The following is a 57,671-nucleotide window of genomic DNA, read 5'->3' as shown; positions in this document are numbered from 1 at the left end:
TTTATTACGATATTATTTGGTACCCTTATCTTACCGAGGTTTTCCCGGTTGCCGAATAACTCAGGTCTGTTATTACGGCGTTTCTTACAGATACAGGCAGGGCTGCTGGTAATGAGTGCCTGCATTGTCCTGACTGTCTGGTTATTCTCCACACAGATCCTGATGATCCTGGGGCCCAATTATGCGGGGCTGACGAAAGAGGTGGTACTGAAGATCATTATCAGTTGCCTTGGGATTATCTCTGCTTCCACTTTTTCTCTTTTTACCAGCAGAAGCTGGGCTATCAATCCGCTCATTTCAATTCCTGTCAGTATTGCTTCCATAGCGCTGGGAGTTGCATTCATTGATATCTCTTCCCTGAGAGGGGTACTAACAATGAACATCATGATACAACTGGTCCAGGTAACGATGAACGTTACTTATACGCTGATCAAGATCTACAGGACTAATAACTCAACATTACCTACAGAAATTTAATAAGATTATATGAATTATTACTATCAGGTAGAAGGATTACTTCGGAACAATATCGGAGACGTACTTCAGGGAATGGTCGCAAAAGACCTGTTGCCTGAGGGCGCGAAGGTAGCCGACAGGGAAGCGCTGGCTGACCTGGCAAGTAACGAAAAAGGAATGCTGATAGCCAATGGCTGGTACATGCACTCCTTTAAGAAGTTTCCTGCACCAGATAATATCACGCCTGTATACGCTGCTGTACACATCGCGAATTCCGCCCTGCTGGCAGATGCCGGTGTAAGGGAACATTTCAAAAAACACGCGCCTATCGGTTGCCGCGATAACAAAACATTGCAGCTGCTGTTAGGTTGGGGGATTCCCGCTTATTATTCCAGCTGTCTGACCATCACAGCGAAAGCGCGTGGTCCGGTTACACACAATCCGGATGGAGATGTGCTGCTGGTAGATAACGTAGATCATCCGGTGCCTGATGCCGTGTTCAATAAACTGGAAACTTTACTGGGTAAAAAACTGGTAAGGATCTCCCACGATCCGCCAGATACCTCCGGCGATATCGCATCATATGCAAAGGTTTCCGAAAAGCATATGAACGATCTGCTGGCTACTTACTGCAAGGCCTCACTGGTGCTAACCACCAAGATCCACTGTGCATTACCATGCCTGGGTATGGGTGCTAACGTGAAGCTGATCCATCCGAATCCGTCTGACCCTCGTCTGGCTACAGTAGGAGAATTTATCGATATTATTTCCTACAAGGAGATCCTTGAAAGGACCAACATGGACAGCTCTCCTGTGAATAAAGAGGCGCTGGAAAAGAGGAGACAATTCCTGTTGGAGCTGGTGGCCGATTCAATAAAAGAAGGCGCTAATGCTGTACAGGCATCCGGTAAAATGAAGTACCGCCTGATCAGGGCTAAAGCTGTGCTGATGGCGAAACTGTATCGTCTCGGTGTGGTATTGTCTTACCGTGTGGGATTTGCAAAGGATAAGATAGAAAGAGTATATGGCGCAGGCTTCTGATAAAAAAAAGATACTGGTCTATACTACCCAGTTAATGGAAACAGGAGGTATAGAAAGTCATCTGCAGGAGTTTTGCAGGCAGATGGCAGCAGCAGGTAATGAAATAGACCTGGTGGTGCTGAATGCGGCTATGACGCCTGAAACAGAAGAATTTTACAAACGTACATGCCGCTGGGTGTACTTCGGAAAACACGGACGTTCTTACAAGCGTTTGTTGTGGATGCTGCAGCTGGGCATTAAACTGCGCGGCACACGTAAGTATGATGCGGTATACACGAACGGGCAGGGAGAAAGCATCTGGTTATTTTCCCGTATGCTGCCTGCCTACAACAAGTGGGTACATCATCACCATACTTCCGGCGACGCTAAGGACCAAGCTACCTGGGGCGCTAAGTACAGGAGGACACTACAGGCTGCCAATACCATTATCGCCTGTTCCTTCAGGAACGCCGGTGATATGAAAGCCGTACTGAACCGCCAGATAGATGTCATACCGGTATTTTCCAGGAACGTGGAAGTGCCTTTCACACAAGGTCCGGCGGGCAAACTGCGATTCGGTTATTATGGCCGGCTGATCCCTGAAAAGGGCATCGATCTGATCTGCCGGATGAGTGAAGACGCAGACCTGGAAGACATAGAATTTCATCTCTGGGGAGAAGGAAAACAATATCCTGCCGGATATTTCGACCGTTATCCCAACATACGCTTTCATGGTCCTTTTGCGGGAGAAGCAGGATTGAAGGGCGCTATTGCACAACTGGATGCATATCTGTTGTTGTCTACGCATCCTGAGGGGCTGCCTGTGAGCCTGCTGGAGGCAATGAGCGCAGGACTTCCCTGGCTGGCAACGGACAGGGGCGGTATTCCGGACATTGCCTGCGACCCGCAGGCAACGCGCGTGATACCGGCTGCGTCCTCTTATGAAGAGGCAAAGGCGGCTGTAATCGCGTTTGCAAAAGATATCAGGAGCGGCCTGGTAACAAAAACGGCCCAGAAAGAACTGTATGCGAACAGGTTCTCTGCAGCAGCATTACGTTCAGCGTGGGGCGATATACTTGGATTACATAAGCAAAACTAAGATGGTCATCATATCTCATCCTACAGGCAATGCGAATGTCAGAGCTGCAGTGGCGGGGCTGGCAGATGCGGATATCCTGTCTGAGTTTCATACAGCGATTGCTTCATTTCCCGGGAGTACCCTGGACCGCCTCGGTGGAATAGGTCCTTTGTCGGAGATCAGGCGTCGTGGTTTCGAAGCACGCCTGCAGCCTTTTACCAAAACCTGGCCCTGGTTTGAACTGGGCCGCCTGGTAGCGGCAAAGGCAGGGCTGAAAAGCCTGGTGAGGCACGAGAAAGGCATATTCTCAGTAGATGCTGTGTATCATAACATGGACAGAAGGCTTACGAACCACCTGAATAAAGTGGCCCGTAAGGTGAATGCTGTGTACGCCTATGAAGATGGCGCTATGTTCACTTTCCGTGAAGCAACCCGCCTGGGATTAAAATGCCTGTACGATCTGCCTATTGGTTACTGGCGTACTTCCCGGCATCTGCTGGGCATTGAAAGGGAACGCTGGCCGGAATGGAAGAATACCCTCATAGGGTTTAACGCTTCACAGGCAAAGCTGGACAGAAAGGATGAAGAGCTGAAACTGGCCAACAGGATCTTTGTGGCGAGCAGTTTTACTGCAAAGACGCTGAAGGATTATCCCGGCAAGCTCGCACCTGTGGATGTAATACCTTATGGTTTCCCCGCTGTGACCAGTGGCAGGGACTATGAAAAGATAGCAGGACGTCCGCTGAAATTGTTATTCGTAGGCGGACTGTCGCAACGTAAAGGCATCGCAGATCTCTTTGCAGCGGTAGAGCGGCTGGGAAATGCAGTAACGCTGACCGTTGTGGGAAAGAAGGTGACGGAAAATTGCCCGGCGCTGGATGCAGCCCTTGCCAAACATACCTGGATACCCAGTATGCCGCATGCGGAGATCCTCAAAACAATGAGAGCACACGATGTATTGTTGTTTCCATCCCTGTTTGAAGGATTCGGGCTGGTGATCACAGAAGCAATGTCGCAAGGTACACCGGTGATCACGACAGACCGTACAGCAGGACCGGACCTGATTACACACGGCAGGAACGGCTGGCTGGCTGAAGCCGGATCTACGGATGCTTTATACAACGCAATTGCAGCACTTCTCGATCAGCCGGACAATATACCGGTAGCAGGACTGGCAGCAATGGAGAAAGCCCGTAGCAGACCGTGGCAGGTTTACGGAGACGAGCTGGCAACAGCAATCATACATGCATAAATAACCCTAATTATGATTAAAAGGCCAAGACTTGAATTTCTGGACGGTATAAGAGGGCTCTGTGCCCTGTATGTGGCGTTCTATCATGCAGTGTTCTTTACCGGCAATGGTATTGAGAAAACGGAGTTTACCGGTGCGCTTAAGCCGCTCACTGGCCTGCTGGAATTCGGTCATTATTCTGTTGCAGTGTTCATCGTGTTATCAGGTTTTTGCCTGACCATTCCCGTGGCATTGTCAGAGAACAGGGACCTGCGCGGCGGCTTCAAAACATATATCAGAAGGCGTGCGCACAGAATATTGCCGCCTTATTACTTCGCATTGTTACTTTCATTACTGCTGATATGGGCATTGCCCTTAATGCAAACCCCGCACGATACTGCCTGGGATTCCAAGCTACCGGTGAACCTGGAAGGTATTGTGACACATCTTTTGCTGGTGCATAATATTCATACGCACTGGATCTTTAAAATAAATGGCCCACTGTGGAGTGTGGCAACTGAATGGCAGATCTATTTCACTTTCCCGGTATTATTGCTGTTATGGCGCCGTTATGGCCTGGGAGCAGCAACAGCTGCAGCGGTGATAGTGGGTGTGTTACCGGAACTGGTATTGCCTCACCGTGTCAGTTTCTGGTGGTTACACCCCTGGTACCTGGGACTATTTGGTATAGGAATGGCTGCTGCTATCATCGCTTTTGACACAAAGGGCACTACAGAAAAAGTAAAAAGCCTTCTTGCCAATGGCTGGATAGTGAGTGGCCTGGTAGCACTGGTGGTAGCGATACTGGCTGTAAGCAAACCGTTGAAGCTGTCACTGACCTTTACCGAGGTGATGGTAGGGCTGGCAGTAAGCGCCGTGATAGTATATTATACCCTGAAGGAACATGCAATGCAGGACCGTCCTTTATTATTACGTTTCCTGAATGGAAAGGTGGCTGTGGGGCTCGGTGCATTTTCCTATAGTATTTACCTGATCCACAGCCCTATACTGGCTGCGATCAACTTGTATACGTTAGATATTCAGATGACAGATAACATGCGTTTACTATTTATGCTTTTAGTAGCCGTACCGGTGTCTGTATTGTTGGCATATGTGTTTTATTTACTGGTGGAACGCCGTTTCCTGAACATGCCGCCAAAGGCAGCAGCAACGCCCGCAACACCTGTTATAAATGTTTCCGGAAATTATGAATCAGTATCCCAATAAAAGTCAGCTTGCAGCTGATCGTTTAGCTGAAATAGCATCTCTGCGTTATCAGCAGCTCACGGCACTCAACTCACAAAAGTTGATGCTGCGGCTGAAGCAAGGGGTATGGGCATACTTTTTACTATTACTGTTTGAAGGTGCTTTGCGCCGCTGGATATTACCGGGACTGGCTACGCCATTACTGGTAATACGCGACCCGGTAGCCTTGTGGCTGATCGTTGTTTGTTTGCAGCGGAAGATACTTATCCCTGCATATTCACTTACACTCATGACGATCATTGGAATACTGGGGCTCATTGCCGCACTTACAGTCGGGCATGGGAATCCTTTTGTGGCAGCATACGGAGCGCGCATTCTTTTGATACACTTCCCCATGATGTTTGTCATAAGAAGCATCTTTACGCGTAAAGATGTAGTACATCTGGGAAAGATCACACTGATGATCGCCATACCTATGGCGGTACTCATCGCGGTACAGTTTTACAGTCCGCAGACGGCCTGGGTGAACAAAGGTGTGGGTGATGCCGAAGGCGGCGCCGGATTTAGTGGAGCCTTGGGTTTTTTCCGTCCGCCGGCAACATTTTCATTTACCAATGGAACCACCTTGTTCTTCAGCTTTGTGGCGCCTTTCGTGTTTTATTTCTGGCTGAGTAATGAAAAAGTCAGTCGCTGGATATTGATAGGCGCCACCGGTGCTGTATTGATGTCGATACCGCTTTCCATCAGCCGTGCCTTGCTTTTCCAGATCATCATCACACTGATGTTCTGCCTGTATGCAGGCTCCAGCAATCCTAAATATGCCGGCAGAATGTTTGGAGCGGTGCTTGGCCTGGTAGTGTTGATAGCTCTTCTCAGTCAGACAAGTATTGTGGGGGGAGCCATTGAAGCATTCACGGCGCGTTTCGAAAATGCCAATGAAAGTGAAGGAGGGATGGAAGGTGTATTCCTTGACCGTTATCTGGGAGGGATGCTGGGTGCTTTCTCCGCCACCTCGGATATGCCACTGTGGGGATATGGTATTGGTATGGGAACGAACGTAGGCGCTATGTTGCTGACAGGGGGCTTTACCTTCCTGATTGCCGAAGGTGAGTGGGGAAGGGCAGTAGGTGAACTGGGACCTATTTTAGGATTAGGGCTCGTGTTTATCCGCCTGGGGCTGGCGTTCAGCCTGGGATTTGAGGCGTTCAGAAAATTAAGCAAGGGAGACCTGCTGCCATGGATGATAGTGAGCAACGGATTTCTGCTGGTAGCTCAGGGAGGATGGGGACAACCTACTTCACTGGGATTTGCAACCCTGGTAGGCGGTCTTTTGATGGCATCATTGCGTGACGATGAAGAAGTGGAAGAACCGGAAACAGAAGAAGAACTGGGGGAGATGGCAGTTTAGCCTGTCCCGCATAACCATACATATACAACCATAACGAAACCGGAATTCCTGAATGAAACACCACGCCAACCCCGGGAGTAGCAGGATCGTCGTGCTGGATAGCCTGAGAGGGCTTGCCGCCATGATCGTTTGCCTGCATCATTTTTTGTTTATTAATAACAGTTATTTCCAGGTATATAGGGGACAATCCTGGTATGATACACTTTTCTATATCTCTGAGTTTAATAAAGAAGCAGTGCTGTTCTTCTTTGTTTTGTCCGGCTTCTCTATCGGATTAAGTCTTAAAAACAAAACACCTGACAGTCCTGAAACGATCAACGAATATATTTACCGCCGGTTTAAGAGAATATTGCCGGTGTATGTCATAGCCCTGCTTTTTACATTGTTCTCGGGTTTTATGATGCATCAGGCGCACCTGCCGAACTACAGTGCCTGGAATATGCTGGGGAATGTACTTTTCCTGCAAACGGCAGACATTATTGAGGGTTCATGGTTTATTCCCTATGGCTTTAACGGACCATTGTGGTCATTGTCGTTCGAGTTTTTCTTTTACTGCTTCTTCCCGTTGGTATACCTTATCAACAGGAAGTATTTAGGCAGGATCAATATACTGGTGAAATATGCTGTACTGCTGGCGTTGTCTGTTGCTGCATTTGCTGTGAACAAGATCTTCTTTGTGCCATATTTTGCTTTCTTCAGTTCATTCATTATCTGGTTTTCCGGTTACCTGGCCTCCAGAACATACCTGAAGGGAGAGACTTATCACTTATTGTTTACAGGTGCCTTTGTGTTTGGTATCCTGTACCTGGCAGCAGGCAGGCATTTTCTCTCCTCCAATACGCTGGTCTTCATTTGTAAAGGACTGTTGATGGCCGCGGTATTTTACCTGATCACCTTCTTTAGTAAATCGGCAACAGCACAGACCATTTTTAAATGGCCTGTATGGGTCCTGAATAAAATCTTCAACTATGTAGGTAAAGGCAGTTATGCTACCTATGCGTTACATTACCCGCTGATGCTGATGTTGCGGTATTTTCATGTGAATATAATGGTGCAGGTAGTGGTGATCCTTCTTTTCATCATATTGTGTACAACAATAGAAGAGAAAACGATCAGATGGAAACTTAATATGCTGCGGTTGAACTATACAGCATTTTTCTTCAGAAGGTTTAATCTGGCCAGCTAAAAGGCCGCTATGCTACTTGCACCATGAGTAATACTATGAATACCTCCTCCAGGATCGGATGGATAGATACCTTAAAAGGCATCGGTATTTTAACCGTAGTGGCAGGGCATATATTCCCTGACAGCATCGCCAGGTACCTGTTCCTTTTTCATATGCCATTATTCTTTTTTATAGGTGGATTTTTATTTAAACCTTCTGCCGACTGGAAAGAATATCTCACAAAAAAATCATTCCACTTACTGGTGCCTTATGTGGCATTCCTTTGCCTGATATATGTGCCGTACGAAATAAAGGAGATACTGACAGGTAAGGAAACAATTGCCAAAGGTCTTGTAAGGCCTGTTCTGGGAGGCCGCTTCCTGATAGGATGGACGGCAGTGTTCTGGTATGTGACCTGTTTCTTCCTGGTACAGCAGCTGATGAATTTCCTGATGAACAAAGTGAGTAAAAAGATCATTGGTTTGTTGATGTTTGCAAGCCTTGTGATCAGTTATGCGATCAATAACTTCATACCTCATTTTCCGGGATTACCATGGAATGCAGACGTTGTATTCGCGGCGTTGCCCATTTTCTACATGGGTTATCTGTATAAAGGTATGCAGGGCGATCCGGGAAAATATAAGTGGGTATTCTTTGTACTGCTGGCGGGTGTGATTGTGTTCACCTACTACTATCCCGCCAATAGGTACGATATGAAAACAGGTAATTACGGTATTCCTTTCGTTACATTGTTCTCCAGCCTGGTGGTGGTATTGTGCCTGATAGAAATAGTGAAGATCATAGCTGTGAATCCTGTTGTCAGCAAACCATTCAGCGAGTTGGGCACAGCGTCTATGGTGATTATGTACCTGCATCAGCCGGTACAGTTCATTGCACTGGAACAATTTTCCATTGTGAGTCCTCTGGCACGATTCTTTATAGCATTGGCGGTGTCAATGGGAGGTTACTATCTCCTGAACAGTTTTACCATAGGGCGCGCGCTTTTTATGGGCTCTCTGCCTGACTTTAAAAAGGTTTTCGGGCGGGAGAAATTAGCAACGGTATAGCAGATAAATATTCAGACGATATATATGCGAATTGTTTTAGTAGGAAATTACCCGAAGGACAGGCAGGAAAGTATGGAACGTTTCGCCCGTATGGTGGAAAGTGGTTTAAATGACGCCGGACATACAACTGAGATCTGGCGGCCAACAGTTTTCTTCGGATCTTTTTTTAAAGCTACCTCCGGTGGAATTGGTAAGTGGTTCGGGTATGTGGACAAGTGGATATTATTTCCTTTAGTACTTCGTTTTAAAAATGCTTTCAAGCCCAAAGATACACAGTATCATATCTGTGATCATTCCAATGCTTTTTATCTCAGACATCTGCCGAAGCAGCGTACGATCATCACCTGCCATGATGTATTAGCCATCAGGGGAGCACGTGGACATGCAGATGCTTATTGCCCTGCTTCTCCTTTTGGTAAGGTGATGCAGGAGTGGATCCTCTCTAACCTGATCAGTGCAAAGAAGATCGCCTGTGTATCTCACCTCACACTGAACCAGCTGAAAGAGCTGGCTGCAGGAAAGGGCAAGGATGATTCCAACTGGGAGGTAATTCATAATGCGTTCAATGGGGACTTCTCTCCTGTAGCAAAAGCAGAAAGTGAAGCGTTGCTGAAAAATGCCGGACTGAGTGCAGATGAACCTTTTATACTGCACATTGGTTCGAAGCTGCAGCGCAAGAACAGGAAGATGCTGCTGGACATGGTACATATACTGGGCGATAAATATAAAGGCAAGATCTGCTATGCCGGTAATGAAATAGAAGAATCATTACATGCACATGCGGTAAAACTGGGGCTGCAGGACAGACTGGTGTCAGTGAAGAAGCCACCGCATGCTACATTAAAGGCGCTGTATAGTTCCTGCTATGCATTCATTTTCCCTTCTTTCTCTGAGGGTTTTGGATGGCCGGTGATAGAAGCGCAGGCCTGCGGAGCAGCTGTTGTAGCCAGCAGTATTGAGCCTATGCCGGAAGTAAGCGGAGGAGTAGCATTGCATGCAGATCCTCATCAGCCACAGGCATTCGCAACCGAATTCCTCAAATTATCTGATAAAGCAACCAAAGACGCTATAATTAACCAGGGTTTTGTCAATGTAAAACGTTTCTCTCCTGATATCATGATTAAGGCGTATTTATCCATGTATTCAAAGAACTAATATATCAGCAGATGATCCTAAAACTGATTACAGTGTGTTTACCATGGCGGCTAAAACGCCTGGCATTACAAAGCTGGTTTAAATATAAAATTCATCCCACCGCACGCATAGGACTGGCATGGGTATTTCCCGGGAAGCTGATCATGGAAAAGAACAGCCGCATTGATCATCTTACTGTAGCTGTGAACCTTGATCTTATGCAGATGAGTGAACATGCTAAAATAGGCAGAGGTAACTGGGTGACAGGATTTGCTACCAACACTAATTCCAAACACTTCCGCCATCAGCCGGAGCGCAAGGCGGAACTGATAATGGGAGAGTGGGCGGCTATCACCAAGAATCATCATATAGACTGTACCAATTCTATCACGATAGGAAAGTTCACGACCATCGCCGGTTACCAGTCACAATTACTTACACACTCGATTAATGTATACGAGAACCGTCAGGATAGCGCGCCTATAGTGATCGGTGAATACACCTTTGTAGGAACGAATGTATCGATTCTTGGTGGGGCGGTGCTACCCAGTTATTCTGTGCTGGGTGCAAAGTCTTTACTGAATAAGGCATTTAATGAGGAATGGAAACTATATGCGGGCGTTCCTGCAAAAGCAGTAAGTGATATTGATAAGGACGCGAAATACTTTAGCAGAGTAGATGGATTCGTCTATTAGGAAGTACTGTAACATTAACCGACAAGTTGTTAAAAAAGAGCGTAAAAGATGAACATTCTTCATGTAATCCCTTCTTATAAACCTGCCTACGTATACGGTGGCCCTATCTATTCGAGTTCAGCCTTGTGCGAGCAGCTGGTGGCAGAGGGACACAAGGTGACTGTAGTAACTACAACCGCCAACGGAAAAGAGGAACTGAATGTACAGAATGGAGTAGTACAACAGGTGGATGGAGTGGATACGATCTACTTTAAACGTTTAACAAAAGACCATACACATTTCTCACCAGGACTGATCAGTTATCTGTACCGGAACATCAAAAAATATGATGCCGTACATATCCATTCCTGGTGGAACCTGGTGAGCATCTTCACGTTGCTCGTTTGTTATGTGAGAAGAGTGCGCCCCGTTGTTTCTCCGAGGGGCATGCTGAGTGATTATATTCTCGAGACTAACCACAACTTCCAGAAGAAGATCATTCAGAAAGTTGTAGGTGATCCTCTCTTATCAAAGGTGAAGTTTCACGCTACTTCGCTCGCGGAAGTACACGAGATAAAAAAGATGTATCCGGCATCTCAGGTAGCAGAGATCTTCAACTTTGTTACTGTTCCTGATGGTCCTGTTTCGCCCAAGGCTGTACAGCAGAAGATCAGGTTTGTTTTCCTGAGCAGGATAGATCCGAAGAAAGGACTGGAATTGTTGTTCAAGGGACTCAGCATGGTTACGTTCCCTTATGAATTGACCATTGCGGGGCCTTATAGAGAAGATTACCTGGAGCAGTTGAAAGCGCTGACACGTGAGTATGGCATCGAACAGCATATTACCTGGGTAGGGCCTGTATATGGAGATGCCAAGTTCAAATTGCTGCGTGATCATGATGTGATGGTGCTGACCTCTTACAATGAGAATTTTGCCAACATCGTAATAGAATCTCTGGCTATGGGTACGCCTGTACTGATCAGTAATATGGTGGGATTAAGCACTTACATCAGCGATAATCAGCTGGGCTGGATCTCGGGTATTGATCCTGAAAATATAAAGGTAATACTGGAACAGGTGTATGCGGAAAGAGACAGACTGCCTGCCATGTCTGCAGCTGCGCCGGCGTTGATGCAGCGCGACTTCGACAGAAGCCGGCTGGTGAACAAGTATATTGAATTGTATAAGTCAAAATAAATCAGGGTGTCTAATTCATTAACAGTTATCATCCTCACTTATAACGAGGAAAAACATATTACCCGTTGTATTCAGAACCTGAAGCGCGTATCAGACAATATCATCATCATTGATAGTATGTCTACTGACCGCACCGTTGAAATTGCGACTGCACTGGGCGCTAAAGTTGTTCAGAGACCATGGCCGGGCAACCACTCTGACCAGTTCAACTGGGCGCTGGACAATTGCAACATCACTACAACATGGACGATGCGTATGGATTGTGATGAATACCTGCTGGATGAACTGATAGATGAGATCAATACCAAACTGCCGCAGGCAAAGCCGGAGACAGGCGGTTTTATCATCAAACGCCGTGTAATATTCATGGACAAATGGATGAAACGTGGTGGCTTCTATCCGCACCGGTTGCTGCGCATCTGGCGAACAGGTACAGGTCGTCTTGAGGAGCGGGCTATGGATGAACATGTTGTACTGGAAAAAGGAGAAACGGAAGCCTTCCAGTTTGATATGGTGGATCATAACCTGAATGACCTCACCTGGTGGACGCATAAACAGAATAACTATGCTTCGCGTGAAGTGAAGGACCTGCTGGATATAGAGAGAGGAACAACATCTGAGAATAATGTGGACGTATCGCTGAGTGGGGAGCAGTCTTCCCGTAAGAGATGGATCAAGGAGAAGATATATAGCAGGATACCGTTGTTTGTACGTCCTTTCATTTATTTTATTTACCGCTATTTTATACGCTTAGGTTTTCTGGATGGAGGCGCAGGGCTGGTATGGCATTTCCTGCAGGGATTCTGGTACCGCTTCCTCGTCGATGCCAAGATGTATGAATTAAAACGCAATAACAGGTTAAGACAAGGATGATATTAAGAGTAAAGAGGCGAGTGGTTGTGGTGACGATGATCATCTATATAGCAGCATTGTTGTATATCGTTTTCCTGGAGCCAACAAGGAGTGCCGGCGAACACTATGCTCCGCCGAGATGGATGCCACTGAAGAGTACTTACGATTTCATTGTTGAAGCCGGTCATTCTATCAGACACTGGCTTTTCTTTCTGCTGAATTTACTGGGCAATATCATATTGTTCATGCCATTTGGCTTCCTTGGAGATGCATTGTCAGGAACACCTGCCAATAAATTTAGAGTAGTAATAACTGCATTCTTTTTCAGTCTGTGTATTGAGGTGTTGCAGCTGACCTTTATGATCGGTGTTTTCGATGCTGATGATATTGTGCTGAACACGCTGGGGGCTTACCTGGGACTTTACACCTATCGTTTGCTGGTAAAGAAAGATGTAGTACTTGTTTATAATAATTCCTGATAGCAATGGATAACTTTTATCTGTCACAGGTCCGCTTAAAAGACTTTAATGCCTCTGAAGGCCTGGACCGCGGCGCTGGTAAATTAAAAGAAACCTGCTGGTACATGGTCAAGATGCTGTTCTTCCTGACAGCTTTTCCTGTGCCCTCCGGTATTAAGGCGAGATTACTGCGCCTCTTCGGAGCCAAAGTAGGGAGTGGTGTAGTGATCAAACCCAGAGTGAATATCCATTTCCCATGGAAACTGGAGATCGGCAATGATGTATGGTTGGGCGAAGAAGCTTACCTGCTCAATTTTGAGCCACTGGTGATAGGCAATAACGTGTGTGTGTCGCAACGTGCGTTCCTCTGTGGAGGTAATCACAATTTCCGGCATCCTGCCATGCCTTACCGCAATGCACCTATTACACTGATGGATGGATGCTGGGTAGGCGCCTGTGTATTCATCGGGCCAGGTGTTACTGTAGGAACAGATACCGTGATCACTGCAGGTTCAGTAGTGACTGCCTCGGTATCACAGAATGGTATATTCAAAGGCAATCCTCTGGCTTTTGTGTCAGAGAGATGGAGATAATAAAAAAACAGAAATCTATATAGCGGTATGTCCAAGCGATTACTATTGATTGGAGGTAATTTCTCGCCGGAACCCACCGGAATAGGTAAGTACAATGGTGAAATGATCAAATGGCTGGCAGCCCAGGGCTACGATTGTACCGTCATCACCAGTTATCCTTATTATCCGGAGTGGAAGGTGCAGCCTCCATACGACAAGAACAAGAACTGGTATAAGAAAGAAGTGATTGAAGAAAGCAACGGACAGGGAGGAAAGATCACTGTATATCGTTGTCCGCAGTACGTACCCGCAAAACCATCGGGTAAGACGCGTATCATGCTGGACTTTTCCTTTGCAGTATCAGCCTTCTTTAAAATACTGCAATTACTGCCCCGTAAAAAGTTCGATGTGGTGATCACAGTAGTGCCACCTTTCCATCTGGGCTTACTGGCAGTACTGTACAAGAAATTTAAAGGTGCGAAGTTCCTCTATCACATACAGGATATGCAGATAGAAGCAGCGCGTGATCTGAACATGATCAAGTCGCCTAAACTCATCAAAGCATTGTTCGGGCTGGAGCGCTATATCTTCAAACATGCAGATATGGTGAGCAGCATATCTGATGGTATGATGCGCAAGATCGGGGAGAAGGCCGGCAAGGATATTTTCTTCTTTCCTAACTGGGTGGACGTTACATTGTTCCATCCCATTGAGAACCGTGCAGCACTGAAGACGGAGTATGGCTTTGATGTCAATGACAGGATCGTACTGTATTCAGGTGCAATAGGGGAGAAACAGGGACTGGAAGCTATCCTGAATACTGCTGAAACACTGAAGGATGATAAACAGCTGAAATTCCTGATCTGTGGTTCAGGTCCATACAAGGAGAAGCTGAAGGCGGAGGCAGAGTCAAGAGGACTTCACAATGTTATCTTCTTCCCGCTGCAACCGTTCGAGAAGTTCAATCATTTCCTCAATATGGCCGATGTACACCTGGTGATACAAAAGGGCAATGCAAGCGACCTGGTAATGCCATCCAAACTGACCACTATCCTGTCAGTAGGAGGATTGGCGCTGATCACTGCGAATAGCGGAACGAGCCTGCATGAACTGGTAAGCAAACATAATATGGGTATACTGGTAAAAGCGGAAGATCAGCAGGCGCTCACTGACGGTATTGTCAGGGCTATGCAGGACAATGCTTCAGAGATAGCAAGGAACGGGCGTGTGTATGCCGAAACACACCTGTCTGTAGGAAAAATAATGTCACGTTTTGAAGAAGCCGTAGTAGTTAGTTAACATCATTTGAACCTTACTTTATATGTTGGACCGTTATCTTAAAATATGCAGCATCCAGATCCTTGTGCTGGATTTTATATGCCTCAATGCCTTCTTCTTTTTTACGCTCTACTGGCTGCAGCAGTATGGCGTGCCGGTGAGTGTAAACAGAGATACTTTCCTGCTGGCCTCAAATATTGCATGGATCGTGGCCCTGTATACAACGGGTATTTATTTCATGAGCCAGCAGATGTCTGTAGAAAGAATTATCAAAAAGCTGTTGCAGAGCATCATGTTGTATCTGCTACTGCTGCTTGCTTTTGTATTCCTGAACAAGGAAGCTTTTAACAGGATCTTCATTGTTACCTATATGACATTGTTCATATTGGTTGTGCTGCTGGACAGGCTCTTCTTTTACATGCTTACCAACTATATCATTCATCGTAAGGAGATAGAGCGTAAAGTCGTAATTGTGGGCTATAATGAGCTTTCAAAACAACTGGTGGACAATTTTATCGGCCGCAAGAGTAACCTGCGTTTTGAAGGTTATTTTGAAGAATACAGCAATGTGCATGAGCTGTCTTTATATCCGGTGATAGGTACGCTGAAGGATTGTATACCTTATGCGCAGTCAAACAACATCCGGGAGATCTACTCTACATTATCGCCGGAGCAGTTCCCTTACCTGTATACGCTGGCACATGAAGCAGAACGTCATTTTATCCGTTTCCGCTTTGTACCGGACTTCAAGATGTTCGTGAACCGCCAGATATATATAGACTACCTGGACAATATACCTATCATATCACTGAGGGCAGAACCACTGGATGATATTGCCAACCGGTTGAGGAAGCGTATTTTTGATATTGTGTTCAGCGGTGCTGTGATGCTTTTCATTCTGAGCTGGCTCATACCTTTACTGGCATTGCTGGTGAAGCTGGAATCGAGAGGTCCTGTATTCTTTATACAACATCGTACCGGACGTAATAATGAAACTTTCCGTTGCCTGAAGTTCAGAAGTATGTATGTGAACAATGACGCAAACAGCAAACAGGCTACAAGGAATGACCGTCGTTTTACGAAGATCGGGCGTATATTGCGTAAGACAAATCTGGATGAGATGCCGCAGTTCTTCAATGTGTTCATGGGCGATATGTCTATCGTAGGTCCGCGTCCACATATGCTGAAACATACAGAAGAATATTCTGCTATCATTCAGAAATATATGATCCGTCACTTCCTGAAACCTGGTATCACAGGCTGGGCGCAGGTGAACGGGTATCGTGGAGAGATCACTGATGAACTGCATTTGCGTAAACGTATAGAACATGATATCTGGTACATGGAAAACTGGTCAGTGTATCTCGATCTGCGCATCATATTTTTAACTGTATTCAATACTATAAAAGGCGATAAGAACGCATTTTAACATTTCCTATAGCATATTTTACTCGTATTAGTAAGAATGTTAATGGAAAAGAAATCGCCTTAAGTGTTATTTTTACACTCCGGTAGTCAGGGTACGCCGGGGTCAACTTCAGGGATGCCTGTAAACAGCGTTACATGAAAAGTTCTGTGTCAGCACAAAATTTCCTTGATGACAGCCGGCTAATAGAAGACATCTTTCACGAATTGAAATCTATTGTAGCAAGCATTCTTTCAAGTGTTGAACTCATAGTACTGTACGACGGGAAAGCGATGGGAAACAAGATCACCCGTCAGGCAGAATCGATTAAATCGCAGGTGATAGAGCTTGATTTTCAGCTGCAGAATATACGGATCATACAGCATATGCTGGACAAGACCTTCCAGCTGAAGCGAAAGATGACCAACTTACTTTTCTTTTTGGGACAACTGGTACGTGAAGAGCCATACAACAATCTACTGTCTCCCGCCGTTGAATTACAGCAAAGTAAAATACCTGTGGAGGCTAATATTGACGAATCCGTGATGCGGCAGTTGATCCTGAACCTTTTTTTCTGGATGAATCGGCACTCAACCACCCATCAGACACCGAAGATGGTATTTAGTTTTGAGCCCGGATACCTTGAAATAAAGGGAACCTTTTATGCGAATTATATCTTTTCGTCTCCTTTCAAGTCATCGGAAAAAGGAGATAACGAAATATTTCACCAGCCGATATGTCATATGATGTCGTATTTCGCCGCCTTACACGACGGCACTTTTGAAATACTGGCAGAACCGGAGAAGAATGTGGTAGCGCTGGTGAGAATACCCTGTAAGGCGTAAGTCTTACAGCTTCAAACACGTCTCTTAGAAACAATAAGATAAGGTTAAAACAAAAGGGGATATTTCCATATCCCCTATTCTTTTTTATAACCTGTATGTAAATCTCGTTTATTTCTTCAATTGCAGTACGGCGTTTGACCATGTCCTCACCTGTTCCAGCAGGGTAGGGTTTTCAGCCAGTTTTTGTCCGTAGGAAGGGATCATCTGTTTCAGTTTGGACTGCCATTCAGGTGTTGCCAGTTTTCTTGGGAAGCAGCGTTGCAGCAATTCCAGCATAATGGATACCGCAGTGGAAGCTCCCGGAGAAGCGCCCAGCAGGGCCGCGATAGAACCGTCTGCTGCACTTACTACCTCTGTACCAAATTCCAGGATACCGCCATGCTCAGGGTCTTTTTTGATCACCTGTACACGTTGTCCTGCTACTTCCAGTTCCCAGTCTTCTAATTTCGCTTCCGGCAGGAATTCCTGCAGGGCTTCCAGTCTTTCTTCCGGCGACTGACGTACCTGGTCGATCAGGTATTTGGTCAGCGGAAGATTGTCCAGGCCAGCGGCCAGCATAGGACGGATGTTATTGAATTTTATAGACCTTGGCAGATCAAGCCAGGAGCCATTTTTCAGGAACTTGGTGGAGAAGCCGGCATAAGGTCCGAACAGCAGTGCCTTTTTACCATCTATCATACGCGTATCCAGGTGAGGCACAGACATTGGAGGTGCACCTACTGATGCCTTACCATATACTTTTGCAGCATGTCTTTCAACTACCGCCGGATTTTTGCAGACCAGCCACTGACCGCTTACAGGGAAGCCGCCGAAGCCTTTACCTTCAGGAATGTCTGATTTTACCAGCAGGGGCAGTGAACCACCACCGGCGCCTATGAATACAAATCTTGTATGCAGCTTTCTCTTCTTACCTGTCTCCAGATTCTTCACTTTCAGATACCACCTGCCATCTTCTTCCCTGTCGAGGTCGCGTACTTCATGTTTCAGGTTTACAGTTACGCCAGGCTGTTGCTGAAGGTAGCTGATGAGTGCGCGGGTGAGGGCTCCGAAGTTAATATCGGTACCGGCTTCCATACGCGTAGCCGCCACCTTTTCAGAAGCATCTCTTCCTTCCATCACCAATGGGATCCATTGTTTCAGGACGGCAGGATCTTCTGAGTACTCCATACCCTTGAATAAATTATTGGCTTCCAGCAGTTGCTGGCGTTTTTTCAGATATTGAACGTTGTTCTCACCCCATACAAAGCTCATGTGAGGAACGCTTTGTATAAATGTCTCCGGGGATTTAATACATCCTTCCTGTACGAGGAAAGACCAGAATTCCTTGGATACCTCAAAGGATTCGGCAATCTTGATCGCTTTACCGATCTCGATACTACCATTCTTCTCGGGAGTATAGTTGAGTTCGCAGAAAGCAGAGTGTCCTGTGCCTGCGTTATTCCATGCATCCGAACTTTCTCCTGCAATGATATCCAGTCTTTCGAATATCTCAATGGTCAGTTCTGGTTGTAATTCTTTCAACAGTACGCCTAGCGTTGCACTCATTATGCCCGCACCGATTAAGACGATGTCAGGCGCCGATTTAGGAGACATATTAATTTATTTACGCGATTTGCGCTGCAAAAATAATACGAAAAAAGATAGTTCTATAACGTTTTAGTGTATGTATTATGGCTTTTTATGATAAAATAAAAGCAATTTTCACTGTAAGTACCTGCTGTAGTGCATATGCGAAAAATGCAAATGTATTGTTAATCCTGTGCTCCGGCCAGCCATCCGAGAGATGTTGCCGTAACAGGCGTGAACTCAGAAAGGGGCGCTTCGCAGAGTGAGCAGCAATATTGCTCCGGCAGCTCATGAAAGGCCGTGCCGGGTGCCACGTTCTGGCCGGGGTCGCCAATGGTTTCATCATATACTGTCAGGCAGCGGGTACATTGATGCACCTCTTTTTCAGGTTGGGTGGTACTGATAACTGTCTGCTGACCAGCTACATAATTCAGCAGGGGATCAGTAAGCGCACTGTTCTCGTAAAATTCCCTGCATAGGGAGGTGATATAAGGCCCGAGGTGTTCTTTGGCTACTGCCGTCCGGTAGGGTAGCAACGTGCCTGAATTCGGGTTAAAATCCTGCGTATAAAGAATATCAAAGCGCTGGTCACCTTTCAGGCGGCTCTTGGTTTTGCTTTCCCGTTTACTGATCACAACGGAACCAAAGCAGTTGTTCCCCGGATTGATGCGGATGCTGAAACACAATCCGTAGGTTCTGACATCGGCATTATCAAAATGGCGGATGATATGCCTTTTGATGATAAGAGCATCTTCACTGTTATCTTCCACATGCCAGTTCAGCTCATTCGCCGCGTGCCTTACATTGATCCCGTATTTACCGAGGATATAGTCCCATAACCTTCTGTGCTCGGGCGCTATATTCCTGACGATGAGCGACTTCCATGAGGTAGCATACAATTGCCCGGTCCGGGTTTCCAGGCATATATTACAGAGGTTCTGCAGGAAGGCCACAGGAAATTCCTCATCCCGGCGGTAGATGCCCAGCCAGTAATGATTCTCATGCCGGTTGAAGCCTTCATAGTAAGGCAGGTGGAAAGGAGGGAGCTCCAGCTCGGCCGTTACGGGACGGCAGGTGTATTCAAGCTTGTTCTTAACAAGCGCATATAACTCGTCATTACTGATAGAAGGGCGCTCATACACAATAGACTCGATACATTGACTCAATTGGGCGATACTGTTTGTATAGACCAGGTCAGGCCATGCAAAAAGGCGGCTGCTTTTAGGGAAGCGGATGAACAGGTGCCAGTAATGCGCAGCTCCTGCGGCAATCCAGTTAATATGTCCTGAGAAGAAAGGTGTGAACGTCTGTTTGCTGTCGCAGATATTCACCTTCAGCGCAGGCGTATAATCGAATAACGCAAATACATCCTTATAGATACCTTCACTTAACCAGCTGTCACTAATGAAAATGCCAGCTGCCGGATAGGAGCTGGTGATATTGGGTGCAGTGCCGTAAGTATGGTACACGATCTGCTGGCTGGCGCAATCTGCTTCAAATTGTTCCCAGTATTTGCCGGGTACCTCTATCAGCAGCTGTTGCCGCAAACCGAATTTTACCTGCGTTACCCTGGCTGCTGCGGCTATATCCAGAATAGTCAGCAGTTGTCCGGGAGAAACGATCCCTCCTGTAAAATTAATGCTGACTGTCTGCGAATGTCTGATCATGATTAAACTGCTTGCATGATAAATACTGCCTCTTCTTTCTTACCGGAAGGCAGTTCCTTCTCCAATATGGCTTTTATCTCCGGACGGCAACTGCCGCATCCCATTCCTGCACCTGAAGCCTGGCATACACTCTCCAGCGTGTTGCAACCTTCTTTTATTTTCTCACAGATATTGCCTTCTCCCACACCTCCACAGCTACATACAAGTTTACCGATCACCGGGGTCGCTTTCTTGCCTGAGCGCAATAGTTCCAGTCTTTTTTCGGACAACTCTATTTTATTGGAGATCAGGTCTCTGAACTCCAGGAATTCCGATTTGTCACCGATCAGGATAGCGCCTATCAGCCGGTCGTTATGTATAACACATTTCTTGTAGTACCGCTTTGACTTATCAATGAACACCACTTCTTCGTATGCAGGATCATCTGGTGTTTCTATCATACCGAGTGAGCACAGATCAGTACCATGCATCTTCAGGATATTCATGAACAATGATCCTTCATAATAACCTGTCAGATCGCCTGACAGATAGCGGGCTACTACAGCTGCCTGTTGCTCTGCTGCCGCCGTAATACCATACAGCGTTCCGTTGAACTCAGCAATCTCTCCGATAGCAAAGATGTCCGGGTCACTGGTCTGCAGGTATTCATTTACTACCACGCCTCTCTTGCAAAGCAGATGAGTGGCACGTGCCAGTTCAATATTAGGCACGGTCCCTATCGACATCACGACAGCCTGACAAGGCACGTGCCTGCCGCTTTTCAGCCGTATGCCATCAAGTTTATTGAGGCCGGTAAAACGCTCTATCTCATCGTTGTACAGGATCTCTATTCCACGGTCTGTCAGCTCTTCAAATAACAGCTGGCTGCCGAGGGCATCCAGCTGTCGGTCCATCAGTTTAGACGTGCGTTGTACAACGGCCACGTCTATATCCATTTCTCTTAGTGAAGCAGCTAATTCAATACCCAGCAGTCCGCCACCAACTATCATCACTTTTCCTGCTGCAGGGTCAATATGCCTGACGAATGCATCTGCATCACGCCGGTTACGCATGGTAAAGATGCCCTCGAGCGGAGGAGTATCTCTGAGGGTGGCCGCACGGCTACCCATGGCCATGATCAATATATCATACGCATGTATGTTGCCATTGCTGTCTGTTACCGTTTTCTGCTCACGATCTATTTCATGAACACTAACACCTCTGTGCAGGGTAATATCCAGCATGTTTTCTTCTTCGTCTGTCATCTTTACCAGCTGGGCCCATTGCTGGGTGCCACTGATGTAATCGGGTAACATCACCCGGTTATAGAAAGGCTGGTCCTCTTTACTGAATACCGTGATGGTATCGGTAGTGTTTATTGCGCGATAAGCCTTTACAAATCCACAGGCGCCTGCACCAGCACCGATGATAACGATCTTCTGTGCCTCCTTCTGATAAAGTTTTACCTGCACGGCAGTATACTTCAGATCCGGTTGTTTCGAGATCTTATCTACCAGCCGGTTGGTAAGATTGTTAGCCCTGTTCAGATCGTTGTCAAGTATCTTGCCCCAGTGCATGGGCAGGAAAACCACTCCTTTTTTAATGGATTTGCTTAACTGTGCTTTTACGCGCACAACGCCATTCTCACTGAATATCTCCACGATATCTCCTTCTCTGATATCTCTGTCCATCGCATCTTCCGGATGGATCTCCAGCAGCGGCGCCGGAATATGTTGTTTCAGTTTGCTGACCTTACCCGTCTTGCTCATGGTATGCCACTGATCGCGGATACGGCCTGTAGTAAGGATGAGCGGCCATTGCGGATCAGGTGGTGCTGAACGGTTATCATCAGGAACAGCATGAATGATCGCTTTGGTGGACGCGGTATAAAATTTATGATCAGTAAACAGTCTTGGTGTACCCTGATCTGCACCTCCGGCGGGATAAGGCCATTGCAAAGATCTTTTTTCTTTCAGCAGCTCATAGCTAACGCCACTTACGTCAATATTGGTCCCGGTGGTCAGGCGGCAATGTTCCGCATATATTGCAGCCGGATTTTCATAGTCAAACCCCTGATATCCCATTTTCCGGGCAAAGCGGCAGATGATCTCTGCATCCGGCAATGCTTCGCCAGGGGCGTCATTTATCTTTTGCAGATAAGTGATACGCCTTTCTGCATTGGTCATAGTGCCTTCCTTTTCTGTCCATGCGGCAGCAGGAAGCACCACGTCTGCATAACGTAATGTTTCCGGTTTGGAAGATATTTCCTGTACAACAACAAACTTTGCCTTCTGTAAAGCCGCTTCCGCCATACGTGCGTCGGGGAGGCTTACCAGCGGGTTGGTACACATGATCCAGATCGCTTTCAGCCGGCCATCATTCAATGCTTCAAACATTTCCGTAGCGGTCAGACCGGGCTTGTCAGAGATAGTAGTACCTCCCCAGAACTCCTGTACTTCTTTCCGGTGTGCAGGATTATCCAGCACACGGTGTGCCGGCAGCATATTGGAAAGACCACCTACTTCCCGTCCGCCCATAGCATTAGGCTGACCGGTCAGCGAGAATGGTCCGCAGCCGGGTTTTCCGATCTTACCGGTGATGAGGTTGAGATTAATAAGGCTCAGGTTTTTGTTAACGCCCACAGCACTCTGGTTCAATCCCATTGTCCACATGGTCATAAAACCTTTGGCCTGGCCGATCGTGGCGGCCGCCTCATAGATCAGGTCTTCCGAAATACCGCATACTGCTGCCGCGCTGCTAATGCTGCGCTGCATGACAGTATCCCGGTATTTCGCAAAACCTTCTGTGTGTTGCTGAATAAAATTGTGATCGGTATGACCGGCTTCTATCAGCAGCCTGCCAATAGCGTGATGCAGTACGATATCTGTACCGGGCATCAGTTGCAGATGAATATCTGCTATTGCGCAGGTCTGCGTCACACGCGGATCGCTCACAATGATCTTCAGCGCTGGGTTTTTCGCCTTTGCAGCCTCTATCCTGCGCCACAGTATCGGATGACACCAGGCGGGATTGGCGCCGGCTACGAATATGCAATCTGTCTGTTCTATATCATCGTAATTTCCAGGCACACTGTCTTCACCCAGTGACAGTTTATAGGCAGCCACTGCGCTGCTCATACACAGACGTGAGTTTGTGTCTATGTTGTTACTGCCAATGAATCCTTTGATCAGTTTATTCACCACATAATATTCTTCCGTCAGGCATTGGCCGGAAGCATAGAAAGCGACAGATTCAGGACCATACTGTGCTATCATCTGGCTGAACACTGCAGCGGTACGCTCCAGCGCCTGATCCCAGGAAACGCGCTGCCGTGGCATATGCCGGTGGTAGCGCATTTCCGGGTAATAAAGCCTGTCTGATGTGTCCATCACGGTGTAATGGAGGTTCATGCCTTTCGAGCAAAGCATGCCCCTGTTCACCGGATGGTCTTTGTCTCCCTCCACGCTAAGTTTGCCCTGCCTGTCCCTGTGTACAATAATACCGCAACCTACACCGCAATAACAGCAGGTGCTACGGTAACTGCCCGCAGGGAGTTTATTATGTTGATGATTGCCTGTCATGTTATTCAGCAAATGCTACATTTCCGGCGGTAGATGCGGCCGTTTCTGCAGCAGGTTTCTTAATGAACTTTGTGATCATTACTATAAATGATACAGCTATCACGATATAACCGATATAAGTAAATGCTTCTACATAAGTGATGCTTTCGGACTTGAAAAGGAAGCCAAACAACATACCACCGAGGTTACCACCAGCACCTACGATACCACTTACCAGCCCTACATTTTTTTCATTGATAAAAGGCACAATACCATAGGTGGCGCCATTGGCCATTTTCAGGAACAGTGCGAAACTGAGCATGGATATGATGGCCAGCGCCAGGGAGCCTGCCTGTGCAAACAGCAGCAGCCCGATACCTTCCAGCAGCAATACAATTGCCAGCAGGATACCTTTTCCTTTCATACCTGTCTTAGCGCCTACTTTATCTGATACGATACCTCCCAGGGCTCTTGCAAAAATGTTCATGGCACCAAAGATACCCGCCCAGAAACCAGCGCTGCTCTGTGACAGATGGAAGGTATCCACGAAGTGTAAAGAGGCAACGTTGTCAAATGTGATCTCCATACCGAAGCACATACCGTAAGCCAATGTCAGGGCCCAAATGCGCCAGTCGCCCAGTATGGTCCAGTCGGTCTTGGCTTTAACGTTATTGCTACGGTCAATCTCATCGAAATTACCTGCAGGCGTGTCCTTGGTAAAACGATGGTACATCCATGCTACTATCAGCATCATAACACCCGGTACGATCATCGCAAAACGCCATGCTTCCTGTTTGGTATATCCGAATCCGACAATGGCAGCAAAGATGAGCGGCATCACCATATTGGTCACACCTCCGCCGAGGTTACCCCATCCGCCGGTAACGGCATTGGCAGTACCTTTTATATTCGCTGCAAACATCATGGATGTATGGAACTGTGTTATTACAAAAGAAGCGCCTATCACGCCGATGGCAAGGCGAAACAACAGGAACGTTGTATAATCATGCGCCAGTCCTACCAGAAACACCGGCAGGGAACCTGCTATCAACAGCCGTATAGCAGTCTTACGTGGCCCCCAGGTATCGCACAATTTGCCGATGATCAGTCGTGCGATAATAGTGCTGGATACAGAAGCAATGATGATGTTACCTACCTGCGATTTTGTTAGTCCAAGGTCTTCCCTGATGGTAGGCATTAGCGGCGCCAGACCGAACCAGCCGAAGAAACAGACGAAGAACATCAGCCAGGTGGTGTGAAATGTACGCATCTGCACCGAGCTCAGTGAAAAGAGAGGAAGTTTATTTAGCGGTTGTTGAGTATTCATGTTGAAAAAAATATCCTGATTAAACAATGTTGTTTACTTATTGAAGATCATCTCCGGTCTGATGTTAACTGATACATACGCCCAGTTGCTGTTACTTTGTGCATTGGAGACGTTCTTCACTGCGGGAGAAGTCAGCGAAGCTGTATTCCAGAAGTGACTATATCCTGCTTCAAAAGATATCACCTTCGTGAGGGAATACGTGGCTACCAGATCAGCTTCCGTGCCGAACCTCCGGCTAAGTGAAGCGCCATTTGCCACCACATCACTTGCACTGTAGAATTCATGCACATCTCCGGTCAGCAAGAACTTTGGTCCCGCCTTATATTTTGTTTTCAGGTAGTAATCCTGCAGGCCCCGGTTACCGAATCCGCTGGCTACATAAAAGTAGTCCATATATCCCCAGAATTTATGCGGTGTACCATACAGCGGATCGAATGCATGGCTCTTGCCTGCTGCGTTGACGCCACCGGTGGTATAATCCGCACCCAGACCGGCGCTGAAAGATTTGCACAGCTGGTATTGAAAAGCTGCAGATAATAATCCGGCGCTGAGCTGCTGAGCATTGGCGTTCTTTCCGAACTGGTAATATCCTGCGGCAGTAAGCGTCAGCTTGTTGAACGTATTAATAAAGTATAACCCGGTTGTCATGCGTGTGTGTACGCCTTTATCCCAGATCTTAACGCCTGTGCTGTCTGCATGGAATTTGGAGAACTGATCAGCGAGGAATAAAAACGAGATATTTCCTGCAGATAGTTTTCTTGCGCCATACAGGTACTCCAGGCTTTTATACATGGTGCCACCATTTGTTGTAGCGGTATAATTTCCCGGGGGAGTGGGATTGTAAACTGTGCCGGCTGCATTTTCCTTATTCTGGTTGAAAGCAGCGCCCAGGTGTAAAGTATATGGTCCTGTTTCATACTTCAGCACCGCTGCATCGTGCCGGCGGCCTTGTTGCGCCCAGTCGAGGTTTCCCAGCAGGCGGCTGTCGTCATACATAATTTCTTGCCTGCCGATCTTGAGGCTCAGGTTCCTGTTTTTTACTGCTGTGTCCAGCAGCATAATTTCAGCCCAGGCTTCGTGTACCAGCAGTCCATTGTTCTCCTGTGTAGTGACCTTGTTAATGGTGGATGCGTCCTGTCCCCATATACGGACGTCCTGTACTGTCAATCCCAGCTTAAAACGGTAGCCACTGAAGCCTGCATACAGGCGGCTGCGCTGGGAGGTGAAAAAGGCGGGGGAGGAGCCTTGCGGCAGCGGTGTCCCCTGGCCGTCCTTTAGTTCGGTGCGCGTTCGGAGTTGAGCGCCCAGCGTCAATTGTGCATGCGCTGACGGACGGAAAAAAAACATACAGAGCAGGTAGAAGAAACCCGCTGAGAATAAATGTTTCATGCAGTTTGGTTGATAATGTGAGCAATAAGAGATATTCCCGCTCTCTGCTGATATTATGCTTCCTGCATGATCCCTATGTACACCTTATCGTTTTCAACCCTGACAGGGTAGGTGGTGAGGGAGCATTCTGTCTCGTCAGACAGGCAACGGCCGTCTTCGAGAGAGAATGTTTTCTTATGGAACGGACAAGCCACTTTTGGCTCTCCGTCGTGTGTGCCGGTCATGCCGCGGCTGAGTGCCATCTGCTGGCGATGAGGGCACATGTTTTGTGTTGCATACCATGCATCGCGTCTGGCAAAGCGGAACAATGCAATTTGTACATCATCATACTTTACGCATACTCCTCCGTTTGGCGGAACGTCTATCACGTTACAGGCAAAGAACCATTCTACGGTTGTGTTTGTGCTAATGGCGGTGGACATAAGTTATCTGTTTATTGATGAATGTCTTTTAATGAACTGAGCGATTATTTCCATTCTGCGGCTTTCTTCTGTTCCCGCATTGTGTCAAATTTTACAGTCGGATCTTTCGCGCCTGGCGCATTTACAAAGTGATTGAAGCGTTTGCGTAGTTCAGGATTTTCTACAACTTCCTTCCACTCGCATTTATATTTATCTACAAGCGCCTGCATTTCTCTGTCCAGTTCCTCCGCAATTCCCAGGCTGTCATTTACTACTACATTACGCAGGTAGGTGATACCACCATCCAGCTTATTCAACCATGTAGCGGTACGGGTCAGCGGATCGGCTGTCTTGATGTAGAACATCAGGAAACGGTCTATATAGCGGATACAGGTTTCGCTATCCAGGTCGGAAGCCAGCAGAATAGCGTGCTGTGGTTTAGAACCGCCATTACCGCCTACATACAGGTTCCAGCCTTTTTCTGTCGCAATGATGCCGAAGTCTTTGGATTGTGCCTCTGCACATTCACGGATACAGCCGGATACAGCAGACTTGATCTTGTGCGGAGCGCGCAGACCGCGGTAACGTTCTTCTATCTGTATAGCGAAGCTCACGCTGTCATGTAATCCGAAACGGCACCAGGTAGAACCTACACAGCTTTTAACAGTACGCAGGGCCTTACCGTAGGCATGGCCGCTTTCGAAGCCTGCGGCGATCAGTTCTTCCCAGATGTCCGGCAGGTCGCTCAGATGAGCGCCGAAAAGATCGATACGCTGTCCGCCGGTGATCTTGGTGTACAGATTATATTTCAGGGCCACCTGGGCGATGACCAGTAATTTTGCGGGAGTGATTTCCCCTCCGGGGATGCGTGGCACAACAGAATAAGTACCACCCTTCTGGATATTGGCCAGGAAACGGTCATTGGAATCCTGCACAACGTCATTTCCTTTATCCAGGATCATGTCGTTCCAGAGGCTTGCCATGATGGAGGCCACCACAGGTTTACATATTTCACAGCCATCGCCATGACCATAGTGGTCCAGGGCCTCATCAAAAGAGCGTACATCTTTGATGCGGATCAGGTCATACAGTTCCTGGCGGGAATATGCAAAGTGCTCGCAGATAACATTACGGATATATTTACCCTGCGCTTTCATAGTGCCGGTAATAAGGTCTTTTACCATTGGCGTACAGCCGCCACAGCAGGTGCCTGCCTTAGTACATTTCTTAACGGCGTCCAGTGTTTCATTGCCTGCTTCGACTGCAGCACATATACTGCCTTTGCTCACGCTTTCACAGCTGCAGATGATGGCGTCGTCTGGTAAACCCAGTACTCCCGGACCGGCCTCCTGGCTGCCACCACGGGCGCCCAGCAATACGTCTTCCGGGTTGGGAGGGAGGACCACTTTGTTTTTAGCCGTCTGTAATAACATATTATATGCATCTGCATCCCCGATCAGGATACCCCCCAGGAGGTATTTTCCGTCATTAGTAATGCTGATGCGTTTATAAACCCCTTTCATGGTGTCTTCAAACACGATGCTTCTGCTGGTTTCTGCCGGTACAAATGGATCGCCGAAGCTCGCCACGTCTACACCGATCAGTTTCAGCTTTGTGCTCATATCAAAACCGGTAAAGGTTTTCTGTTGTGCCTCGCCGGCAATATGAGTGGCTACTACTTCGGCCATTTCATATCCTGGCGCTACCAGTCCGTAGATCATGCCATGATAGAGAGCACATTCGCCGATGGCATATATCTCAGGATCAGTGGTTTGTAAGTATTCGTTCACGACAATACCACCCCGGTGACCGGTTTCCAGGCCACTCAGTTTAGCCAGTTCATCGCGCGGTTTGATACCAGCGGAAATCACCAGCATGTCGGCTTCCAGGATGCTTTCATCAGCGAACTGTAGGCCGGTGATGGTCTCGTCTCCCAGTACTTCACTGGTGTTCTTATTTGTATGTACCTGTAAACCAAGTTGTTTCAGTTGCTGCTCCAGGATGCGGGAACCGCTTTCGTCAATTTGCCGGGGCATGAGCCTTGGAGCAAATTCAATGACGTGGGTATCAGAAATGCCCAGATCCAGCATCGCCTTAGCCGCTTCCAGACCTAGCAGTCCTCCGCCGATCACCACCCCTCTTTTGGCTTTAGGGGCATAGTCGCGCATCAGTTCCAGGTCTTCTATGGTGCGGTAAATAAATACGCCTTTTTTGTCCACCCCTGGAATAGGAGGTACAAAAGCCGAAGAACCCGTAGCAATGACGAGGTAATCATAAGCTTCCGTGATACCTTTATATGAGTGAACTGTTTTAGTATTACGGTCGATCTGCTGAACAGGATCGCCCAGATGGAGGGTTATATGGTTAGCAGCATACCAGTCGGCGGGCGCCATCAGGAGGTCGTCTGCTGTTTTGCCGGCGAAAAATTCACTTAAATGCACACGGTCGTAGGCAGGGCGGGGCTCTTCCCCGAAAACTACGATCTCAGCAGCCCGGGTAGGCAATTTGGCGATTATTTTCTCGCAAAACTTGTAGCTAACCATGCCATTGCCTATAATTACAATTTTCATTGCCAAAGATTTGAGTTGATAAATTTGAAACGGCTTTTATATGTTCAAAACTTTAATATGATAACAATTTTCCTGATCGAGTCTTAAAATGTACCGTTTTTTATGATCTGCATCATGAAATTAGCAATAAGAGTTCTAATTTTATAGTGATTAGTGTGATTTTACTCATATAAATATTATTGTAATATATCTCGTATGGCATATTTATCTTTGGTGGGAGCAGGACCAGGGGATCCTGAGCTGATTACTTTGAAAGCTGTGAACGTCATCCGGCAGGCGGATGTCATATTATATGATGCACTGGTTAATGAGGCATTACTGAGCTATGCAAAACCCGCAGCCGTTGTCCGGTTTGTGGGTAAGCGCTACGGATGTCACTCCCTTTCGCAGCAGGAGATCAATCACCTGATCGTGTCGTACGCCCGGAGTCATGGGCATGTGGTCAGGTTAAAGGGAGGAGACCCTTTTGTGTTCGGAAGGGCTACAGAAGAGATAGCCGCTGCTAAAGGCGCGGGTATACCTGTACAGGTCGTTCCCGGTGTGTCGAGTGCACTGGCAGCCCCTGCAGGTCAGATGATACCGCTTACGTCAAGAGGCATCACAGAAAGCTTCTGGGTAACCACGGGTACTACCCTGACAGGAGAGATCTCCGGAGACATAGACCTTGCAGCACGTTCGACCGCCACTGTTATTATATTGATGGCGATGAGCAAGCTTGAGGCGATTATGGATATATTTACAGGGTACGGCAAGAGTAATCTGCCTGTAGCCATCATCCAGAACAGTTCTACTGATAAGGAAAAGGTGGTTACCGGCACAGTAAAAGATATTGTTTTTAAGGCACAACATGCCGGTATGTCCAATCCGGCGGTAATAGTGGTGGGAAAAGTGGTGGACCTGAAGGACATGGCTGGTACAGTGCAGCAATTAATAGACAGGCATGAAGAAAGATAAACATGGTTGCGATCTGCAATCCTGTATGTTATGTAAGTTGTGTATTCCGGCATGGAAACCCGCAATTGCGGCACACAGACAAAATTTCACGTTAAAAAAAGGTCAGATGCTCTTCCGGGAAGGAGAGCCGGTGAATGGAATCTATTTCGTGAATGCAGGTAAAGTAAAGGTACACAAGCATTGGGGAGAAGAAAAGGAACTGATCGTCCGTTTTGCGGAGGAAGGTGACATTGTCGGCCATAGGGGGGTAGGCAGTGAGATGGTCTATCCCGTATCGGCAACGGCATTGGAAACAGTGGACCTCTGTTTTATAGATCTTAGCTTCTTCCAGGCCACACTCAAGGTCAATCATGAATTCCTGCATGCGCTCATGATGTTCTATGCAAGCGAGTTGCAGGAATCAGAGAAGAATATGCGCAATCTTGTGCATATGCCCGTGAAAGGCCGTATTGCGCATGCCCTGCTCGCTCTCCTGAAAAAGTTCGGCACAAATGGGGATGGTAATATTAATATGACGCTGAGCCGGCAGGACCTCGCATCTTATACCGGCACCACTTACGAAACAGCTTTCCGTATCATGAGTGAACTGATACAGGACGACATTATCGCTATTTCCGGTAAAAGTATTGCTGTAAAAGATCCCGCCAGATTAGCACTCCTGGAAGCAGAAGCTGGTTAAAGCAGTTTATATTCTGATGCCAGCTTCACAACGGAAGTTGTGTTATTTACCCCGAATTTCTCCATCAGGTTCTTACGGTGGCTTTCTACCGTATGGGTACTGATGAACAACTGGTCAGCTATCTGCATCGTGGTCAATCCTTTGCCGATCAGCTGTAAGATCTCCTTTTCCCTGCGGGTAATGCGTGGTATGGCTTTCAGCAATTCCATATCTGCGTTCTTCAGTGCTTCCTTGGTGCTGCTGCACAGGTATTCCTCGCCATCCATGATGGCGTAAATAGCCCGGATGATCTCATTACCCAGTGCATTCTTCAGTACATAACCACTTGCTCCGTTCTGCAGCATGCTGTGGATGACAGGCTGCTCGTCATGTATGCTCAGGGCAATGATCTTTACATCCTCATACTTCTTTTTCACTTCTCCACAAAGGGTTACACCACTGATGTCGGGGAGGTTCACGTCCATCAGTATTACATCAGGTTGTCCTTTTTCCAGCGCCTGCAATACGCTCTTACCGTCTCCATAATCGCCGTTCAGTTCTATTCCTGCATCACTCCGCAGGATATTCTTCAGCCCTTCTACCATGATCGGGTGATCTTCCACCACTACTACTTTGATCATAACTTCTTTCAATTAAGTTTAACTAATGGATGTTGCGCATTCAATGGTAATAGCCGTACCAGTACCGGGTTCTGACTGGATATCTATCTTACCGCCCAGGAATTCCACACGGGCTTCTATATTTGCCAGTCCGGCTCCTTTGAGTTTATTACCTACGGTTGTATCAAATCCCTTTCCGTCATCTTCCACCGTGAGGAAGAGGGTATTGTCTGTTTGCTGCAATAACACAAGTATCTGCGATGCCTCTGCGTGTTTGATAGCATTGTTCACCAGCTCCTGCATGATCCTGTATAATACGACCTGCCGTGTATGTTCCATCGCTTCTGCCTGGAAATTGAACACCTGGCAAATAATATTATCAGTACCGGTCTTCTTTAATCCTCTGCAATATTCTACGGTAGCCTCTCCGAGACCATATTTAATGAGTATCTCGGGCATCATACTGCGTGCTATACGGCGCAGTTCATCCATTGCCCCATCCAGCCGCTGTAAGGTGTTCTGTATCAGGGATTGCCTGTGTACTGTAGTCTGAGAGGGCGTTACGGTAGAAAGTTCCAGTTTGATACCTGACAATAGTCCTCCCAGACCGTCATGCAGGTCGCGCGCCAGCCTGGTACGTTCTTTCTCCTGGCCTTCCAGCATTGCAGAGAGGAGGGAGATCTTATGTTCCTGGCGGATGCGTTCTACTTCAAATTCATGCAGCTGCCGCTGTTGTTCCAGAAGCTTGCGGCCATTGCGGTAAAACAGGTAACTGAGCGCCGCCACTACCAGTAACGATAATATAATCACCACCATCAGTGATATCAACAGCCGGTTCTTCTGCAATGCAAATTCCTGGCGTTCGTTCTCATGCTGCAACAGCTTGATGCGGTTCTCTTTTTCGGACGACTGGTAATGCGCCTCCAGCTCATGTATCTTCTCTGTTACTTCCCGCTCCTGCAGGCTGTCTGCAAGTATGATGTACTTCCGCAGGTATTTGTATGCTTCGTCAGGATAATGCTGTTTGAACGACAGTTCTGCCATCAGGTCCAGGGCATGTAAACGGAAGGGAAAATCCTTCAGTGTATACGATAAGCGCCCGTATTCTTCCATGAGCTTCATGGCCTTGTCGTACTGCCCTTGTTTTTCAAAGAGTTTCGCCAGCGAGTACAGGTTATTGCAGATGGCAACATTGTAGTTCAGCCTCCGGGCAATAGTTAATCCGTTATAAAACATGTTAGCTGCATGATGATACAACTGATGTTTCACATCCAGCAGGCCCTCATGGTAATAATAATCCGCCCATATATTAATGGAGTCCACCCCTGTTTTGTCCAGCTTTGCTTTGGCCTCCAACAGATGGCTCTCCATTTTCTGCAGGCTGTCCAGGTGATACATACAACTCGCCAGGCTGAGATGTCGGCTGGCTATCAAATGATAATAACGGGAGGGATCTTCATAGCTGGTCAGACTCTTATAATAATACGTGATAGCGGTCTTATACTGTGATTTACTGAAGAAGATGTCTCCCAGATCCTGATAAGTAGCGTTCAGTTCAGGGATGGCGTGCATTTTCTCCAGCAGGGGGATAGTCTGCAGGTATTCTTCTGTTTGTAACTGTGTTTGCCCTTTATTGCCCAATACCTCCGCCAGGTTCCTCTTGATGTTGGCCAGCAGCATGCGTCCTTCCCGGCTGGTATCTTTCAGGATATCTTCTCTGGCAATGAGCAGGTGTTTTTCCGCCTCCTGGAAATTATTAATGGTATTGAACCAGGCGCCTATTGCCAGGTAAGTGCGTGCAATGCCAAGTCTGTTCTCATTTTTTTCTTCCAGCTGTAATGCCTGCTGGAAATATTTCAGTGCCTGTACAGTATCTCTCAGCGGCAGTTTCCTGGCCAGCCTGATATATAGGTCGGCAGATACTGCGTCGGAAGCCCCTCGCTGGCTGGTCGTTTTCTGGGCATACACCCCCGCAGTGATACAAAATAGGATGATAAGTATAGGTATTCTCATGGACATAAATCTGGGCGGAAATATATAATTATTTGAGATACATATTCTTATTATTTTTCCTTTGTAAAAGTATCAATAGGTCCTCCCTGGTAAAACCCCTGTTTTCCGGGATTTTTTTCCCTGACTTCGTGATTAATTTTGCATTGTGATTTTGAAAGCCTTTGAAGAAGAATGTTACAGGTATATAGGCTGCTTTAATTATCCCTGAAGATTGTTTATAGACAATGTTTTATGTGGAATGGCATGTATACTCCGACGATATCACAAAGCAAATTACCAGAAATATTTTAACCGTCTTTATAGTATCAACATAGTATCAACACGAAAGAAATCGTGACCATTTTTGTAAGGCCCCAGATTGTATTTTTGTTGAAGAACCACGATGAAGGGCAGCGGGTGTGTGGACCCGCTGCCATCCACCATCGCCTCCCTTTTTAAACACTCTTCCATTTTTCAGGTTAATTTCGTGCCCGGCATCAACGGTGAACGGTTTATGAATAACAATCTTTTTATTGCCAGCTTTATTGGAATCCTTTTGGCTACAACAGTTGTTGGATGTCAATGGCGGCGCGATAGCCACAAGGCGGCAATGCCTGATACAATGAGGGTCGGGGAGTTAATCCGGCATGCTGAACGCTGTCTTGACAAGCCGGGTTCCTTCGCCTTAGATATGGACAGCGCCATGGACATGGCCGGGGAAATGGAACGTATAAGCTCTCAACAACAATATAAACGTGGTATTGGCTTGAGCCGGTTATTGCGTGCGAAAACGCTCAGGGAAAGGGGGCAGGGTGCCCAGGCCAGAGAAATGGCTGCACAGGCCCTGGAAATACTCGGCCAGACCGGTACAGCCAGGGAAAAAGCCCAGGCCTTGCTCGAGCTGGGAGGCTCCTACAGTAACGAGGGGGACGATTTGTCCCCCAAAATAGCGCTCTATGAACAGGGAATGCAAATCTATGCCCGTCTCGGAGAGAAGTTGTCGGAAGCACAGCTGAGAGAATTCATTGGAGATCTGTACCAGTTAAAGCACGATTATCCTAATGCGCTGAGCAACCTGAAAAAAGCGCTTTCCCTGTACCAGGAAGTTGGTTACAAACGCCTGCAGGGCGTCTACGGACTTCTCGGGTATGTTTATGTGCAGACAGACAATTTCCAGGAATCGCTCCGCTACAATACCCTCGCCGTAAAGATCGGTGAGGAGATGAAAGACAGCGGATCATTAATGGCAAGCATCTACAGCCGGCTGGGCGACTGCTATTGGTCTATGGAGAACAATCAGCAGGCAATGGTCTATTATAACAAGGCATTGCCGCTCGCTTACGCCAATAAAGATTCATTCGCGGTAATGAACATACAGACCAACATAGCCCGGGTACTGGCAAGGACGAAACGCTACAGGCAGGCGCTGGATTCAATTAATGTAGGAGCCGCTATTGCACCGGAGCTGGACGTATACGATGAAAGCGCGTTCAACATCTTACGACTGCACATTTACATGGTGATGGATGATCTGCCACAGGCTGAAATCTATTTTCGTAAATTGAAAAAGGTGTATGATCAGGAGGGGCTTCATGAAAATATGCGGCAGGCCCTACGGTATTCAATGGCTTCTTACCTGGTGAAAGCCGGCCATTTCAAAGAAGGGCAGCAGTACCTGGATGTTATGTTCCACATGCTGGATCGATATCCGGTGATAAAATCCAAACGGGCTACAACAGAATATCTCTACTATCAGATAGATTCAGCTGCTGGTAATTTGGGAGCGGCAATAGCACATTACAGGAACTTTAAATCAATATCTGATTCCCTCCGGAATATGATGCAATCCCGGCAGCTGAGCGAATTGCAGTTCCAGTTTGAAACAGAAAAGAAAGACAATGATATTAAACTGCTGGTACAGAAAAGCCAGGCCCAGGAGGCTTCCCTGCAGAAAGAAAAGATCATTAGAAATGTGACCATCGCCGGTGTTTTCCTGCTGATCGTTTTTCTCGGATTGATCTATAGCAGGTACCGCAATAAAAAAATTATGAACATCCGGCTGGAAATCCAGCGGAATGAGATCAACAGGCAGAATGAGGACCTCAGAAGACTGGTAGACGATAAGGAATGGCTGCTGAAAGAGATCCATCACCGTGTGAAAAATAACCTGCAGGTTATTATCAGCCTGCTGAATACACAGTCCCGATACCTTAACAATAAAGATGCACTGGACGCCATCCGCAACAGCCAGCAGCGTATGTATTCCATGTCGCTTATACATCAGCGGCTTTACCAGACAGATAACCTTAGTAAAATTGATATGCGCTGGTATATCCCGGAGCTGATCGGTTATATGAAGGATGGACATGAAGCTGGTAATAACACCGAATTCATTGTTAATTGCGAACATATAGAACTTGAAGTGGTACAGGCAGTACCGCTGGGGCTTATTCTTAACGAGGCTGTCAGCAATTCGCTGAAGTATGCATTCCCTGGTGAAAGAAAAGGAGTGATCACTGTATCCCTGCAAATGGACCATGATAAAAATTGCCAGCTCTCTATCAGTGATGATGGCGTAGGCATAAAAGATCTCAATGAGGCGCTTGAAAGCGATTCGCTCGGTATGCGTCTCATGCAGGGACTGAGCGATCAGTTGGATGGTGTGTTCTCGCTACGGAATAATCATCCGGGAGTATTTATTGGTGTCACTTTTCCGTACCATGAATTTGCGCCGGAGAACAGAAAATACATATTGAACTAATGGCGAACAAAGGAAAAATACTGATCGTTGAAGATGAATTCATTGTTGCCAACGATCTGCAGCAAATGTTGCAGAGGGCGGGATATGAGGTTTGTGGTATTGCGTCCTCTGTTCACAAAGCGCGGACCCTGCTGCAGCAACATCAGCCCGATTGGGTGCTGATAGATATTATCTTGAAAGGTGATTATTCAGGGATTGATTTAGGGAATGAGCTGATGCAACAGCATATTCCTTTTCTGTACATTTCTGCGAATACCAACCAGCGAACACTTGAGGCAGCGAAGCTTACGCGCCCGCATGGCTTCCTGGTGAAACCTTTCCGGGAAAAGGACCTGTTTATTATGCTGGATATCGCGAGATATAAGTTGCAAGCGGAATCCGGTCAAAATGAAGGTCAGAAGACCCGGAAAGCAGGCAATACCAGTCTGCAGATGGCTGATACAGGATCTCATACAGAAGAGATAATGGAAAAGATAAAGATCGTCGCTCCTGCTGATACCTCTGTATTAATTACGGGAGAAAGTGGTACTGGCAAAGAACTGGTGGCAAGATCGATTCACAGGCTATCACGTCGTAGTGAGCTGCCGATGGTAGTGGTGGATTGCGCTGCACTGCCGGTTGCCCTCATCGAAACGGAATTGTTTGGCCATGAAAAAGGAGCTTTTACCGGCGCGGGGCAGAAAAGGGTAGGGAAGTTTGAACAGGCGAACCAGGGAACCATCTTCCTGGATGAAGTAGGAGAGTTGTCGCCCGATGCTCAGGTCAAACTGTTGCGGGTTCTCCAGGAGAAAGAAGTGGTCCGCGTAGGAGGTGATGTACCGGTTAAAATTGACGTGCGGGTGATCGCTGCCACCAACAGGCAGCTGGAAAAGGAAGTAGCTGAAGGTCGTTTCAGGCTGGATCTGTATTACAGGCTTAGCGTTTTTCCTATCGAGCTGATCCCTCTACGGGAGCGGAAACGGGATATCCCATTGCTGGCAGAGCATTTCCTGAAAAAATATTCAGACAAAAATAAGGCCGGTGTAGAAAAGATAACGGAAAGTGCCATGCGTCAGCTGATGTCATATGACTGGCCAGGTAATATCAGGGAACTGGAGCACCTGATAGAGCGCCACGTACTCCTGGCAACGGGCAAAGATATCTCTACATTCGAACTACCTTCATCGGCAGTAGTAACCGGTGTTGAACAGCCAGGTAAACTTAAAACAATGGATGAAATGGAGCGTGATCATATCCTTGCTGCATTGAAAGCCAGCAAGGGCAAAGTGTCAGGCCCCGGTGGCGCCGCCGGGATGTTAGGACTTCCCGCTCAAACACTATATTCAAGAATAAAAAGACTGGGAATAAAACAGGTATTTAAATAATATTCATCTTCCTGGACGATTGCCGGATGTTAAAATGCTCCTTTTTTATGCCTAGTTTCTGCATCCGGGAATTGAGCGTGGTAGACGGTAATCGCAGTTTCGCAGCGGCTCCGTTAGGCCCGGCGATCCTTCCATTGCAAAGCCTGACCACTTTCAGAATATATTCCCTTTCCATGATTTCCAATGGAACTATGCTGAACGCGTTTTCCTTATCAGAAGCAGGCGTTTTTTGAGTTGTGCCGTGGAAATCTATCTGCAGCACATTCCCTTTGCTAAGCAATATTGAACGCTCAAGCAGGTGTTCCAGCTCCCTGACATTTCCTGGCCAGTCGTGATGCATCAGGCTTTCCATTACATTATCCGGCACTACAGGCGCCTTTTTTTTGTTGATAGTAGCATAACGCCTGAGGAAATGTGTAACGAGGGCCGGAACATCCTCCTTCCGGTTACGTAGCGGAGGCACCGAAATAGGTACGACGTTTAAACGGTAATACAGGTCGTGCCTGAAATTGCCCGCTTTCACCTCTTCTTCAAGATTACGGTTGGTAGCTGCAATAATGCGCACATTTACTTTAATAACACCCTTTCCTCCGATACGCTCAATCTCTTTCTCCTGTAGTACTCTTAGCAATTTTGCCTGGAATTCCAGCGGTATTTCTCCTATTTCATCCAGGAACAGTGTACTGTTCTCTGCCAGTTCAAACTTGCCGATCCTGCGTTGCAAAGCTCCGGTAAAGGCGCCTTTCTCATGCCCGAAAAGCTCACTTTCAAAAAGACTGTGCGGTAATGCAGCGCAGTTTATTTTTATCATTCTGTTATTCCTGCGCGGAGATGCGGCATGTATAGCGTTGGCAATTACTTCTTTGCCGGTACCTGTTTCTCCCAGTAACAATACTGTCGAATCAGAAGGCGCTATACGTTCCACCACCGTTACTATATTTTGTATGGCGGGAGAGGTGCCAATAATGCTTTTAACACCATTACACTGTGCAGTCTTGTCATGTAAACTATCTTCATCGTCTTCCGGTTGTCCTTTGTACTTCCTTATTTCCCGGAGCTGCTGCTCAATCTTCTCGCCAAAAATAATATTGCCGAATCCCGCCCCTAGTATATCGGCTATACCTTTGAACAGCCTGAATTTTTCAATCTGAAAAGAACCTTTTTTTTCTCCATAAAGATAGAGGACACCTATGGGTATACCTCCGCCCGAGATTTTTACCAGCAGCATTTCCCTGATACCCGCATTGAACCAGCGATAAACATACTGGGGAACGGTATTCGCCCTTATGGCTGTTTGCAGGTCTATCAGCACCGGTTCTTCCGATGCCAGCGCCTTTTCAAAAATGCCGTCATTGATAGGATGCCTGGACACGATGATCGGTGTTTCACCCCTGTTAGAGGGAATACTCGTTTGCTCCGAATGCAGGAATGGTGAATGTGTCACCCCGTCTTCATTGATCAGGCAGAGTGTATAATATCTTCCTCCGAAAAGCTCGGGGAACTGGTCGGTGATTACCGCACGGAGATCCTGTCTGCTTTTTGCTCCGGCAATGGTGCTGCTCAATTCCAGCAGGACGGCCTGTTCTCTTTTCTGTTGTTCGAGGCTTTCAACAAGGAAATGGCTGTCCGGAATATAAAGACCAGCGGTCTGTTTGGGAGTACTTTCTTTTTCCATATGCTCACGATGTTCTTCGACAAACATAATCACTGAGAAGAAGATCCTGCAGAAATGTTACGTTTTCCCGCAATTTTAGGTTCCTGCATAAATTCACGAAATATCGTAAATGAAAGTTCGTGTCCTGGAGCATGTTTTTATTGATAATCAATCAGTTAATAGAAGGTATGGCATTTGAACCGGTAATTATCTCATTTAATAAAAACGATAGAATGAAACAGTTGTCAGTTAAAAATGTGGTCATCGTTCATGGTGCATTTGCCGATGCTTCCGGTTGGGAGCCTGCCTACCAGTTACTCCGTGCGCATGGTTTTAATGTTACGCTGGTCCAGAATCCAACCAGTACCCTTCAGGCGGATGTAGATGCTACTGTCGCAGCGCTCGACAGACAGGATGGTCCGGCAGTGCTTGTGGGGCATTCATGGGGTGGTACCGTTATTACACAGGCAGGATTGCACGCTAAAGTAGACAGCCTGGTGTATGTTGCTGCTTTTGTTCCTGATGCAGGCGAGTCTACGCTCGATCTTGTGCAGTCTGCGCCTATATTGGAAGTGAATGGCATACTTCCGCCGGACGAAAAAGGACTTGTCTACCTGGACAAAGAAAAATTCAATGCGACTTTCGCAACGGGGCAAACAAAGGCTAAATCAGACTTTATGTATGATTCCCAGATTCCGCTTACGGTGACCGCTTTTACCGACAAGGTAACGGTGGCCGCATGGCGCTCCAAACCTTCTTATGCGATAATGCCAACAGACGATGGTACGGTAAATCCGGTACTGGAACGTAAAATGTATGATCGGGCAAAATGTAATGTCACAGAGGTGACCGGTGGACATACCTTCTTTATGAATGATCCTGAAAGCGCAGTACGTGTTATTCTCACTGCTGCCGGTGCTAAGTGATCTCCAGCTTAAAAAATAAGGGTGGGCACTTCATTGTCCCACCCTTATACATTAAACGCTGTTATGCATTAAACACGCTTGAATGCCCACAGCTGATGATTGCCCCCATTGTTTGTATACTGTACTACCCGCGCCCCCGGCGTTGTTGATTGCGCCGTTATCTCCAGCACTTTACCGCTTTGTACGCCAGTGATGGTGTAATAACCATTTTTCTGCGCTGTGATCATCCACTTTTGATTATCACCGCCATTATAGTCGTACAACTGCAGGCCAGCTCCATTTAAAAGAGATTGTCCTGTGATATCCAATGCCCTGCCACTTTGCACACCGGTTATCTGGTACTGATTATTACCCAGATGTTTGACCTGCCAGCGCTGGTTTTCACCGTTGTTAGCCGTCCATTGCTGCAGTGGCGTTTCGTTGGCAGCAGATTGTCCGGTGGCGTCAAGTGCTAAATAGCTGTTCTTATTGACGATGTTGTAGATACCGTCCGGTATGGCCTGACCACCTCCTGTATATGGAGCCAGCACTTCTTTCAACAGCGCCGCAGCTTTTGTATGACCAGCTTCGCTGGGATGAAGATTATCCGGCAAATAGTCTGCCGTTGATTGTGCCAGCCATCCTTCTGTATTGATGTAATGCACTTTTTTGTCGCCTGCAATCATACGGTTCTCCACAGCGGTCACTGTTGGCTGTGAACGTATGCCGAGAAAGGTACGCATGACAAATATCTCTGCCTGGGGAAACCTGGAACGGATACCCGCCAGCAGCCCTGTATAAACCTCGCGGAATGTGCTGTCGGAATCTTCATAGTCACTATCGTTTGTACCGAGATTGAGCACCACTATCTGCGGTGTATAGTTCGTAAAATCCCAGGCAGGAGAGGAGGGATAATTTGGTGGCTGTAGCCGGAAATATTGCGCATCCATAGCTGTTCCATGTCTTGGACTACTCACCAGTGCAATGCCGGGATAGGCAATCTGTGTATGTTCAGCCCCCAGTTCTTCCGAGCAAATCCATGCATAGTCAGACACATTGGCCTGATCATTCAGGTATCCTGCGGTAATGGAATCGCCAATGTATTCGATGAGATAAGTACCAGTAGATGGTTTGCTGGTAGCCGCTCCGGCATCGAGTATCAGTCCCATAAAACTGAACAGATAATCATAGTCTCTTCCCTGCGCTACTGCCAGTGTATGTGTACCACCAGCGAGTGGCATAGGTGTAAGATCTATAACACCGCCCGCATTTTTATAAGAGATCCAGGGCCCATTATCGATCCTGGCATAGAAATTACTTGTATTGCCGGTCTTTAGTTTGACAGTAGTGCCTGTAAAGTTCACTTTAAAATAAGCGCCGCCCCAATAACTCGTATAGCGACTGTTATCACTGAAATCCCAGCGTCCGAAATACCTGATGTTAGTATCATCGGGACTACCGCTACCTGCAGCTGCCAGAGCATAAGCAATTTTATCCGGTGTTGCAGTCATGGTATCCTGACCGTTATCCTTCTTTGTGCAGGCATGTAGCATGAGAGAAAGTAGCAGTATAAGATTTACACTTAATTTGCGTATCATGTTTTGCTGTTTTTATAGTACTGTCCTCATGGAGCAGTGATGATCCATTGCTGATTAGTGCCATTGTTCGGAGAATATTGTTCAATCAGCGTTCCTGCTGCTGTGGATAATGCAGGTACTTCTATCACCTTCCCACTCTGCACACCCTGTATCGTATAATAGCCTCCGGCAGCCGGCGTTATTATCCATTGCTGGTTAGCGCCATTGTTATAATCATACAACTGCACTTTAGCGCCATCATCGAGGCTCTGCCCGGCAATGTCAAGCGACTTGCCGCTTTGCAATCCAATGATCTTATAATGGTCCCCGCCAATACTGGTTATTACCCATTGCTGATTAGCACCGCCGCTGTAAGGCCACTGCTGTACAGGCGTTTGATTTACTGTACCCTGACCTTTTGCATCCAGTGCCAGGTTACTGTTGCGGTTAATGATCCGGTAAGTGCCATCAGCCAGCGGCCCTTGTCCGCCGATGATATGTGGGGTCGGATGCGTTGCCTGATAAGGGATCTCACCCTTGATCATTCTACCCGCATCATGCACGAGGCGCAGGTAAAAATCTGATGACACGGCCACTCCGTCCTGGTCAAGATTGACAAACGTCGCGCCTGCGGGGCTCTGTGAAGCGTTTTCTGCCACTTTAAAAATAGCAGTGCCCTCATTCACCTCATCAAACATGGCGATATAAAGACTTTTCGCGCCCACCTTTTTCATTACTGCCACCTGCGCCCACATAAAATCGCCATGGAGTCTTGGTATCTCATTAAAGGGACTGCCGGCATTAGAGTTATGGAAGGAAAAGCCCGGATAGGCAATCGGCTGGTAGTCTATACCATGCGACTCACAATAATCATAATCGCCCTGTATCCATGGCTGATAGGACGCCACCACCTGTGCTGCTACTGCCCATGGCGCCAGCATGTTGAATGATTCATAGACCGTCATGAAGTTGGTGCGGGAAAATACATTAGGTGTACGCCAGTCCATGGGTACACTGCCAATGACATAACAGCCCTGGCTCTTAAACCAGTTGATAACATCAATACAGGCAGCAGAGTCGCCACCACCGGGCTCTTTCGCACCCTTATAACCCATTCCGAATATACATACCACAGGTTTTCCGTTCTGTTTCGCGTACGCCGGGGATGACAATAGGTCCAGGTTGCCAGTAATAGTATTCACCCAATCCGTTTTCAGACGACTTTGCATCTCGGCATCTCCTGAGATATCGTACATGATATAAAACTTTCTACCGGTGGCTTCTGCGGCGGCCCTTACTTTCCGGGCCATCCCATCCCGCTGCGACTTAAAGGGCGGGTCAGACAATTCACCCGTAAAACGTTGCAGGGCGGCACAGTCAATGCCGTTTTCCTGCATCCACCTGAAATGAACATCGACAGTCGACTGGTCGTAAGAAGAGAACATCTTCGCTGGTTGTCCGTTACCCAGGGCAGGGAACGGTGTCTGATAAGTCACTGAATACTCCCTCGTATCGGGCCACATTTCCAGGTTCTGGTGCGTCCAGCGGTCCACAGCTGAGCCATCACCCGGAGCGGTAAACCATCCCTGGTAGCCAACTGTCACTTTACCTACCACATCACCGACAGGGGAACCTTTTAAGGCCGCATCCGCGGTCAATGCTGCAGGTGGCATCGTTTCCGGGTTAGTTTCTTTTTTGGTACAGGCAGATAGCATGGCTAACAATAAGCCTAAGGCAAGACGGGTTTTCTTCATAAGATAAACTGGTTACATGAATGGTTATTTATTCCCGGTATTCCGGTTTTCGCGTCCCTCATGGCAAACCAGGGGCCATATTACTAATGAATTATTTATGAGAACATTCGCTGCGGCAGAGAAGAATTTATTTTACGGTATATCGTAGAATCGTGAATGGTATTATGATGTGAAATAAAACGAGTAAGCAGGATAAGGAAAGAGAGGGGCCAGCAGATGTGTACTTAGGAAATAATCAGAAAAGAAGGGGAAACACAGATAAGAAGAGTTGCGGATAAGCAACAGCAGGTTTAAGGAAGGCCCGCCTGCATTCCTTAAACCTGCCGGCACGATTCTTACGCCAATGTACGTGTCTCCGGCTTATACCTTACAAAAAAAGCCAGCCATATCGTTCTTGATACACGCATAATAGGCGGTTGCAAGAACACCAGCAATACCGCGTTTATTCCCAGCCACCAGAACATCCGGTTGTCATACAAAGAAAATCCTATAATCACCCACCAGGCAACAAATGTTGCCACGCTGAATGCCACTGTCAGCGCGTAGCTAACATAGCCCGTCCCGTAATAAAATCCTATCTCCCGTTCAAAATCCTCACCACACACCGGACAGTGATCATTCATCTCGGTAAAGTGCTTCAGGTTATAAGCATTATCTGATGTAAATATTTTTCCCTTGCGACAGGCAGGACACCTGTTCTGTAGTATGCTGCCCAGCAAGTTAGGCTTATGGTCAAGTTTCGCTGCACACATATAATAGTTGTTTAACTGTACCAAAGGTACTTCAAACCCTCCCGGTCGCTGTGGTGGTATTCAGCTTAATTATGGTATTTTTTACTGATTCGTCGCGGGAAAAGGACAGTACATATAAATTATTTTTATTTTATAGGGGTGCTTTCTATTTTTGTCGTTATAATCACCTAAGACAAGTCTCAACACCATGACGGGCAAGATGCGAAAGAGGGTTCTCCGGATCGTTTTAATACCTATTGCTATCCTGATAATACTGGCCGGTATCGCAATAGGCATACTGTATTCCCAGCAACAACGCCTTATTAATCTGGCAATCAAAGAGTTGAATAAACAGTTGCCCGGCGAGCTGGTCATTGAAGGCAGTACCATCTCCCCCTTTCAGAATTTCCCATACATCTCCATAGGACTGACAAATGTCCGGTTTTTCGCTACCAAGCAAAAGACCGGCAGACCCATGTACCAGCTGGAGAAGCTGTATGTAGGTTTCAGCCTGCCCGATCTACTCAGGCAGAAATACAATGTGAAAGTAATACTACTCAAAAAAGGACACCTCGACCTGGTAAGGGACGTCAATGGTAATCTGAACATTGTTGAGGCTAACAGGATACAACAGGATACCATCGCGACGGCAGAAGCCGAATCCGCATCCCTCGACCTGGATATCAAAAAGATCGTACTGAAAGACCTGGACATTGCTTTTTCAGACAAACAAAGTGGTCAGCACGTTAATACCCATATAGAGAAAGTGAAAACTGCTTTCCGTCTGGACAGCGTGAACATTATTGCGCACCTGGAAGGAGCGATGATAGCCGATTATACCACTCCAACAGATACGTCTTTGTTCCGGCATAAACATGTAAAACTGGACCTCCAGCTCACATATGACCAGCGCCATGAGTTTGTCAGCCTGTCACAAGGTGGCCTGAAACTGGAAGACGCCAGTTTTAGTGTAACCGGAACCGCAGACCTGAAACATGGTAATAACGTCAACTTCAAAGTAAAAGGAGATAAGCCCGATATTGATCAGCTATTGTCCTTTGCTCCCGAATCGGTCGCGGAACAACTCAAGCAGTTCCGTTACGATGGCCGCCTTTATTTCGATGGTATCATTAAAGGAAAACTTTCCGGAGATCAGCTGCCACTGATAAAGATCAACTTCGGATGTGAGAACGGCTGGTTGCTGAACGCCACCGCCAATAAAAAGATCGACTCCCTGGGCTTTAAAGGTTATTATACCAATGGTGCCGAACATTCACTGAAAACCTCAGAACTGCACCTGCTGAGTGTAAGCGCCCGCCCGGAGAAAGGTATCTTCAAGGCCAATTTCGTCATGAAAGACTTCACTGATCCGAAAATGATCATGCAGGTCAATTCTGATCTGGAACTGGAGTTTATAGGCGCATTTCTCGGTATAGCCGACCTGCAGCGTTTAACAGGGCATATCAACCTGAAGATGGATTTTAACGAGCTGGTTGACATGACCGTACCGGAAATTTCTATGGGCAAGCTGAAAGAAGGCATTCAGAGTGAACTGAGCGTAAGTAACCTGACTTTCCGTATTCCCAACTATCCGCATATCATCCACAACCTGAACCTGCATGCCAATATGAAGGGTGGTTTCGTAAAACTGGATACACTGTCCTTCTACTTCGGTAACTCCGATTTTGCCATGAACGGCTCCCTGAGCGATCTGCCTGCACTGTTCCATCAACAGGAAAAACCGGTGCTGGTAAAATTCAATGCACGTAGCAGGAAGATGATCATGAAAGAGTTGTTGTCATACGATTCTATGGTGGCAAAGAAAGCGAAGGAAGAGATCTACGGGTTCAATATAGGACTGTCACTGGAAACATCCGTAAAAGAGCTGCAACACCCTTCTCCGTTGCCTAAAGGCAAATTTAAAATGGAGAAACTGTATGCCAGCTTCAAAGAATATCCGCATGCCTTCCATGATTTCGGAGCAGAGCTTAGTATCAACGATACAGCCCTGTTATTACGCAACTTCGGAGGTATGATAGATAGCAGCGACATACGTTTCAGCGGCCGTGTGATCAATTACCAGCTCTGGTTTGATAAAGTGATGCGCGGAAAGACACAGATAGCATTTGACCTGAAATCGCAGCACCTGGCGATGAAAGATGTACTGGGACCGATCAGTCGCAACTATGTTCCGAAAGACTATCAGCACGAAGTTGCTTCCGGTATATGGCTGCGCGCGAAGGCTGATCTGCGTTACGATTCTATATTCAAATTTGCCAAGGTGAAACTGGCCAATGTATCCGGAGAGCTGCAGGAACACAAGATTAAGGTGGATAGTATCAGAGGTATGGTAAAAGTAGGATCTGATCATTTCCTGAAACTCGATACACTCACGGGCCGTATCGGTAAAACTGATTTCGACATCAGTATGCGCTTGTATATGGGAAAAGATACTACCAGACGTAAAAAAGAAAACTTCCTGCAATTCACTTCCCGTAATCTTGATCTTGATCAGCTGACTAACTATAAATTAACGGCAAATGAGGATGAGGAGACGGTTGTAGCAGCACCGGCGGTAAGCCGTACCGTGATAAAAGATACCACCCATTCCAGTGGCTTTAATATTTTCAAAATACCATTCATTGACTTCCGTGCTACTGTCAATATTGGCAGGGTGAAATACCACCGCCTCTGGCTGAAGAACGTTACCAGCAATATCCGCATGCAGGCCAATCAGCATCTCTACCTGGATACACTGGGCATGGGCATAGCGGAAGGCCAGATAGGCATGAGAGGTCATTTCAATGGTGTTGATCCGAAAAAGATATACTTCCGCAGCAGGATAAGGGTATTTGACGTAAACATCGAAAAACTGATGCTGAAACTCGATCACTTCGGACAGGACTATGTGATTAACAAGAATATAAAAGGCCGTCTCAACGGGCAGGTGAGAAGCCGGATACAGATGCATCCCGATCTCACACCTATCATAGATAACTGTGAAGCGCAACTGGATCTCGATATCCGTAACGGCAGCCTGGTGAACTTTGCACCTATGCAGGCCATGGCAGGTTATTTCAAAGATAAGAACCTGAACATGATCCGCTTCGATACATTGAAGAATAAACTGACGCTGAAGAATGGGATACTGGAAATCCCGAAGATGAATATCAACTCTTCCCTGGGTTTCATGGAGATCTCCGGTAAGCAGTCGCTGGATATGAAAATGGAGTATTACATGCGTATACCATTGAAGATGGTGACACAAGTAGGTTTTCAGTCCCTATTTGGCAGGAAAAAGGAAGAGGTGGACCCTGACCAGGTAGACGCCATTGAATACCGCGATAAGGATAAAAAGGTTCGTTTTATGAATATCAAAGTAACAGGTACACCGGATAATTTTAAAGTCGGATTAGGAAAAGCTAAAAAAGCATAAAAACAACATAAGCCGAAGAAGAAAGCCGCTCAGTAAAATGGAGCGGCTTTCTTCTTTAATAGGCTACTGCGGCGGGCCTTATGTTTGTAACCCCCGGTGCAACCCGGCGTATGTATGTTGGCTACCCAGGGGATATCTTTTTTGCCATATAACGCCCTCGCCAATACGTATAAAAAAACAAAATTCAGTCACACATTTGTTATTCCCGTTTGCGTAAATGAAATTCCCGCTTCGATCAATTGCCCTTATCTTTTTGAAATAGCTTCGCTTATCTAGTGAAATAAAAGACACCTATTTAACCCGTTTTAAAACCATTTTAGCAGGCCACAGTCCGTCAGTTCCTGTGGCCGTCTATAGCGGAAAAACCGATTGATACTATTTTGATTTATGCAACAGAAGCGTAACAAATGTGGTGACCACATACCGGCCTTTCTATGCCCGGAAATCGGCACTTGCTTTGACAGATTGATTCCTTCCAGCGGTCATTTCCATCTCCGGCCATTACAGCTGGATACAGATGTTCCGTTTATCCATGAATGGGTGAATAAACCTTATGCCGTTTACTGGCAGTTGCAGAACAGCACAGTAGAGAAAGTAAGGAATATGTACGGTGATCTTATCAGCACGGAACATATACAGCCTTTCATGGGATTTTATAATGACAAGCCAGCCTTCCTGGTAGAGTTCTACTGGGCGTTTAAAGACAGGATAGGTGAGTACTATGATGTGCAGACAGGCGATTATGGTTTTCATATCCTTATGGCGCCTGCAGATACGCCGGTCAGGAACTTTAGCTGGCATGTCTTTACGGTATTGATGGACTTCATGTTCAGTGAAGAAAAAGTGGAGCGGCTGATTGTGGAACCCGACGCCAGAAATGAAAAGATCCACCTGCTGAATAAACGCGCAGGCTTCGAATATCATCACCTTATCAATCTTCCTGAGAAAACCGCGCATCTGGCTTTTTGCACCAGAGAGCAATATACCACTGCATTGAAAAGAGAACGGCAATTACAATCCGCCGGCACCATTTAACCGCAATTTTAGGATTTAATAAAAACTTTATAATGCATCCCTCACAAGCACTGTCTCCCGGGGGCGCAGTCGCACACCTGCGCCCTGAAGTCTGGAGCAAAGCAAATGCTTTGCATTTACGTAAGATCATCAGCGAATTTGCCCATGAACTTTTAATACAGCCAAAAGAGCTGTTTGTAAAAGACGGTTGGGGCCATTATCTGCTCACGGCAGACGCACCAGGGATCGAATACCGTTTCCGTGCGAAGATCCTGTGTCTTGACCACTGGTACATAGAGAATGGGTCAATAGAAAAGCTGGAAGACGGTAAGAAAGTTCCGCTGGATTCAGCTAGTTTCATTGCAGAGTTCAGTGAAACTATCGGCATCCGGCCAGACATCCTTCCCAAGTACCTGGAAGAGATCTGCAGTACCTTATATGGCAGCGCCTATATGCGTGCACAGAAAGGTCCCGGCTCAGCAGCACTGGCACATGCCGACTATCAGGAAATAGAGCATGCCATGATGGAAGGGCATCCATCTTTCGTGGCTAACAACGGCCGTATCGGTTTTGATGCAGCAGACTACAGGGCATATGCACCGGAAGCAGCAGCGCCTGTTTCTTTACTGTGGATCGCTGGTCATCGTAGCAGGGCTACTTATACCGCTACGGCCGAACTTCCTTATGAGACACTGCTGGCACAGGAACTCGACACAGCCACGCTCGGGAAATTCAACAAGGTGCTGGCCGACCAGGGATTGCAGCCTGCTGACTACGTGTATTTTCCGGTACACCCCTGGCAATGGTACAACAAGATGAACCACATCTTCGCTGCGGATATTGCCACCCGTAATATGGTCTTCCTGGGTACCAGCGATGATACTTACCTGGCGCAGCAATCTATCCGTACATTTTTTAACATCAGCAGGCCTGAGCGTTTTTATGTGAAAGTAGCGCTGTCTATCCTCAACATGGGATTCATGCGCGGATTGTCTCCTTATTACATGCGCACAACACCTGGTGTTACCCAGTGGGTAAGAGATGAGCTGGGAGATGATAAATACCTGCAGGAAAAAGGTTTCATCCTGCTGGGAGAGGTAGCCACAGTAGGCTATCGCAACTTGTTATACGAAAAGGCAGAAAAGAACGACAGTCCGTATAAGAAAATGCTCGCCGCTCTCTGGAGAGAAAGTCCTATCCCCATGTTGAAAAAAGGACAAGGCCTGATGACCATGGCCGCGCTGCTGCACATCGATCGTGATGGTAAGGCGCTGTTGCCGGAACTGATCCGTACCTCGGGACTGGATACTGCCTCCTGGCTGCAACGCTATCTGGATGCCTATCTGAGTCCCATCCTGCATTGCTTTTACTATCATGACATGGTATTTATGCCGCATGGTGAAAACCTGATCCTCATCATGGAGAACAACGTACCGGTGAGGGCGATTATGAAAGATATCACGGAAGAAGTATGTGTTATCAGCAAGGAGAAGATATTGCCTGATGAAGTAAAGCGCCTGGCTGTAGATATGCCTGAGGAGGTGAAGATCCTTTCTATTTTCACAGATGTATTTGATTATATCTTCCGTTACATCGCGCATATACTGGTTGAGCATAGTGCTTATCCGGAAGAGCAATTCTGGGAGCTGGTGGCGGATTGTATACTGGCTTACCAGGCATCCTTCCCTTCATTAAAAGATAAATTCAGACAGCATGATCTTTTTGCACCAGAGTTTATTCGTTCCTGCCTGAACCGTTTGCAGATCTGTAATAATGAACGCATGGTAGATCTGGCCGATCCTGTAGGCAGTCTGCAGTTCGTAGGAACACTGAAAAACCCGGTAGCAGCATTTGCGAAAAATTCCAAATTCCCAATTTATTAACGATGATCAAGAATCAATACAGTGACCTCTTTTATGAAGGCACTGCCAATGAATACAGCAAAGCCATACAACTGGCCAGTGGCTCAGTAGTTAGGTTCCTTGAGAAGAACAGAAAACCATTCAGCGGTATTACACCTGCACAGCTGAAGACGGCATTTGAACAGGTAGACCTGAATACACCCTTGTCTGACTATGAAAGCCTGCTTTCCGAAGTGGAGCGCCTTTATTCTGATCATGCAGTAACATTCCATCTGCCGCAATACATCGCTCACCTGAACTGCCCGGTGGTGATACCGGCTATTGCAGCAGAAGTGCTGATCTCTGCCATCAACTCCTCCCTCGATACCTGGGACCAGAGTGCAGGTGGTACATTGATAGAGCAACGCCTGATAGAGTGGACATGCAGTGAGATCGGTTTTGATAATAACAGTGATGGTGTGTTCACCAGTGGTGGTACGCAGAGTAACCTGATGGGCCTATTACTGGCAAGAGATCATTACGCAAAGGAACGCCTGCGTTATAATATCAAACAGAAAGGATTGCCTGCGGAATCTTCCCGCTTCAGGATATTCGTAGCAGCTACCGGGCATTTCAGTATTCAGAAGAACGCTGCATTACTGGGGCTGGGTGAACAGTCAGTTGTCAGCATACCCGTGGAAGGTTATCGTATGAATGTGGCGCTACTGAAAGAGGCTATTCAGCAGGAGCTGGAGGAGGGCAATATCCCTATTGCCGTAGTAGGCACTGCCGGCACTACTGATTTTGGCAATGTGGATCCCCTGGAAGAAATAGGACAACTGGCCGCCCGCTATAAATTGTGGTTCCATGTGGACGCCGCTTATGGCTGCGGATTGCTGCTTACTTCCAGGTACCGTCATCTGCTGAAAGGCATAGAATTGGCCAACTCTGTAACGGCAGACTACCATAAGTCATTCTTCCAGCCGGTCAGCAGCAGTGCTTTCCTGGTGAAGAACAAACGCTCACTCGATCTGCTGACACATCATGCAGATTATCTCAATCCAAAGGAACATGACGAAGATGGATTGCCTAATCAGGTGAATAAATCCATCCAGACCACCCGGCGCTTTGATGCATTGAAGCTTTGGTTCACACTCCGCCTGATGGGTAAACAGAAACTGGGCAGTTATATGGAAACGATCATTGATACTACTGCTAAAGTAGCAGATATGATCAGCCAGGACGCAGAACTGGAACTGGTAAGTTATTCCGATATCAGTGCACTGGTGTTCCGTTATTTCCCTGCCAGTCTTGATGAAGCAGATGTTACAGAAGTGAACCTGCATATCAAAAAGGAAATGCTGAAAGATGGTGCTGCATTACTGGCTGGTACACGTATCAACGGTGCTTTTTATCTCAAGTTCACTTTACTGAACCCGCTTACCACGACGGAAGATGTAGCGAAGTTGTTGTCCATCATCAAATCTCATGGCGCCGCATATATGAGGCAGCACCGGGAAACACTTTATGATAGAAGAGAAATCGCATAATTATGAACACTCCACATACATACGATATTATTGGTATTGGCATAGGACCATTCAATTTAGGCCTGGCTGCTTTGTTACAGCCCGTCAGCAGTATCAATGCCGTATTCTTTGACCAGGCGTCGGCATTTGACTGGCATCCGGGCCTGATGCTAAACAATGCCACCTTACAGGTACCTTTCATGGCCGACCTTGTAACCATGGCAGATCCGACCAGTGAATACAGCTTCCTGAATTATCTGAAACAATCAGGACGTTTGTATAAGTTCTATATCAGGGAGGACTTTTTTATCCTGAGAAAAGAATACAATGCCTATTGCAAATGGGCGGCGGAAAAGCTGTCAACATGCCGTTTCTCGCACAAGGTTATTGCGGTGCATTATGAAGATGACAGGCAGTTATATGCAGTAACTACAGTGCATACAGTAACAGGTAAAACAGCGCTGCACTATACCCGTAAACTGGTATTGGGAACCGGTACGCAGCCCTATCTGCCTGCATTTGCAACGAAGGGTATATTGCCGGATGTGATCCATACTTCAGCATATCTCAACTATAAAGACAAGATAGAAGGAAAGCGTTCCGTGACAGTGATAGGCTCGGGACAGAGTGCAGCAGAAGTGTTTGCCGACCTGCTGCCGCTGGCACAAGAAGGAATGCAGCTAAACTGGTTCACCCGCCCTGACAGGTTCTTTCCGATGGAGTATTCAAAACTGACATTAGAACTGACTTCGCCTGAGTACGTGGACTATTTTTACAGTATGCCGGCAGAAAACAGACAAGCGTTATTATCCAAACAGAATCCCCTCTTTAAGGGTATTAACTATGACCTCATCAACCAGATCTTCGATACTTTGTACGAGATGAGTGTTGACCGGGATATTTCACATATACAGTTACGTCCCAATGTACAGCTGAATGACATCAGTGCCAACGGTAACGGTAGCTATACGCTTCATCTGACACAGGTGCAGCAGCAACAATCATTTACGCAGGAAACAGATTTTGTGATCCTTGCCACTGGTTACAAATACCGTGAGCCGGCTTTCCTTGAGGGTGTCAGCGAGCGTATCATCAGAAGGGGAGATCAGTTGTTTGACGTACAACGGAATTATGCCATAGATCTTCATGGTGATGAGATCTTCGTGCAGAATGCAGAATTGCATACGCATGGATTCGTGACGCCCGATCTGGGAATGGGCGCGTACCGCAACTCCTGCATCATTAATACAATAGCAGGAGAGGAGATATACCATGTAGAAAAGCGCATTGCTTTCCAGCAATTCGGGGTAGACGCTTCCATACCAGCTATTACAGCTATATAAAGAAACACACGGGACATTGTTCAATGAAATGCAGGAGGCATAACGTCTGTTGGCGTTGTGTCTCCTGACCCTCTTCATGACTGAATCGTCATACAAAAGATACTGTATCTGATATGCAAAAAATAGTCTCAGGGGCGCAATCGCGTTCAGCACTCATTTTCATTTTCATCACACTGCTGATTGACGTGACAGGATTAGGGATCATTATTCCCGTACTACCAAAACTGATAGAACAACTGATTCATGGTAATATGGGAGAAGCGGCCGCCATTGGTGGGTGGTTGACATTTGCCTACGCCCTTGTGCAGTTCATCTGCGCGCCGGTGCTGGGTAACCTGAGCGACCGTTATGGCAGACGGCCTGTATTGTTGTTGTCGCTACTGGGTTTCGGACTGGATTATTTCTTTATGGCCTTTGCACCTGCAATCATATGGCTGTTTGCCGGTCGTATCATATCCGGTGTGATGGGAGCCAGTTTCACGACAGCCGCCGCCTATATAGCAGATGTCAGCACGCCGGAGAAGCGGACACAGAACTTCGGCATTATCGGTGCTGCATTTGGCCTGGGTTTTATACTCGGTCCGCTGATGGGAGGTCTTTTAGGACAGTTTGGTCCGAGGGCGCCCTTTATCGCAGCAGGTATCTTAAGCCTGCTGAATGTTGTGTATGGATACCTGATACTACCTGAGTCACTACCGGTCACGAACAGACGGGCCTTTGAATGGAGACGCGCCAATCCGGTAGGTTCTCTGGTGCAGATGAAGCAATATCCGGCCGTATATGGGCTGATAGCCACCCTGGTACTGATCTATATCGCCAACAACGGGGTACAGACCACCTGGGCATTCTATGGTATGCAGAAGTTCAGCTGGGATGAAGCCTGGGTAGGTTATTCCCTCGGGTTCAGTGGTCTGCTGGTAGCCATCGTTCAGCTGGGCCTGATCCGCCTCATCATTCCCCGTATCGGCACCAAAAACAGTCTGTATGTCGGGCTGGCATTTTACAGCCTGGGGTTGTTACTGTTTGCCTTCGCCACGAATGGGTGGATGATGTTTGTGATACTGGTGCCTTACTCCCTCGGGAATATTGCCAGTCCGGCCTTGCAGAGTATTATTACGGGTCAGATCTCTTCTGCAGAACAGGGAGCATTACAAGGGGGCCTGACCAGTCTCATGAGTGTTGCCACGATCATAGCGCCGCCAATAATGGGAAGCCTGTTTGCCTGGTTCACAGGAAATAACGCGCCTTTCCTTTTCCCGGGCGCCCCGTTTTTTGTCAGTGGGGTACTGGTGTCCGTAAGCATTTTCCTGGCTACCAGAAGCATGCGGAAGTCCAATGTTAGCTAAGAATCCGGTACGGATTCGCTCAGGTTTCTATATCTCCATATCGCTTTACCATCACTTCCATATCACTTTACCGGCATCTATATATCCCTTCGATATAGAAATGTCGGTGAAGTGATATGGAAGTGATGATGAAGCACAGAGATCGAAGCGGGAGAAGATGCTATTGGTAGCTATTCCGTACGGAATCAGTGCCCATTAATTGCCCCTCGTGCGGCCGGCTCTTCCGCTGGAGCCGCCATTGGTTCTGCCGCCGGTCGTGTTGCTGTTGCCGGAGCCACCGCGATAACTTCCGTCTGTCCTTCCGCCGTTTTGTGAGTTGCCTCCCCAGCTGCCGCCACGGGAGCCACCTTCAGTTCTGCCACCATTTTGTGAGTTGCCGTCCCGGTTATTGCCACGGGAGCCTTCATTTCTTCCTCCGTTTTGAGCGTTCCCGTTCCAGCTGCCACCCTGATAATTTCCGGATCTGCCGCCACTCCTGGAACTTCCGCCCCTGATACTGCCATCGATCCGGCCAGGGCTCCTGTCATTGTAATAATCCTGGCGTCCGCCTGGTCTGTTGTTGTTCCAGCCATAGTTATTCCTACCCGAACGATTATCCCGGTAGCCGTTATAGTAATTCCGGCCGCCGTTATAGTTGTTCCTGTAGTACCCGTTGTACCGGCCACCATCGTATCTGCCGGGAAAACGGCCCCGGTCAGCTCTTGCGGACCGGTAGTTTGTCACTATTACACGGTTGCGGTTGTACACCATGCCGGAATAGGTTCGTATTGGATAATACATTCCCCGGGCAGGAGCGATTCTGCTCATGGGAGCATATGCATATCCGTACCTGTAGTGATGACACACCGGCCGATAGGCGTATACAGGCATCGGGTGCCAGGGCCTCCACCATACAGGAGGATTGATCCATGACCAGGGAGAGGTCCATACCACATAAGCAGGCGCATATACGCGGCGTACGCAGGGCCAGAACCACACGTTCACAATGACACCGGTGGGCGCCATCCTGGGAATGCCTGCATCTGCTGCAGGACCGTGTAAACGAGGAGATGTGCTATAGTCAAAGGAATTATCTTCAGCGGAATAAAGGCTGTCGGATACCTCCACTGGTTCTGCGAGGGTCGTTTCACCATAGAGGTCTTCGTCGCCGGCTATCTGGATAACAGCGTTGTTTTCGCCGGTCTTTTCCAGTTCGATAACTGCTACGTCCTGGCTTTCCTGGTTGGATACCAATGCCTGTATGATAAAGAGTTGTACCTGGTTTTGCTTTTTATTGATCACACGCAGGTAATCAATATTACCGTCCGCGTTCAGGTCCAGGTTGTTAACCCTGTTATTTTCTGTATTCAGGAGCCTTTCAAATTCTTCAGGACTATTCGCCTGCTTAAAAAGCGTTAGCGCCCCCTGCAGGCTGAAATTATCACCAGGCAGACCCGTAGAGTCCTGGTCGGGAGGAGACCAGCTGGCGTTATCCCATTCGTCGGGTTGTTCCTGTAATTGCTGCCTTGGATAGTAATCCTGCGCGTTGGCATATAGTACCGGTAACAGGGATATGAACAGTACAGGTAGGGATTGGCTGATCTTCATGACAAAAATGTTTAGTATATAACTAATAAACGAAGTTGAATGTACGAATAGTTTAATAATGCAATATGTGTGCCGTAATTTAGGATGGGCGTGGGTTTGAAATAGATAAGGGGCTACATAATATGTTGCTGTAACACAGCATATTATATAGCCCCTTACTATGATTAGTAGTTTCTTTTGCCTGGTCTTGAGGGTTAATTTCCCCTTTCAGCTCTTTTACGTTTGCCTCCTGTTCTGTTACCTGATCTGTCGCCGGAACGGTTGTTATAGGTTCTTGTGCCTCTGTCCACTCTTGCGGTGCCTCTGTCGGCTCTTGCGCCTCTATCCACATTCCCGCCTCTGTCGGCCCTTGCGGGAGCGTTCGACTGGTACTGTCTGCCGCCACTGTTGGTCCTGTTCGGCGTATACCGGTTTACTCCCCTGGTAGTACGATAATTGTTCACAACCACCCGGTTGCGGTTAATAACGGTTACGGAAGTGGTCCTTACGGGGCGGTAGATGACCCGGGCAGGAGGGATCCTGTAAACCGGGACAACAACGTATCTGCGGGCATAAGCATATCGGACGGGTCGGTATGCATGCCAGGGCATGGGACGCCAGGGATGGTACCATACCGGGCGGCTTACCCAGGTCCAGGGAGAAACCCATACGGTATATGCCGGAGCATATACGAAGCGTACGCACGGCCACAACCATACGTTTACCACCAGCCCTTCGGGTGAATATACGGAAGGACCATGGGTGGCAGGAGTATAGTTAAACGCGTTACTTTCTTCTTCTGCAGGTTCAGCGATGACCGATTCACCGTATATGTCCGCATCGCCCACGATCTGGACGATAGCGTTATTCTCGCCGGTCTTTTGCAGTTCGATAACGGCTATATCCTGGTTTTCTGTGGATGAAACCAGTGCCTGCAGGATAAATACCTGTACATCGTTATCCTTTTTGTTGATGACACGGATATAGTCCGTGTTGCCGTCTTCGTTGAGATCCAGGTTGTTAACTTTGCTGTCGGGAGAATTGAGCAGCTTTTCGAATTGCTCAGGAGACGCAGATTGCTTAAACAGGTCAAGTGCACCCTGCAGGCTGAAATTGTCGCC

Annotated in this window: 43 protein-coding genes (2 of these 43 running past the window's edge); 28 read left to right on the top strand and 15 right to left on the bottom strand. The window is 47.2% G+C overall.

Annotated elements, in window-relative coordinates; translation table 11 throughout:
• From L3C95_RS10515 to L3C95_RS10435, 17 genes are all read left to right on the top strand, one after another.
• Positions 1–477, top strand: the 3' portion of a protein-coding gene (locus tag L3C95_RS10515) for a polysaccharide biosynthesis protein (protein ID WP_236386416.1). It extends 762 nt beyond the left edge of the window; 477 of the gene's 1,239 nt are visible here — the last part of the coding sequence; its start codon lies beyond the left edge, outside the window; its stop codon occupies positions 475–477.
• A gap of 9 nt (positions 478–486) precedes the next feature.
• On the top strand, positions 487–1,497 hold the full coding sequence (locus L3C95_RS10510; protein WP_236386417.1) for a polysaccharide pyruvyl transferase family protein: 1,011 nt from the start codon (positions 487–489) through the stop codon (positions 1,495–1,497).
• Positions 1,481–2,575 (top strand): glycosyltransferase family 4 protein, encoded by a 1,095-nt coding sequence (locus tag L3C95_RS10505; protein WP_236386419.1) that lies wholly within the window; start codon positions 1,481–1,483, stop codon positions 2,573–2,575. The genes L3C95_RS10510 and L3C95_RS10505 overlap by 17 nt, the downstream gene beginning before the upstream one ends.
• 1 nt (position 2,576) lies before the next feature.
• Positions 2,577–3,806 carry a glycosyltransferase family 4 protein gene (locus tag L3C95_RS10500; protein WP_236386421.1) on the top strand — a complete coding sequence of 410 codons (1,230 nt, stop codon included), beginning with the start codon at positions 2,577–2,579 and terminating at the stop codon, positions 3,804–3,806.
• A gap of 12 nt (positions 3,807–3,818) precedes the next feature.
• Complete coding sequence (locus L3C95_RS10495) at positions 3,819–5,012, top strand: acyltransferase family protein (protein ID WP_236386423.1); 1,194 nt, start codon at positions 3,819–3,821, stop codon at positions 5,010–5,012.
• Complete coding sequence (locus L3C95_RS10490) at positions 4,993–6,399, top strand: hypothetical protein (RefSeq protein WP_236386425.1); 1,407 nt, start codon at positions 4,993–4,995, stop codon at positions 6,397–6,399. The genes L3C95_RS10495 and L3C95_RS10490 overlap by 20 nt, the downstream gene beginning before the upstream one ends.
• A gap of 52 nt (positions 6,400–6,451) precedes the next feature.
• Positions 6,452–7,585 carry an acyltransferase family protein gene (locus L3C95_RS10485; protein WP_236386427.1) on the top strand — a complete coding sequence of 378 codons (1,134 nt, stop codon included), beginning with the start codon at positions 6,452–6,454 and terminating at the stop codon, positions 7,583–7,585.
• A 23-nt stretch (positions 7,586–7,608) separates the two neighbouring features.
• A complete protein-coding gene (locus L3C95_RS10480; RefSeq protein ID WP_236386429.1) occupies positions 7,609–8,631 on the top strand; it encodes an acyltransferase family protein in 1,023 nt (340 codons plus the stop codon).
• Positions 8,632–8,655: 24 nt separating this feature from the next.
• Complete coding sequence (locus L3C95_RS10475) at positions 8,656–9,786, top strand: glycosyltransferase family 4 protein (protein ID WP_236386431.1); 1,131 nt, start codon at positions 8,656–8,658, stop codon at positions 9,784–9,786.
• Positions 9,787–9,797: 11 nt separating this feature from the next.
• Positions 9,798–10,460: an acyltransferase gene (locus tag L3C95_RS10470; RefSeq protein ID WP_236386432.1), complete on the top strand. Its 663-nt coding sequence runs from the start codon at positions 9,798–9,800 to the stop codon at positions 10,458–10,460.
• Positions 10,461–10,508: 48 nt separating this feature from the next.
• Positions 10,509–11,636 (top strand): XrtY-associated glycosyltransferase XYAG1, encoded by a 1,128-nt coding sequence (locus L3C95_RS10465; RefSeq protein WP_236386434.1) that lies wholly within the window; start codon positions 10,509–10,511, stop codon positions 11,634–11,636.
• Between the two features lie 6 nt (positions 11,637–11,642).
• Complete coding sequence (locus tag L3C95_RS10460; protein WP_236386436.1) at positions 11,643–12,509, top strand: glycosyltransferase family 2 protein; 867 nt, start codon at positions 11,643–11,645, stop codon at positions 12,507–12,509.
• Positions 12,506–12,967, top strand: coding sequence for a VanZ family protein (locus L3C95_RS10455; protein WP_236386437.1), 462 nt, complete (start codon positions 12,506–12,508; stop codon positions 12,965–12,967). The genes L3C95_RS10460 and L3C95_RS10455 overlap by 4 nt, the downstream gene beginning before the upstream one ends.
• A gap of 5 nt (positions 12,968–12,972) precedes the next feature.
• Entirely contained in the window at positions 12,973–13,539 is a 567-nt protein-coding gene (locus tag L3C95_RS10450) for a WcaF family extracellular polysaccharide biosynthesis acetyltransferase (RefSeq protein ID WP_236386440.1), read from the top strand.
• Between the two features lie 27 nt (positions 13,540–13,566).
• Positions 13,567–14,817, top strand: a complete 1,251-nt coding sequence (locus L3C95_RS10445; RefSeq protein ID WP_236386442.1) for a WcaI family glycosyltransferase — start codon at positions 13,567–13,569, stop codon at positions 14,815–14,817.
• A gap of 22 nt (positions 14,818–14,839) precedes the next feature.
• Complete coding sequence (locus tag L3C95_RS10440) at positions 14,840–16,225, top strand: undecaprenyl-phosphate glucose phosphotransferase (RefSeq protein WP_236386444.1); 1,386 nt, start codon at positions 14,840–14,842, stop codon at positions 16,223–16,225.
• A gap of 134 nt (positions 16,226–16,359) precedes the next feature.
• Entirely contained in the window at positions 16,360–17,046 is a 687-nt protein-coding gene (locus tag L3C95_RS10435; protein WP_236386445.1) for a hypothetical protein, read from the top strand.
• A 108-nt stretch (positions 17,047–17,154) separates the two neighbouring features.
• Here the strand turns inward: L3C95_RS10435 and L3C95_RS10430 are convergent, their stop codons facing one another.
• From L3C95_RS10430 to nirB, 7 genes are all read right to left on the bottom strand, one after another.
• Positions 17,155–18,639 (bottom strand): malate:quinone oxidoreductase, encoded by a 1,485-nt coding sequence (locus L3C95_RS10430; RefSeq protein WP_262915848.1) that lies wholly within the window; start codon positions 18,637–18,639, stop codon positions 17,155–17,157.
• A gap of 158 nt (positions 18,640–18,797) precedes the next feature.
• Positions 18,798–20,279: a rubredoxin gene (locus L3C95_RS10425; RefSeq protein ID WP_236386450.1), complete on the bottom strand. Its 1,482-nt coding sequence runs from the start codon at positions 20,277–20,279 to the stop codon at positions 18,798–18,800.
• A gap of 2 nt (positions 20,280–20,281) precedes the next feature.
• Positions 20,282–23,839, bottom strand: coding sequence for a nitrate reductase (locus L3C95_RS10420; RefSeq protein WP_236386452.1), 3,558 nt, complete (start codon positions 23,837–23,839; stop codon positions 20,282–20,284).
• Between the two features lies 1 nt (position 23,840).
• Entirely contained in the window at positions 23,841–25,145 is a 1,305-nt protein-coding gene (locus L3C95_RS10415) for an MFS transporter (RefSeq protein ID WP_236386454.1), read from the bottom strand.
• Positions 25,146–25,178: 33 nt separating this feature from the next.
• A complete protein-coding gene (locus L3C95_RS10410; protein ID WP_236386455.1) occupies positions 25,179–26,534 on the bottom strand; it encodes an alginate export family protein in 1,356 nt (451 codons plus the stop codon).
• Between the two features lie 53 nt (positions 26,535–26,587).
• Complete coding sequence (gene nirD, locus L3C95_RS10405) at positions 26,588–26,956, bottom strand: nitrite reductase small subunit NirD (RefSeq protein WP_236386458.1); 369 nt, start codon at positions 26,954–26,956, stop codon at positions 26,588–26,590.
• A gap of 44 nt (positions 26,957–27,000) precedes the next feature.
• Positions 27,001–29,505, bottom strand: coding sequence for a nitrite reductase large subunit NirB (gene nirB, locus L3C95_RS10400; protein WP_236386460.1), 2,505 nt, complete (start codon positions 29,503–29,505; stop codon positions 27,001–27,003).
• 195 nt (positions 29,506–29,700) lie between these two features.
• On the opposite strand from nirB, the gene cobA reads away from it, so the two are divergent.
• Together cobA and L3C95_RS10390 are read left to right on the top strand one after the other, a co-directional pair.
• A complete protein-coding gene (cobA, locus tag L3C95_RS10395) occupies positions 29,701–30,459 on the top strand; it encodes a uroporphyrinogen-III C-methyltransferase (RefSeq protein WP_236386461.1) in 759 nt (252 codons plus the stop codon).
• Positions 30,446–31,138 (top strand): Crp/Fnr family transcriptional regulator, encoded by a 693-nt coding sequence (locus tag L3C95_RS10390; RefSeq protein ID WP_236386463.1) that lies wholly within the window; start codon positions 30,446–30,448, stop codon positions 31,136–31,138. Before cobA ends, L3C95_RS10390 begins: the two co-directional genes overlap by 14 nt.
• On the opposite strand, the gene L3C95_RS10385 is transcribed toward L3C95_RS10390, so the two are convergent.
• Positions 31,135–31,758: a response regulator transcription factor gene (locus L3C95_RS10385; protein ID WP_089834170.1), complete on the bottom strand. Its 624-nt coding sequence runs from the start codon at positions 31,756–31,758 to the stop codon at positions 31,135–31,137. The two genes, L3C95_RS10390 and L3C95_RS10385, sit on opposite strands and share 4 nt — an antisense overlap.
• 18 nt (positions 31,759–31,776) lie before the next feature.
• Positions 31,777–33,750, bottom strand: a complete 1,974-nt coding sequence (locus L3C95_RS10380) for a sensor histidine kinase (protein ID WP_236386465.1) — start codon at positions 33,748–33,750, stop codon at positions 31,777–31,779.
• Positions 33,751–34,243: 493 nt separating this feature from the next.
• Here L3C95_RS10380 and L3C95_RS10375 point away from each other — a divergent pair, with 493 nt between their 5' ends.
• Positions 34,244–36,490, top strand: a complete 2,247-nt coding sequence (locus L3C95_RS10375; protein WP_236386467.1) for a histidine kinase dimerization/phosphoacceptor domain -containing protein — start codon at positions 34,244–34,246, stop codon at positions 36,488–36,490.
• The gene (locus L3C95_RS10370; protein ID WP_236386470.1) at positions 36,490–37,854 is read left to right on the top strand and encodes a sigma-54-dependent transcriptional regulator; all 1,365 of its coding nucleotides are present in this window, start codon (positions 36,490–36,492) and stop codon (positions 37,852–37,854) included. The genes L3C95_RS10375 and L3C95_RS10370 overlap by 1 nt, the downstream gene beginning before the upstream one ends.
• Here the strand turns inward: L3C95_RS10370 and L3C95_RS10365 are convergent.
• Positions 37,847–39,529, bottom strand: a complete 1,683-nt coding sequence (locus L3C95_RS10365) for a sigma 54-interacting transcriptional regulator (protein WP_236386472.1) — start codon at positions 39,527–39,529, stop codon at positions 37,847–37,849. The genes L3C95_RS10370 and L3C95_RS10365 overlap by 8 nt on opposite strands.
• A 212-nt stretch (positions 39,530–39,741) precedes the next feature.
• Here L3C95_RS10365 and L3C95_RS10360 point away from each other — a divergent pair, with 212 nt between their 5' ends.
• Positions 39,742–40,434, top strand: coding sequence for an alpha/beta hydrolase (locus L3C95_RS10360; RefSeq protein ID WP_236386474.1), 693 nt, complete (start codon positions 39,742–39,744; stop codon positions 40,432–40,434).
• A 68-nt stretch (positions 40,435–40,502) separates the two neighbouring features.
• Here L3C95_RS10360 and L3C95_RS10355 read toward each other — a convergent pair whose 3' ends face one another.
• The 3 genes from L3C95_RS10355 to L3C95_RS10345 form a co-directional block, all read right to left on the bottom strand.
• Complete coding sequence (locus L3C95_RS10355) at positions 40,503–42,011, bottom strand: RICIN domain-containing protein (RefSeq protein ID WP_236386476.1); 1,509 nt, start codon at positions 42,009–42,011, stop codon at positions 40,503–40,505.
• A gap of 26 nt (positions 42,012–42,037) precedes the next feature.
• A complete protein-coding gene (locus L3C95_RS10350; protein ID WP_236386478.1) occupies positions 42,038–43,744 on the bottom strand; it encodes an RICIN domain-containing protein in 1,707 nt (568 codons plus the stop codon).
• 335 nt (positions 43,745–44,079) lie between these two features.
• Entirely contained in the window at positions 44,080–44,496 is a 417-nt protein-coding gene (locus tag L3C95_RS10345; RefSeq protein ID WP_236386480.1) for a DUF983 domain-containing protein, read from the bottom strand.
• Positions 44,497–44,695: 199 nt separating this feature from the next.
• Between L3C95_RS10345 and L3C95_RS10340 the strand changes: the two genes are divergently transcribed.
• The 6 genes from L3C95_RS10340 (at position 44,696) to L3C95_RS10315 (ending at position 54,984) form a co-directional block, all read left to right on the top strand.
• Positions 44,696–47,911 (top strand): AsmA-like C-terminal region-containing protein, encoded by a 3,216-nt coding sequence (locus tag L3C95_RS10340; protein WP_236386482.1) that lies wholly within the window; start codon positions 44,696–44,698, stop codon positions 47,909–47,911.
• A gap of 387 nt (positions 47,912–48,298) precedes the next feature.
• The gene (locus L3C95_RS10335) at positions 48,299–48,946 is read left to right on the top strand and encodes a GNAT family N-acetyltransferase (RefSeq protein WP_236386484.1); all 648 of its coding nucleotides are present in this window, start codon (positions 48,299–48,301) and stop codon (positions 48,944–48,946) included.
• Positions 48,947–48,978: 32 nt separating this feature from the next.
• Entirely contained in the window at positions 48,979–50,808 is a 1,830-nt protein-coding gene (locus L3C95_RS10330; protein ID WP_236386486.1) for an IucA/IucC family protein, read from the top strand.
• A gap of 2 nt (positions 50,809–50,810) precedes the next feature.
• Entirely contained in the window at positions 50,811–52,316 is a 1,506-nt protein-coding gene (locus tag L3C95_RS10325; protein WP_236386489.1) for a pyridoxal phosphate-dependent decarboxylase family protein, read from the top strand.
• A gap of 2 nt (positions 52,317–52,318) precedes the next feature.
• Complete coding sequence (locus L3C95_RS10320) at positions 52,319–53,638, top strand: lysine N(6)-hydroxylase/L-ornithine N(5)-oxygenase family protein (RefSeq protein ID WP_236386491.1); 1,320 nt, start codon at positions 52,319–52,321, stop codon at positions 53,636–53,638.
• 113 nt (positions 53,639–53,751) lie between these two features.
• Positions 53,752–54,984 (top strand): TCR/Tet family MFS transporter, encoded by a 1,233-nt coding sequence (locus L3C95_RS10315; RefSeq protein WP_236386493.1) that lies wholly within the window; start codon positions 53,752–53,754, stop codon positions 54,982–54,984.
• 195 nt (positions 54,985–55,179) lie between these two features.
• Here the strand turns inward: L3C95_RS10315 and L3C95_RS10310 are convergent, their stop codons facing one another.
• Positions 55,180–56,571 (bottom strand): hypothetical protein, encoded by a 1,392-nt coding sequence (locus tag L3C95_RS10310; RefSeq protein ID WP_236386494.1) that lies wholly within the window; start codon positions 56,569–56,571, stop codon positions 55,180–55,182.
• Positions 56,572–56,765: 194 nt separating this feature from the next.
• Positions 56,766–57,671, bottom strand: partial view of a hypothetical protein gene (locus L3C95_RS10305; protein WP_236386497.1) — the 3' portion only. It continues 102 nt past the right edge of the window; 906 of the gene's 1,008 nt are visible here — the last part of the coding sequence; its start codon lies beyond the right edge, outside the window; its stop codon occupies positions 56,766–56,768.

Origin of the sequence: Chitinophaga filiformis (genome assembly GCF_021646545.1) — a bacterium.
Taxonomy (GTDB): Bacteria; Bacteroidota; Bacteroidia; order Chitinophagales; family Chitinophagaceae; genus Chitinophaga; species Chitinophaga filiformis_A.
The sequence above is the reverse complement of the archived record's forward strand: the minus strand, read 5'-3'. Positions and strand labels throughout refer to the sequence as shown.

What these genes read in the sequence shown, in the direction of transcription:
- L3C95_RS10510 (WP_236386417.1), top strand. Translation starts at nt 487, where the DNA reads ATGAATTATTACTATCAGGTAGAAGGATTACTTCGGAACAATATCGGA.
- L3C95_RS10505 (WP_236386419.1), top strand. Translation starts at nt 1,481, where the DNA reads ATGGCGCAGGCTTCTGATAAAAAAAAGATACTGGTCTATACTACCCAG.
- L3C95_RS10500 (WP_236386421.1), top strand. Translation starts at nt 2,577, where the DNA reads ATGGTCATCATATCTCATCCTACAGGCAATGCGAATGTCAGAGCTGCA.
- L3C95_RS10495 (WP_236386423.1), top strand. Translation starts at nt 3,819, where the DNA reads ATGATTAAAAGGCCAAGACTTGAATTTCTGGACGGTATAAGAGGGCTC.
- L3C95_RS10490 (WP_236386425.1), top strand. Translation starts at nt 4,993, where the DNA reads ATGAATCAGTATCCCAATAAAAGTCAGCTTGCAGCTGATCGTTTAGCT.
- L3C95_RS10485 (WP_236386427.1), top strand. Translation starts at nt 6,452, where the DNA reads ATGAAACACCACGCCAACCCCGGGAGTAGCAGGATCGTCGTGCTGGAT.
- L3C95_RS10480 (WP_236386429.1), top strand. Translation starts at nt 7,609, where the DNA reads ATGAGTAATACTATGAATACCTCCTCCAGGATCGGATGGATAGATACC.
- L3C95_RS10475 (WP_236386431.1), top strand. Translation starts at nt 8,656, where the DNA reads ATGCGAATTGTTTTAGTAGGAAATTACCCGAAGGACAGGCAGGAAAGT.
- L3C95_RS10470 (WP_236386432.1), top strand. Translation starts at nt 9,798, where the DNA reads ATGATCCTAAAACTGATTACAGTGTGTTTACCATGGCGGCTAAAACGC.
- L3C95_RS10465 (WP_236386434.1), top strand. Translation starts at nt 10,509, where the DNA reads ATGAACATTCTTCATGTAATCCCTTCTTATAAACCTGCCTACGTATAC.
- L3C95_RS10455 (WP_236386437.1), top strand. Translation starts at nt 12,506, where the DNA reads ATGATATTAAGAGTAAAGAGGCGAGTGGTTGTGGTGACGATGATCATC.
- L3C95_RS10450 (WP_236386440.1), top strand. Translation starts at nt 12,973, where the DNA reads ATGGATAACTTTTATCTGTCACAGGTCCGCTTAAAAGACTTTAATGCC.
- L3C95_RS10445 (WP_236386442.1), top strand. Translation starts at nt 13,567, where the DNA reads ATGTCCAAGCGATTACTATTGATTGGAGGTAATTTCTCGCCGGAACCC.
- L3C95_RS10440 (WP_236386444.1), top strand. Translation starts at nt 14,840, where the DNA reads ATGTTGGACCGTTATCTTAAAATATGCAGCATCCAGATCCTTGTGCTG.
- L3C95_RS10435 (WP_236386445.1), top strand. Translation starts at nt 16,360, where the DNA reads ATGAAAAGTTCTGTGTCAGCACAAAATTTCCTTGATGACAGCCGGCTA.
- L3C95_RS10430 (WP_262915848.1), bottom strand. Translation starts at nt 18,639, where the DNA reads ATGTCTCCTAAATCGGCGCCTGACATCGTCTTAATCGGTGCGGGCATA.
- L3C95_RS10425 (WP_236386450.1), bottom strand. Translation starts at nt 20,279, where the DNA reads ATGATCAGACATTCGCAGACAGTCAGCATTAATTTTACAGGAGGGATC.
- L3C95_RS10420 (WP_236386452.1), bottom strand. Translation starts at nt 23,839, where the DNA reads ATGACAGGCAATCATCAACATAATAAACTCCCTGCGGGCAGTTACCGT.
- L3C95_RS10415 (WP_236386454.1), bottom strand. Translation starts at nt 25,145, where the DNA reads ATGAATACTCAACAACCGCTAAATAAACTTCCTCTCTTTTCACTGAGC.
- L3C95_RS10410 (WP_236386455.1), bottom strand. Translation starts at nt 26,534, where the DNA reads ATGAAACATTTATTCTCAGCGGGTTTCTTCTACCTGCTCTGTATGTTT.
- nirD (WP_236386458.1), bottom strand. Translation starts at nt 26,956, where the DNA reads ATGTCCACCGCCATTAGCACAAACACAACCGTAGAATGGTTCTTTGCC.
- nirB (WP_236386460.1), bottom strand. Translation starts at nt 29,505, where the DNA reads ATGAAAATTGTAATTATAGGCAATGGCATGGTTAGCTACAAGTTTTGC.
- cobA (WP_236386461.1), top strand. Translation starts at nt 29,701, where the DNA reads ATGGCATATTTATCTTTGGTGGGAGCAGGACCAGGGGATCCTGAGCTG.
- L3C95_RS10390 (WP_236386463.1), top strand. Translation starts at nt 30,446, where the DNA reads ATGAAGAAAGATAAACATGGTTGCGATCTGCAATCCTGTATGTTATGT.
- L3C95_RS10385 (WP_089834170.1), bottom strand. Translation starts at nt 31,758, where the DNA reads ATGATCAAAGTAGTAGTGGTGGAAGATCACCCGATCATGGTAGAAGGG.
- L3C95_RS10380 (WP_236386465.1), bottom strand. Translation starts at nt 33,750, where the DNA reads ATGAGAATACCTATACTTATCATCCTATTTTGTATCACTGCGGGGGTG.
- L3C95_RS10375 (WP_236386467.1), top strand. Translation starts at nt 34,244, where the DNA reads ATGAATAACAATCTTTTTATTGCCAGCTTTATTGGAATCCTTTTGGCT.
- L3C95_RS10370 (WP_236386470.1), top strand. Translation starts at nt 36,490, where the DNA reads ATGGCGAACAAAGGAAAAATACTGATCGTTGAAGATGAATTCATTGTT.
- L3C95_RS10365 (WP_236386472.1), bottom strand. Translation starts at nt 39,529, where the DNA reads ATGGAAAAAGAAAGTACTCCCAAACAGACCGCTGGTCTTTATATTCCG.
- L3C95_RS10360 (WP_236386474.1), top strand. Translation starts at nt 39,742, where the DNA reads ATGAAACAGTTGTCAGTTAAAAATGTGGTCATCGTTCATGGTGCATTT.
- L3C95_RS10355 (WP_236386476.1), bottom strand. Translation starts at nt 42,011, where the DNA reads ATGATACGCAAATTAAGTGTAAATCTTATACTGCTACTTTCTCTCATG.
- L3C95_RS10350 (WP_236386478.1), bottom strand. Translation starts at nt 43,744, where the DNA reads ATGAAGAAAACCCGTCTTGCCTTAGGCTTATTGTTAGCCATGCTATCT.
- L3C95_RS10345 (WP_236386480.1), bottom strand. Translation starts at nt 44,496, where the DNA reads ATGTGTGCAGCGAAACTTGACCATAAGCCTAACTTGCTGGGCAGCATA.
- L3C95_RS10340 (WP_236386482.1), top strand. Translation starts at nt 44,696, where the DNA reads ATGCGAAAGAGGGTTCTCCGGATCGTTTTAATACCTATTGCTATCCTG.
- L3C95_RS10335 (WP_236386484.1), top strand. Translation starts at nt 48,299, where the DNA reads ATGCAACAGAAGCGTAACAAATGTGGTGACCACATACCGGCCTTTCTA.
- L3C95_RS10330 (WP_236386486.1), top strand. Translation starts at nt 48,979, where the DNA reads ATGCATCCCTCACAAGCACTGTCTCCCGGGGGCGCAGTCGCACACCTG.
- L3C95_RS10325 (WP_236386489.1), top strand. Translation starts at nt 50,811, where the DNA reads ATGATCAAGAATCAATACAGTGACCTCTTTTATGAAGGCACTGCCAAT.
- L3C95_RS10320 (WP_236386491.1), top strand. Translation starts at nt 52,319, where the DNA reads ATGAACACTCCACATACATACGATATTATTGGTATTGGCATAGGACCA.
- L3C95_RS10315 (WP_236386493.1), top strand. Translation starts at nt 53,752, where the DNA reads ATGCAAAAAATAGTCTCAGGGGCGCAATCGCGTTCAGCACTCATTTTC.
- L3C95_RS10310 (WP_236386494.1), bottom strand. Translation starts at nt 56,571, where the DNA reads ATGAAGATCAGCCAATCCCTACCTGTACTGTTCATATCCCTGTTACCG.